The following is a 57,671-nucleotide window of genomic DNA, read 5'->3' as shown; positions in this document are numbered from 1 at the left end:
TCGACCTTAGTGCGGTAATCGTATGACAGTGTGAGCTGATGCTGTTTCTTGTTATAAGCAACCTGATAAATCAACTTAAAGAAGGGGTTATCCTCCTCAATCACTTCATCAGTGAAACTCCAATTGCTGTCTCTAAGACTGACCACAATATCGCCCTCGATCTGCAATGGGTAGCTTAGCGGCAATGCTCTTTGACTTAGGCTTTCTGGGATAGACAGATAAGGAGACACTTGGGTTTCATACAAGTAAATTGTAAACCCCTCATTATCTCCTTCAGTCCAAGGTGCTCTCAACAAATAGTCTTCACTGATACTCAGCGTACCTAGAGCATTATCTCTAGTGATTGCCAATGGAGTATTAATAGTTAATCCATTAAATATTTTGTCGTAATACTTGGCATACTGCTCAGACAATGACTGTACGCCACTTTCCACTATCGCCGCTCTTTTGCTGCGCGCTTCGTAGCCAGAATAGGTCACTTTGGAGGTGAAAACTGCAGGCTTTGCCACCCCATCTGAAAAGTCATACGCTTCGGCAAAAACAATTTTGCTGCCACTGTGCTCAGCAGGCATTTTTTCTAGGGCATCAATCCCAGGCTTTAATACCAGTGCATATCCATAGTTAGGTTGATACACCGCATCTAACGCCACTTGCTGGTACAACAATGTAGGGTCAAACCAATAACTCTTGTTATTTATCTTGGCCTTAACAATGGCATGGTTAAAGCCTTTTGCCGACGGCAAGCTGTCAGCTAGGCTTTCGCCTGTTTGACTGTTGACTAAAACAGGAGAGGCTTCAACACCGAGTCCTTTCAGTAGTGCGATTAGCAGCACCGACTTATCTTTACAGTCACCATAGCGCTTAGCTAATGTATCACTGGCTTTCGCAGGGAAATGGCTATTGCTACCTAACTCGATGCCCAGATAACGGATATCTTGTTGCACAAAATTAAGCGCGAGCATAACTTGCTGAGCTAAGTCGTCAGTTTGCTCAGCGATCTGTTTCACCTTACTCTGCAAAGCCGCTGACTCATCAAGTTGGCGCTCAAACATTGGCCGTGCCCAATCTACCACCGACTGCCAATCTTTACTTTCAGAGAACTGGGCTTTAGCGTACGGATCATACCAAGCAGCGGCATCATTACTCACCGCTAATATAGGTTGTTGCTCCACCAGCAATTGATAGTCCGTTTCACTACCTAAACGACTCTCGGTAAAGCTTTGTTCGGTATTGTGCATCTTAAAATACAAAGGAGTAGATTTCCCCCAAAGCACTCTCAAAAACTGCTGATGGATTGGCACTTGCCACTGCAGTGTTCTAGAGCCGGTGAAGGTACAGGCAAATACAGGGTTCTGTCCAAACCTTGTAAAGCTATACTCAACGATATCGCCAATTCGAATATCATTAACCGCCCAAAACGCATTCAGTGAGCCATCATAAAGAAGATCACTGCCACTATCGCTTTTGTCTAAGCTGAACTGACTATCTAAGGTTTTATCAATTTCTACGCCATCTCGGATAACCTTAATCCCGTGAAAAGCTATCCGCTCATAGCTAGGATCGTAACTCACATTAATTTGTGAGACATACTCCAGTCCTTTAGCTGAAACCGCTTTAATAACATAGCGATTAAACTTACTCTGCTCACCACTCTCGCTTACCCGATATTGATTATCGAGCAATAGATGAAAAATACCATCGGCAAGCTGACTAGTGGGTTCAATATCAGGCTCGCTAACAGGCACTGATTGCACCCATGTTGGCTGCGGTGTATAGGTTACACCCTGCTCGCGATAAGTGCCGCTATGCCAGTTTTCATCTAACGATAGGCGTTCTGTCACAGCAGAAACGCTGTTGGCATTGGCTAAGGAGAATACTGAAAAATTAATGAGCAAACAGCATGTAGTAATAGATAAGATAAATAATCGTGCAGCACTTGTAGCTGCCTTAAGCCATATTCGCTTAAACATCGAGCCAGTCCTTTGTTTCTTATTATTAATTGAAGGCTCCCTCTCTGGAGCTAACTGATTCTAAAACATTTTCGCAACATTTTACATACTGGAATTATTAACCCACTAGAAATAGGCTAGTCCATCAAACTGCTACCTTTGTCACAATAATCCATTGGCTATTGACTATAATGCCTAACACTTGGCTATTACGCCAAATGACAAAGTGAATGCAAGTTAGATAATTATCCATGCAGACGAGTCACTCTTAGCCACGCTACCGAGGGAAAATAATGACGGAACAAGAGCAACTTAGGCTCAATGCCCGAGCTGCGGTGCTAAAAGCACTCGCCCACCCTACCCGCTTATGGTTGTTAGAGCAGCTGCAACAGCAAGAGCGTTGCGTCTGTGATCTCACCGATGGGGTTAATGCCGACATCTCTACCGTCTCCAAACACCTATCGCTACTAAAGCAGGCTGGCATTATCAGTAGTCGCCGCGACGGTAAGCAGATCTATTATCGTCTAGAAACGCCATGTTTATTAAACATGTTTGGCTGTATCGAAACTGTTTTAGAAAAGAATGCCCGTACCCATGCAGCTTTAATCAAGGCTTAAAGGCTATATCTCCAAATCTATCAAAGAGGCTAAAAATGAAAATTGAAGTATTAGGCAGTGGCTGTAAAAAATGTACCAATTTAGCAGCAGAAATAGAGCGTATTGCTAAGGAATTATCAGTGGACTTTGAATTGCAAAAAGTTACCGATATGGCCGCTATTCTCGACTATGGCGTTATGTCTACGCCAGCCATTGTTATTGATGGCACGGTTGTTACCGCTGGCAATGTCCCGTCAGCAAGTGAGATTAGTCAGCTAATTCAACCAAGCAACTAACTGTTATTTGGCAAGCTCATTCAAGGCAAGCTATTTCAAACTGAGTAATGACACAACGGTTATTCCCTTATGAGCTTATTCACCCCAGAAGTCGCAAGCCGTAAATACGCCTACAGGCGAGTTTTAGCGGCAGTAAAACTGCATTTAGCCACTGTGCTGGTTTTATCTGGTTCCACTATTAAGGTAAAGCTATGTTAATTTGGTTCACTCTTTTTGCCGATTGGTTGGTTTATGACTGCTTTGCACTGTCAAACCAAACTCAATTAGGCCAAGCGGTGCACTTCTTTGTTGAAGACACCAGCAAAATTTTCGCTCTGTTGATCCTAATGATTTATGCCATTGGCTGGCTGCGGGCTTCTCTTAATATTGAACGAGTTCGTGGCTACCTAGCGGGCAAGCCTAAGTTTGTTGGTTATAGCCTAGGTTCGGGTTTCGGTGCCATCACTCCCTTTTGCTCCTGCTCCAGTATTCCAGTATTTCTAGGTTTTACTTCGGCGGGGATCCCGGTTGGCATCACCATGGCCTTTTTGCTGACCTCTCCACTCATTAATGAAGTGGCTATTTTGCTGCTATTTAGCTTATTAGGTTGGCAAATCACCCTACTCTATATTGTTACAGGGATCAGTATTGGTATTTTAGGTGGCGCCTTGCTCGACTTACTCAAAGCCGAACGTTGGTTGCAGCCACTGGCAGCTAAAGCTTATGCCATGGGGCAGGCCTCAAGCGAACAGGCTCTCACGCAAGACAGTCCCCGTCCAGCAGTGACTTGGCAACAGCGTCACCAATTTGCCAAATCGGAAACCTTTGAGATCTTCTCTCGTGTGTGGAAGTGGGTCATTATCGGTGTCGGTATTGGCGCTGGGCTGCACGGTTTTGTGCCTGCTGGTTGGCTTGAAGCCAATCTCGGTGACGGCCAGTGGTGGTCAGTTCCGCTGGCGGTTGTCATGGGTATTCCGCTATATGCTAATGCCACAGGGGTGATCCCGATTATGGAAAGTCTGCTGACACAAGGCGTTCCTCTTGGTACCGTGCTTGCTTTTTGTATGAGCACAGTAGCGGCTAGTTTTCCAGAATTTGTAATGCTAAAACAAGTGATGCAATGGCGGTTATTGGCATTGCTGTTCGTTATCTTATTGGTATCGTTTACCCTTATGGGCTGGATATTAAATTTAGTCACCTTAATGGGATGATAGCTACTCAAAATAACTAATGTGCTAGAATCTCGCTCCTATTTTACTTAATTCAATTAAAAGGCAATGCAATGAACCCAATTCTTGCGATCTTAAAAGAGCACAACATCAGCGATGCTCAGATAAGTGAACTGTTCCAAACCTTGACTGAAAACCCAATGATGGCGATGGCAACCATTGGTCAGTTAGGTATTCCGGCAGAAAAACTACAGCAAATGATGGCGCTGGTTATGCAAACGCCAACGCTGATCAAAGAAGCAGTTCTTGAATTAGGTTTAGACTTCTCAAAAGTTGAAGCAGCTAAAGCACAGCTGCAGCAGTAATACCTATCAGAATAAGGCTAATGTGGAGAGGAGAATCACTCCTTCTCCACAGCTTTTGTGGTTTGCCTCTCACAGCACTAGTACTTCAATTCCACTCGTAATACCAATTGCATTAAGTATTTGACCAGTTCAGAGCCCCTCAGTCTTTTCAATTCAAAGCGCATTGGTAAAGAAATGGTTGTTCCCTTTTAAGCCAATGCAAAGCAGAAGTGGAAAGACTGAGGAACTCACGTAGTGCGGCTGAGGTTAAACAAATTGGCAAACGCTGTATGATTCGCTATGGGATTTGGATATACGACTAAATGGATTTAGGAGGTAGAGCGAAGCAGGATGCCAGAGCCGAGAATAACTATTAGCTCAAATCCCACTACTTTCCTACAGCGTTTTGAATTCCCGCTGAATGGTCAAACTTTTAATGCAATTGGTATAATTCGTAGCATTAGGCTGATGCCTCAAAACTACTCAGCCAGATCTTTAATAACCCGCTCAATTCAGGCTTATCAGTATCGGACAGTCCCTCAACCAGTTTATGCTGCACACGTACATGCTCCTCTATCGCTTCATCTATAATGGCAAAACCTTTATCGGTTAGCCCTACAGATACACTGCGGCGATCTTCAGTACTATGCACCCGCTCAATCAGCCCTTTTGCCTGCAGCCTATCTAAACGGTTAGTCATCGCACCGGAGGTCAACATCATCGAAGACAAAAGCGCTGACGGGGTCAAATTGAATGGTTCACCAGAGCGCCTAAGGGTAGCTAGCACATCAAACTCACCCAATGTGAGGCCGTACTGTTTGTGACAGGCTGCGATCTCTGCTTCTAGGTACTTCTGCAAACGCATCATCCGGCCAAAAATTTCCATCGGTAACGTTTCCAGCTGGGGCTTCTCTTTATTCCACTGCGCGGCGACTTTATCTATATCGTCCATTTCACACCCTATCTCAGTTAGTTAGCTGAACTATTAGCAACAAACAAATCTTCACATTAAGATACTTGATAAAAAGATACTTTACAAAAATAAAGAACAGGTTCAAACTACATATATCTTTACGTAAAGATACTTAGCAGTAAGGTAGTTTATGAATATTTTCCTCGCCATGATCCCGGCTTTTTTCTGGGGCACCACTTATGCCATGACGCAGTTTACTCTGCCAGATTGGCCGCCTTTATTGCTTGGTGCTATCCGCGCTTTACCTGCAGGTTTAATACTATTAGCCCTAAAGCCGAGTCTGCCGAACAAAGCGGATTGGTCAATCCTCATTAAGCTTGGTGCCATCAATATTGCGCTGTTCTTTAGCCTTATTTTTATTATGGCGTTAACCCTACCCTCTGCAATTTCTGGGGTTGGAATGGTTTCAGTGCCTGTATTTGCGATGCTGTTTCATTGGGTCGTAAGTAAAAAGCGGCCAAGCAGATTGCAGGCAATATTTGGGGCAGTATTGGTGATATTAGCTTGGATGCTATTTGACCCAAGCGCTATCAGCTTAGACCCTATAGGTTTATTAGCTATGCTGGCAGCGATTAGCTGCATTATCGTAGGCAGCACGATAACAAAAGCCCTTGGCACCAGAATTCACTGGTGGACGGTACTCACTTGGCAACTAATTGTCGGTGGCGTACTGCTGTCTATTGCCGCCGCTATTCACTCGCTATTTTCACCAGAGCAATACTTTGCAGCAATACAGGGCTTTAGTATGGAAAATGCGTTTGGCCTAGGCTGGATAATCATGCTTAATACCGTACTTGGCTATATTATGTATGTCTGGTTACTGCAGCGTATGACGGTGGTTGACTTCACTTTTGGGGGCATAGCTAACCCTGTCGCCGGTATTGTCAGTGGGATGGTGTTGCTAGGTGAGTCCTTTACGCCTCATCAATACTTGCTTATGGCCAGCATGATCCTAGCCTCAATTGCACCGACACTGATTCAAATCATCCGCAAAAAATAGCAAATGCGTTAATTATCAAAGTGACACAGAACTAGGTTGAAATCGCTCGAATCGGCATAACGGCAGTGGTGGTCTAGCCCACCACTGCCAGTTTAACTCTTTAAACCTGCTGTTGAAGCAGCACTAATTTATGACTCTAAACCCTGCATAATTAAGCTTGTCAGCCGCAGTATTTTGCTTATTGTCTGGACTCAAGATCGTTGTTTTTGCATCTGCACCACCGCAGCTACATCCACCCGTTTCTCCGCCACAACAACCTCCTTTTTTAAGGTGATTCAGCGAAGTCCGTCCTTCAGAAGCATCTAGCATTCTATAAGTTGTATCAGTGCTTTGATCTAACAGCTGTTCGATACTCAAAGCGCTGTCGCCTTTGCTGACACTAATCCCTGCAGCGAGCAACTTCCCCAGCATGCGTTCGCCAATATGTTGCACCATCACAACATCTGTCTTTTGCTGTTTAATTATACCCATCCCACTTGAAAATGCTCGTTTCAGAGGTGTTGTGCTAGTTCAATTCTAGGCGCGTTAACGTGGAAATGGTTATTCCCTTTTAAGTTGCCGCAACAACGAAGTGGGCTTGGACAAAACCTTCTTCGATGGATTTTAATGGGCTCTACTCTGTGTTATTGATTTTACCAAGGGAGCGACCATTAGCTGCAATCAATGCCTTGACTAAAGCCCATTAAACTCCCACTGAATCCTGCATTTTCAGGTCGGATGGGTATAGATCTAACATCGCCTTTTTAGCACTGCAGCCGCCAGCTAGTGCTGGATTGTCGAAACTAGTTACAAGATGATGGTACTCGTTATAAAAACCGATACGTGGTGCCTTAGTGAAGTGACCCGCTAATCGACCGCGGCTCATCGGCATTGCAATAATCATAAAACTTCCCTTTTGGTATCTGTTGATTGTGGCAACACTAACCCGTGACCTTGAGTGATCGCCGTCGCCACCTTTTTACGTGCACTAGCCAGCAAATAGCCAAATGTTTGTCGAGATATCCCCATAGAAGCAGCAGCATCGAGTTGACTCATTTTTTGCACATCACCTAAATTCAGAGCTTCAAACTCATCAGCATCAATATGGATCTTTTCCAGCTCAACTGAAGGGATCCCATTAGGTTTTAACATGCTATACGGAGCACGGCAGGATAAGTTTCTACATTTCTTGGGTCTTGGCATCTATAAGCCTATTTTATGGTTAGGCGCTGCTCCTTTCTAAACAGCTCTTAGTTATTGGCGTACGCCAATAACTATATAGTATTGCAGTCAATAACCAACAAACTGTGGTTTAGTTCACGCTGCTTAATATTCGTACTCCCTTAACTTCACCACAATAACAAGCACGACATATCGCCAAATTTGCTATTTGCCCACAATGGCTAACAAGCTCATTCTTGCTAGCCATTTAAACCCAACTCAATGACAATTGCGCACTCTAGCTGCCTCTAACTAAACAAACTTACAGACGATTCTGCTCTTTACACCTTTTATTTAGTCATTCAAAACACTTTGCTTAGTGATAAACGTATTTACGCTCACTCTACTTTAATTAAATATTTATTAGTAACAACAAAAAAACATCAAACTAATATATTAATTAAAAACAACATAAATTATTACCACCAGTTATTCACCTAGCAAGTAAAAGCTAGACTTGCAATAAAAACAAAAAATAGATTTAAATAAATTAAGAAAAACGCTGTTAATCTTAAAATTAATAAAAGAAAGAACTTATATATAAAAATAAAAATCAATGACTATATGGATTTAGTAAAGTCGGCTATTAAAATCACACTTGACTTAAATACATAGCCATAACGCTACATTTACCCAACAAATCACGCACTGATACTTAAAACGTTAAGCTACACCACACACTAAATTAGAACAACAACTTACACGCAAACCCCAGATAAACACAGGCTTACAGGGTACCCACAAAGGCATACCTCTTAATGGGTATTTGTTAGATTTTTCTTATTTTATTAACAACTAAGTTTTGTAATTTTATTGATCACACTCACGTTATCATTAATAAAACGTATGGCAAATACAGACCTCATGTTAATTATCTACCCCGAGGTAAAAACAAATTAAATATAAATCTCGAACGTAAAACCTTAAATGCAAAAACAAAAAGCAAACGATACAAAAATAACAATTCTCAATACAAATGAGTATTAGAGAATCAATAAGCAAGAAAATAATAAATAACAATAGATTATTTAGAGGAGTTGTGATGAAACTACAAAAACTTGCAATCGCAGTAGCGGTAATGACTGCATTATCAGCTTGTAGCGATGATGATGATAAAACTAAAACCTGTCCTGATGGAACAGAGCTAGATCCTGACACAAATGTCTGTGTCGTTATACCGCCAGTTGAGCCACCAGTAGAACCACCTGTTGAGCCACCGGTGGAAACTGATTTCTACAACAGTGATAATTGGCAGGAAACCTTCCCAGATCAATACACCACCTGGGCACAAACAGAAGAAAGTAACCCAGAATCCGGTGTGCCAACAGATTTGTTAGAAGCTAATCCGAACTTAGTCAGTGCTTGGGCGGGTTACGGCTTCGCTAAAGACTATAATCGCGCTCGAGGTCATCACTTCGCATTAACAGACATCATTAAAACACTACGTACAGGGGCTCCACTTATTGGTCACGATGGCGAAATCGTCGGCGAAGCGATGAAAGCAAGCTGCTGGTCTTGTAAATCTCCAGATGTTGGCCGTATGTTTGAAGAGGTCGGAGAAGGTAAATTTGCTGACAATGGCTGGTCAGTGTGGGGCGAAGAGATGCCAAACACAATCGGCTGTGCAGACTGTCATGAGTTGGGTGAAAACACGCTAAGACTAAGCCGTCCGTATGCTTCTCGTGCTATGGATGTGATTGATAAAACATTCACTGCAGAAAATCACGACAGCCAAGCAGGCCAAACATGTGCCCAGTGTCATGTTGAATACTATTTCGACGGCAATGACTCCAAGAAAGTACGCTACCCGTGGGATCATTGGGTACCAGGTGTTAAAACAGATTATAAAGAAGTGGTCAGCTATACTGGAACAGATGGTTTGTATGAAGGTTTCGCCGCCGAAGCGCAATTGGCTTTCTACGACGAGAAGAGCTTTAAAGATTGGACCAACGCTATCTCTGGTGCCCCATCACTAAAAGCGCAGCATCCAGAATATGAAAACATGATGGATCGAACTGACCATGTGATGTCAAACCACTTAGATTTCAGCTGTAATACTTGTCACATGCCGAAATCAACCAACTCAGAAGGGCAAGAGTACTCAAATCATAAAGTCGCATTTGATGCAAACAAACTCCCTGCCAGCTGTACTGGCTGTCATGATGCAGATGCATTTGAGTCTAAGTTTGAAAAACGTAAGGCTGATATCAACGCACTTCGTTTTGATGCTACAGGCACAGACCCACGCCTTACCGAAGTACACTTTAAAGCACAAGCAATTTGGGCCGCCAACGGTATTGAAGGATTAGAAGCAGGTAAAACAATTGGTGAAGCTAAAGCCGCTTATGAAGGTGCTTTGGCAGCTGACAATGAGCTTGCAACAGAGATGAACAGCCTGTTAGGAAAAGTACGTAATGCTCAGTGGTTCTGGGACAGCGCAACGGCCTCTCACGGCATCTATGCTCATAACCCAGCAGAAGCTATTCGCTTGCTAACCAAATCTAATACTATTTTAGATGCGGCAATCATCGAGGCTGACGCACTGCTTGGTAAGTACGATGCTGATTACGTCTACGACGCAACTAAGTACGACAGCAAAGCTAAAGTACAACCGCTGGCGGGTCTTGACCTAGACGCAATGAAGACCTCTAAAGAAGAGTTCATTAAAGAGCGTGTAGAGAAAGATTGGCCTGCAGAGCTACGTTAATTGCAAATTTAGCTAAGTAAAACAACATCTCCAAAGCCAAATGCCAGTCACCCACCGACTGGCATTTTTTTTCCTGTCTAACACTGCAAACTCATTGATCTAAAGCTATACTCTAAAGCAAAAGAGTTTATGCTCTACAGCATAATAATCTGACTATTCATGATATCTACTCCTGCATATGTCCTGCATATGTCCTGCATATGTCCTGCAATTATAAATAAACCTAAATTAAATAAGGTTAAATTAAATAAAGTTAAATTACGCTAGAGTAAATTAGAGTGTGGATACAACTTATTTAAATATAAAAAATAGCCATCCCCACTTCTCGAACATAACAGCGAATTCAAAAACAATAAAACCAAACCAACACAACATAAAGATTAATATGAAAGACCAAGCTTTAATATAGGATTAAGCTTTAATTAATAAGTTAAAAGCAAATAAAAAAAAGATTTAAAATGGATAGTTGAATACAAGTTCACAAATAAAACCCAATCATAAACCTTTATGTAAACACTAAAACGTAAAGCCAGTAAAGCCTTAAAAAACAACGAGATGATCAAAACCTGGCATCGCTTAATTTAAAATAAATAAAGCTAATTCACTCTAAAAACAATAGTACCCATAAATAGGTATTATTTAGCAAGCCAAAATATACAAAGACAACCATGTAATAATTTAAATAAGGGCGACATCACATTAACTGCCAAAACAAATTCACCGGATAATTTAAAATGGTAATAATCACTTCGTTCTCAACTATCAATAATTAATTTCAAGTAAACAACTATTATTTTATTGATTGCATTTAGGAGTGATGATGAAACTTAAAAAACTGTCCATAGCGATAATGGTATCTACTCTATTCACAGGTTCAGCTTTTGCCATTGATAAAGAGGTCGATCTATACAATAGCGATAACTGGCAACAAGCATTTCCAGAGCAATACAAGACTTGGGCTCAGACTGAGCAAACCAACCCTGAGTCCGGCTCCCCAGTTGATCTATTGGCCGCAAACCCAAACTTGGTCTCGGCATGGGCTGGTTACGGTTTTGCGAAAGACTATAACCGAGCACGTGGTCATCACTATGCAATGACAGACATCGTCGAAACACTTCGTACCGGTCATCCTGTTGTTGGCCATGACGGCAACGTTGTTGGCGAAGCCATGGCTGCCAGTTGCTGGTCTTGTAAAACTCCAGATGTCGCCCGCATGTACGATAAAGTTGGAGAAGATAACTTCTCAAATAACAATTGGTCGACATGGGGCCATGAGATGTCTAACACTATTGGTTGTGCAGATTGTCACCAGTTAGGCAGCGCGGAGATCCGAATGAGCCGCCCATATGCTGAGCGAGCTATGCAAGCCATAGGCAAGGATTTTGCGGAGCAAACATCAACTATGCAGGCGAGCCAAACTTGTGCTCAGTGCCATGTAGAGTATTACTTTGATGGTAAGGACAATAAAAAAGTCCGTTACCCTTGGGATCATTGGGTACCTGGTGTTAAAACCGACTACAAAGAAGTCGTTAACTATAAAGGCTCAGACGGCCTATATGAAGGTTTTGCAGCAGAAGCGCAACTCGCTTACTTTGACCAAATAGGCTTCAAAGACTGGACTAACGCTATTTCAGGAGTGCCATCAATAAAAGCACAACATCCTGAATTTGAAAACATGATGGATAGAACTGACCATGCGATGTCTAGCCATATGGAATTTGGTTGCACCACATGTCATATGCCTAAAACGGAAAATAGCAAAGGCGTTGAATACTCTAATCACAAAGTCACTTTTGATGCTAAAAAGCTACCCGAAAGCTGTGTAGGTTGTCATGATGGCAGCGACTTTAAAGAGATCTTCGACGAACGTAAAGCTGAGATCAACAAGCTGCGTTTTGAAGCTGATGGTACAGACCCACGCTTGACCGAAGCACACTTTAAAGCTCAGGCTATTTGGGCTGCTAATGGTATCAAAGGGCTAGAAGCAGATAAAAGCATTGCTCAAGCCAAAAGTAACTACGAAGCAGCATTAAAAGCTAATACGCCTTTAGCTAAAGAGATGGATAGTCTTTTAACTAAGATTAGACATGCGCAGTGGTTCTGGGACAGCGCTACAGCCTCTCACGGTATCCATGCTCATAACCCAACTGAAGCCGTTCGCTTACTTGAGAAATCTAATGCGATTTTAGATGAAGCACTTAATGAAGCGAACGCACTGTTAACAAAGTACGCACCAAAGTATAAGTACGATGCAACTAAGTACAACACTAAAGCTAAAGTACAACCGCTGGCGGGTCTTGACCTAGACGCAATGAAGACCTCTAAAGAAGAGTTCATTAAAGAGCGTGTAGAGAAAGATTGGCCTGCAGAGCTACGTTAATTGCAAATGTAGCTAAGTAAAACAACATCTCCAAAGCCAAATGCCAGTCACCCACCGACTGGCATTTTTTTGTTTGCAGCAAAACGGTTACGCCCCCTCCCCCCCAATTCACCATTCTAGCGTTGCTATCAAGTAAGGCGAACACTAAAGCACTAACAATGCAGCTTCTAGCAGCAGAAGAATTCCCACAGATATGCAATAAAATAAAATACAAACATAGAGTTAACAACATCAAAAAATCAGAATAGTTCCAGAAGGTTGCTCTGAATAGCCTTAGCTATAGTCGTATTACCGACTCGAACTTACTTCAGTTAACCAGCTGTAGTCAGTATCTTGTTTATTAAAATAAAGGAATATTCGATGAACGCACCACTAAGGAAAATCAGTACACTAATTAGCGCGCTTATCCTGGCATGTGCCAGTAGCAGCTTTGTACAATCAACTCCCTATAGCGAACCGACAATAGCGGCTGTAGCAGAACGAGCAGTCACTGGCGGTACCTCAGCTCTCAAGAGCTGTGTAGCACAGTCAAGTTGGTTTAGCTCCCCATCAATGCCTAGTGAAGTCAAAACCAGTGACGGTCCTAATGACAGCTCTTTTTGTGACTTTTATCAGTTCTCTTGGCAAACATTTGCTTATCTGATGGCCAAATCAAAAAACAATCCATCTGTTATCAACTTTCAAGACAATACTCAGTTCAACCAATTAGAAATAAACGCAGATGGTAGCCCGGCCAACTCTTGTGATGATAAGCATGATTCTCAAGTACTGTTTATTCGCACCGCTAAACATGAAGAGAATGACACAGATATAGTCATACCGGAGATGATTGGACAAGCAGGTGGCAGCGCCACCATCTATGACCAAAATGGTAATGTCGTCTATTACGATGTTCGTTTTAGTAAGAATATGTGTAATGTCAAAGCGATCCAGCAGCTGCAGAACTTCCCTGCTGGCACCACCGAAATGAAAACCGCATGGAAAGTATTAGGACAAAATGATGATCCTAATGACTTCATCACCATGGATGCTCACATTACACCTGTAGTATCAGATCAGAGTGATACCCAAAAAACTAAACTTGGCATGATTGGTTTTCATGTTGCCGTTGCAACAAAGGCACACCCAGAGTTTGTTTGGGCTACATTTGAGCATAAAGTGAATGCGCCAGACTGTACCTTGCCCAAGACAACCACGGGATGGTCATTTGCTAGCCAAGCCTGTGCGTCAGGGCTTAAAAATAATCAAGCAACTTGCGAATTCAATAATCCTACCAAGCGAACTAAGGTCACCGGCACACCGTCACAAATCTGCCGTATGTACCCTTATGGTTCCTCTAAAGATGATCATAAGTTTGCCGATAACGTAAACTCAATCACATCACTCAATCGCAATGTTCAGCCCTATTTAAGCGGTCATTTTGAAGTATTGAAAAACTACTTCATTGTGGGTGCTTTGTGGGTAAGCGATATCCAGCAAGGTTCCTACACGAGACCAACCGATGGCCAAGCGGTGACGCAAGTTAGTAACCAACGCGGTTCATTAAGGTTGGCTAACACGGTTGCAGAAACTGAATATCAAAAGGTGAACACGGCTGCAATTAATCTTAATGGAGAGTCTTCACCTTCAGCGGGCTTTGTCTCTAACTGCTTTGGATGTCATAACTATGAAGGTTTAGACAGTAATATAAGCAACACAACCTCAAATAGCTTGAGTCATATTTTCGATGATATTGCGGTCGGTTCTAAGCAATGCTTGAATGTACAAGCCGCTAATATCATCAACAGTAATACCCAAGCAAAAGCAGATTGCCCAGCTACATGTAGCAAGTCCTCAAGCGAACTTAAGTGGGATGGTCAATGGACAAACCAAAACGCTAACACTGGTGCACAACTAGCGAAATCTATTTGTGGTTGCTGCGCCAACTAAGAAGCAAAGCTAATACCAATCAGTATAACAACTTGTGAAATGGGTTTTCGGCTAATAAAAAGGCCTGCTGAGCAGGCCTTTTTAGATGAAAACGGTCACTATCAAGCCTTAGTTAGAGCATGATCCACAACATACGCCGCTATCACCATGTTTAGGTTTGGCATTTTCAGCTTTGACTGCTGCATTAGTCGCTTCAGTTTTTTCAGCTTTCTCGGCAGCCTTAGTCGTAAGCACTACAGCTTGCTCCTCAGATTTGTTTAAACCAAATATTTTCTTAAATGATACTGACATATAGACTCCAAAACTCGTTAAGCTGCATTTTTTACGCATGTTATAATTCTTGATTAAATTAGTCAACTATTAACCCCCTACCTCTTTTCACCTCAGCAGTGGTTCATTTGCGAGTAAATTGACCATCGTTTGAGCAATTGCTCTCTTTGCACCATAGTGAAGTCTATTCGACATTTGTACTTAAGCTCGCTATCTTGCCAATGCTATTAATGATTTTCTGGCTAAAATAGAGGAAGCTACTGCATGAAATTAAATGGAATTTATTGCTTATTACTATGCTCAATGGCGTTTAATAGTTGGGCGTCTAAATGCGACAAGTATTTTACAACGCAGCAGCTTCATCAACTCAAAGCAAACGAGTTTGTAGAGGAAGATTCAACTAAAAGACAAGCTACGGCAATAGAGCTTGTTAACTGCATCGATAATAGCGATCCAGAGATCCGCGATGGCATTGTATTCGAAGGACTTAGTTTTTGGCTTAGAAACCAACAGTTGACGATTCCGACCACTCAAACATTGTTTAGCTCCTTGAATCAAATACTGTCGACGGAAAATACAGATCCCAATAACTTTAGCCAACCTTTTGCAGCATTGATTCTGGCTGAGGTGGTCAGAGCTGATCGAATCAGTCCCTACCTAACAGATAAACAGCGCCAAGAAGTGGTCAATACAGCCACTAATTACATGGCATCGATTGACGATTACAGAGGCTTTGATGACACGACGGGCTGGCGACATGCTGTCGCACATAGCGCCGATCTTTTTTTACAGTTGGCATTAAATAAACAGATAACGGCTGTACAGTTGAAGCAATTACTAGAGGGAATTTCAAGCCAAGTGGTCGCCAAAAATCAACACTTCTATCATTATGGTGAACCTAAAAGACTGGCACTCGCTACCATCTATATTGTGCTTAGAGGAGAGTTAACCCAACCTGAGTTACAGCTATTTTTCGATAATATCGTCGACCCTAGCCCTTTTGAAAATTGGGGTAGCGTATACAGTAGTAATATTGGTTTGGCTAAGCTACACAATAGCCGCAGTTTTTTGAGCGAACTCTATACCATCACCGCCAGTAGTAAAAATCCGCAATTAGAAAAACTGCGACCAATCATAAAGCTGGCTTTAAAGAAACTCTAGCATGACGATATTACTGTAGCGCCCTAATACCAATCGGTATAAATATTTGCTCTAGTCACAGCTTGAGCTGTAACTATTTAGCTCAATGAGCCCCTGTAGAATAATACCGTGGTAACGGGCTTTAACTAACTGATAGTCAAGCTCAGGGGAAAAATAGTAGGTCACTTTCTCTTCTCCTGTCTGCTCAACAGGAATTAAAGTGAGCTCACCCCAAGGCTCAATGTTAGCCTTTTTCTGCTGTTTAACATAAAGCTGGTAGGGTTCAATGGCATCTGATGCTTGTCTTACTAAGGCAAACTGGGTGCGACCTTGGAGCAAGAAGTGACGCATTTGAATCGCCAGGGTATCAACATCCCGCAGTGCAATAGAGTTTGAGTGGTAACGTTCAATATCACCATCAATATCGACCTCAGTATCTCGGCCATTATTGCTAAAGCTGACTCGCATATCTCGAGCTCTGAAACCCGTCACCTGTTGATGAAAGTTATCGGTAAGCCACTCTTCCGTCTTCGCAGACCAAGACAGTTCTGCACGCTGCTCATACTGAGTGCCAATGCCCAGAATACTGGCTTTACTGCTTGAAGTGACGACGGCAGTTTTTCCTTGCCAGTTTTCGACCCGCTCCATAGTACCAGTATGAATACCACTTAAGAAAATGTCATAACTGGCACTGCGGCGGCACTGTTTTATATCCTGATTTAGCTGCGCCGTTTGCGTAGCTGCAGTTTGCCCTGCCAGCGATGGCTGAGCCACAGCTGGAAGCGCTAGCGATACTGCTAGCCCTAATAAGCTCAATTTCAGGTAAACAGCGAATAATTTCATACCTAGAAGACTTCGTTCACATTAAGATAGAAATTGGTTTCGTTTTCACCGACACCAATATCAAGGCGTAAATTGATATTATCTTTTAGTTTAAAGCGGAAACCAGCACCATAACTGGTCAGCAACTCCTCATTAAGATCGCTGACTTTATCAGCAACACTGCCCACTCCGCCCCAAAAAACCATGCCATAGCGCTGGAAGATAGGTAAACGATATTCAACTTGCCCCATCATCATCTGCTTGTCACGGTAACGGCCTTTAATATAGCCGCGCATGGCACTTGAGCCACCTAAGTCAGGCAACATATTCCAAGGCACGTCACCATCGGTAAATTGCCCCTGAACTTGCCAAGCTATCAGCCCTGGCGCCGAGCTTAGCAACGAGGTAGAACTTAAATCAATATAGTTAGCAAGCTCTAAGTTATAGGTTGAAAACGTCGAGTATTCACTGTTTTGGTAGAGACCAGCGTCTATCTGGAATAACCAGCCCTTGGTAGCATTAAGGCGATAGTCTCGCGAATCATAAATACTGCTTACCACCACACCTGAGCTGAAATTACTCGGCAATGTAGCATCTACGTCGACGGGAACGCCAGTTTCAACTAACTCTAGTTTGTCTGCGCTTGCATAGGTGAAGTCTGCGCCAATCCCCAGAAAATAGTTATCGGCAACTTCGTTCAACCATGTAGGTTTAAAGCTATAAACCTGCTCTTCAAATTCATGGTGATTAGCATCAATATTACCGTCTGTAATACCTTGGCCATAATAAACAGATGCTTCATTATGCAACTCAAGCCCTAATAAAAGGCGTTGCTTGCCAGCGTTGAAAAAAGTCATATTTTCAACTTCAACGCCATAAGAGTTGTTCATCGATACAAAGGAGTTAAGCACCAATGACGACGGCTGCTCTTCTGCTTTAGCATCCTCCGTTTTATATAAGCCGACCATTAACAATCCCACACCAAACTTTTTCTCCGGCGTGTAATAAGCTGTCGGCAGGTAGCTCATATCGATAGGCTTGCTGTCATCAAACTCACCGTCAGCACCAAAAACCGAGAGAATGTCATCAACCCAGGTGGGCTGCATATCTTTAGGGGTTTCAAAGAGTGGCTCAACTGCAACTGCGACATTAGAAAAAGCAAAAAGGGTCAGCAATAAAATCCGTTTCATAAGTACTCGAATCGATAGAGAATAAAGTGAGGGTTATTAAGGTGACTTTGCTTTAATCATACTTGGCAAAAGTAACCGACGAGCCAATTACTAACTGGCGAGCGCATTCTACCATTACGGCAGCTTTCAACAATTGTTTTTTCAATAGATGCGCCGAAATAGATTAAGCCCTACATTTTTCCTATTCGTGACTAACGGCATCTAATGCTTGGGTCACACCATGGCCAAATTAATCCAATAATCTTCAAACCATTTGCCATTCCAGAGATCATCATTTGCATAGCTAAAGCGGCGAGTAAAATGCCAGCGATTTTGGTGATGATAAGAATGCTCTCCTCTCCGAGAAAAGCCATGACCTTCTGAATATTATGCAAAGGGACAAGGTTCAATAATGCTATGCCGACAATCACTGTAATAGCACCAGCTTGTTACTCAACTCAGCGCTATCAGCAGAGGCGACCAAAGCTTGTGGGGTTGCCATAAAGGGCATTACAAGTGGTGAAACAGCAATATTGAGTGATGCTAAGTCAACATGAAACAGATCCAGTAAAGTACTCCCTCCAAGCACAAAGAAAACACAGACACTGCTGGCGATGATCACCGTTTTAACTGTTATCTTGCGCAGATCTTGCGGTGTCATTGCTAAGGCGTACTTTGAAAATACAATAGAGATTTTCATTGGTCGCAAGTAGCAGCGTAATAATGTCGAGTTTTCCCATTTTAAACTTCAATGATGTACACAATTAACCACAGCAGGATGTGGTAATTTTCAATGGCGTTAGATTACCTAAACACAAAATTTGAGCACCGACTATAAAATGGGAGTGGCAATACCCAAAATAAGCTCGATTAAGTTAAAAGGCTAGAGTAAAAAGAAGTTGTCCTATAATGTTTAATTAAAAGCACTTATAGAACAAGCCTATGAAGATTCAATTAGATGATTACTATGTTTTTTGTCAGGTAGCGAAATATGGCAGCATGAAACAAGCCAGCGAAAAAACACGTCTGTCGCTATCAACAGTCAGTAGACGCATTGTGTCATTAGAAGAGAGTCTAGGCATACAACTCTTTATACGTAACAAAAATAAGCTGTCACTCTCCAATGAAGGGGTTAAGTATTATCAAAAGCTAAGCACTATCGTTGAGCAGTTGGCTAATACCATCGATGAACTCAATGACAACTCAGGTTTGTTAAGTGGCCATATAGTGATATCGACCACTAAGCTTTTTTACACTCAATTCATTCATCATGCCATTCTCAATCTGTTAAAGGATAATCCCAAATTAAGCATAGAGTTAAAGCACTCGGTTAATTCCACTACATTGACGGATGATGTTGATATTGCCGTGGTGACAGGTGAACTTCCTGAAAGCAATTTAATCGCCAGAAAATTAATTGAGCTCGAACTGGCATTTGTGGCACATGAGGATTTTGCTTTACAGCATAAAGATGAAATTGCTAATGGCGAGTTTAATACTCTGCCCTATGTTTCGACACTATCTCATCCCTCACTACCTATCACCAAAAAAAGTACTGATGAAGTGATAAAGATTCAACCAAGTCAAAAATTCAGTGTCATAGATGCACAGATGCTAATCAGTGCCGTCAACGATGGGCTTGGATACGCTATCGTCCCACTCTATGCTATGGAGCCAAACAACGAACAGTTCAAGCTGGTACAAATATTTAAAGACTATCGATTGGCACCAGTGCCTTTCTCTTTGCTATACCGCAGCCGCAACTTACAGTCCGCCGCGCAAAGAGCAGTAGTCGACGCCATTATCAGCGCATTTAAATAAACTCCTTCCGTAAAAAATGCCAATCCCATTTTTGGGATTGGCAAGTCCGAAATACACTATATAGAAGATTTTGGGCATTGCTTAATATTACCTCACACAAATAACGGACCAATTTTAAATCCATTTATTGAGGTAACACCATGCAACAGATTACATTAGCAACTTATATTCTTACTCGCCTAAAAGAGCTAAACACTAACCATGTTTTCGGCATTCCAGGTGACTATGTACTGCCATTTTTTGATGAAATTTTAGATGGCAACCACGGCGTGAAACACATCATGCCAAGAAATGAGCTTAACGGCACTTACGCCGCTGACGGTTATTCAAAAATGAATGGTTTTGGCGCCATGGTTGTCACTTTTGGCGTAGGCTCTCTAAGTTGCACTAATGCTATTGCTGGTGCGTATGCTGATGACACACCGATAATGGTTATTGCAGGTACAGCAGCCGTTGAGGTGCTAACAACCCCAACAGAACGACGCTACCACCATGTTATCGAGAACAACTTCGATACCAATATCGAAATGTTTAAACATATTACCTGCGCGAGTCAGCGCCTGGTAGATTTAAGCACTGCGACCTTCGATGTCGATCAAATCCTGCGTAAAGCGATGCAGACTAAAAAACCGGTTTATTTGGAAGTGCCTTATGACCTGCAAAATGCAATGGTTGACGCTCCTACTCGGCCGCTTGATCTGATGCTTGAGCAGTCTTCTGCTGTTAATCTTAATGCTGCACTTGAAGCGAGTGTAGCATTGCTTGAAAAGTCAAAAACTCGCAGCGTGTTAACCGGCCATCTTCTCCAACGTGAAAACATGATCCCGCAGGGCATGCAATTAGTTGATCAACTCAATGCGGCGGTTGCAACCACCTTCAGTTGTAAAATGGGCGACTTTGAAGCGCATCCAAATAGCATCGGAATATATATGGGTGAAGTCAGCGAAGATTACACCAAAGAGATGATGGATGGCGCCGATGTAGCGATTGCTCTTGGAGTGACCTTCAATGAGTTTGATACTGGTGTATTCACAACCCGGCTGGGCCAGCAACAAGATGTCATTTGGGTTCGCAAAGATTACGTTGAAATTAATGGAGAACGCTATGACATGGTATACCTGCGAGACTTTGTTCCTGCGCTTTTAGGTGCTATCAGACATATCGATGCGGGCGAGTTAACCTTACAAGCACGCCGCATGTTCGCCTTTGAACAAAAAGACAGATTTACAGCAACAGATAATGAGCTGACCATTGACCGATTATTTATCCAGTTCTCTAATTATCTACAAGCTGGCGACATGTTGTATGGCGATACAGGCGGTTTTATTAATGCTTCACAAGCAGAGTTTCCAGCTGACATTGTTATGCATGGCTGTGGTAACTGGGGCTCACTCGGTGCAGGCTTTGGTATGTTTGTTGGTGCAAACTTTGCCAACGAACAGCACCACAGGCGTTCTGTAAGCATTCAAGGCGAAGGCGCCTTTACCATGAGTGCCCAAGATCTAGCGACCTTGATTGAGCATAAAAAAGATTTAGCATTATTCATTTTAGATAACTCTGGTTACGGTGCAGAGCGAGCCATTCACCCAGGTAAAGAACGTTCATACAACGACATTGCAGTATGGAAGTATGAAAAGCTAGCTGAGGCACTTGGCGGAACCGAAGGCGTTGATGTACATAGCTATGTAGCCCACACAGAGAAAGATATAGATGCCATCTTTAAAGCGCTAAAAGAGCCAGAAGGCGTTAACATTGTCCGAGTGATGTTAGACCCAAATGACTCAGCCACTTTCAATCTACGTTTTAGTCAGTTACTACAGCACTAAAAGCGCCCGAAATAAGAAGCTAAATATCAGCCTATTGTGGCTAACTCTCTTATTATTTAATGCCCCTACTACGGTGGGGCATTGCACAAAAAACTAATGGTTAAAGGTTCGAACATGCTTCCTATCAATAAGTTAGTAAAGTTAATAGCTGTCGTTTTTATAATGCTACCAGTGTCTATGCCCGTCACAGCAGCACAATGGGAACAACTAGGACAACGCTCAGTTAAACATGGAGTAGACAAAGATGTCATGCACGTCAATATTGCCGAGGGCGGCTTTAGAGAACTTAAGGTTACGGTAAAGAAGAGCTCGGTTAACATTAAGAAAATTATTGTTGAATATGCCAATGGTAAGCGAGACGAATTGAAGCTCAGATCTGTCATAAGTGCTGGGAGTGAAAGCCGCTTAATGGATCTTCGTGGCGGTAAACGAGTGATCCGGAACGTGACCTTCTATTATGAAACTATCGAAAGAGGTCGCGGCAAAGCCATCGTTACAGCGTGGGGCAGGCGAGGAGTTTAAAAAAGCATACAAAGGGGCTGTTTGCAAATTAGTTAGCCCCTAGTTTTGCTAACCACCAAAGGTAATATCGATTTGATGCTCATCTTCACCAATAGGCGTGACGTCAAAAAATATCCCCAATGGGCACTCGTCTGCATCAATGGGCAGAGGGGCTAAAAAACCTTTCTGCTGACCTTTGCTAGTCGTCCACACTCGACAAGCCCTCTCTCCAGCTTCAGTCATAAATACATATTCAGTGGTGCCCTGCTTGTCCAGCATTGGCCCCTCAGTGTCACAGCTCCCCCAATCTTCACCTAACGCACTAGCAACGTTATAACAGATAGATTTGGCATCATACGCTGTAGTCGTTTCAACAGAGGTTGCTGCGTGAGTCGTAAACGAAATCACACTCAGAAGTGACAATAGTACAGCAGAGTTTTTAAACATTAGTAGACCAGATTAATGAGCATTACCTTTATGGACAAAAAGGCATTCGGTAAGTTCATTAGCCTTGCCGAGAATGGCTTACGGCGCACTCAATCAACCAACTCATACAACACAACAACATCAAACTGTGGCTCAAAGTTAAAACTTATAGGTATACATAGCTACGTAATTCTGCCTACCGTCACCGATATTGGCTTCCAAATCGAACGAGTGGTGTTTAGTTAAACTCCAGTCAAAACCAATTAATCCAGCATAGTGAGCGACGTTCTGTTGTGTAATGGTATAGCTTAGTCCTTCTATAGTTGGCCCACCTTTAATCTCGGCATCCGACTGACCAGTTGTTCCTTCAGTATCCATGTATGAAACACCGATATATGGGTTTACAAACCCCCAATTGGGAACATTAAATGATGTGCCGACTCTTGCACTTACAAGCAATGTTTCTGATTCAGTTCGATCATCATCCGTTTTGGTCCAGGTATAACTGAACGGAAGCAGAACAAAAAAATGGTCAAATCCATAAACAAAGTTGGTGGTAAAACCATAGTTCCATCCTGAATAATCAGGAGATATCTCAGGTAGAACGATGTTTTCAGGAACATCATCACAGAATGCAGGCGTCACTCTGCCACCACACACCTCTTCAATTTTCTTAAAAATAGCAGTCGGGATTTTAATATAAAGATCGGTTGAACCTTCAAATCGGCCACCATGGATGCCGACCTGCATGAAAGGGAATATCCAAGCTGCAGCGCGCAACTGTAAGCTGGCAGTTTCAACATCTGGTTGACCAAAATCAATACTATCTAAATCAATGACCTCTCCAATATCGACCCCCTTATAACTCAATTGTAAATTAGAGAGTGACAAGTCTTGTTTGGAATAGTTAGGAATAATAGAGATAGAAAGTGGTAATGGCAGGTCATAGCCTTTTTCAATGACTTGCTGACCAAAAAAAGGCAAATAGCGCTCCCACTTGCGATTTGGATCTGTGCTCTTACTGGGGATAATGTCTGAACGAACAGTCTCATTTCGCTTTTGCTGTCGTTTCTCTCGATCAGTAAGCGGTTTCTGCACTTCAATCTCAGCAGTAGAGTTTACCCTCTCTGTTTTTTCCGGCACAGACTCATCAGTTGCCAAAACGGCAAACGGAACACAGCAGCTGAGAATACTCAATAATTTATACATGATTAAATCCCTTTTAGAATGCTTCATTAAAGGTTAAATAGAAGCCACTTTCAGTCGCATTTCGGCCATAATCAACACGCACATTCATTCTTGGTTGTAGCTCAAAGCGGTAACCTACGCCATAGCTATATATTAGGTTTTCGTACAATTGCTGCGGCTCGTTAGCAATCGAGCCTAAGCCAGCAAAAACCGTCATCCCATGCCGAGTCAGCTCCCCATTTTGATATTTAAAGGTGTGACGATATTCAACGGTATTTTCAATCGAATTTTTGTCGCGATAGTGACCTCGATATACCCCTCTTAAGGAGTCTTGTCCGCCAACGGTCGGCATATCATAGTAAGGCACGTCACCGTCGCTCCATTGAAAGGCATTATAAAAAGCCAATACTCGCCCTTTGCTTATAGAGTGGTAATATCGGTAATCAAGCAGTAGCTTTTGATAGTCGTTGTCGCTACCAATCTTTTCTGAATAGACAATGTATTCGAAATTGAAAAATTGGCCACTCCATGCATTTACAGAGAAATCACGACTATCATGTTCAAGCGCCACCCCAAGTCCTAGGGAGAATGGCTTATCTTTGAACTCTTGAAAATTAGGATCATCAATTGCAGTTTGTGGCAGGGTATCTTCATCAGGCTGATAACTTTTCAGCCGTAGAGCAGGACCAAGATAAAAGCCATTAAAAGTAAGAAAGGTTAGATTTCCCTCGTAATTTAACAGCTTATATTCATAAAGAAGATCATCTGATGCTTCAACCGCATCTCCCGCTTCATAACCCACTCCCCAGTAATACTCACTTTGCTTGCCCATAGTAAATTTACCAATGAGGCGCATAGCATTATTATCAAAAAACAGATTCTGTTTTGAACGCAAACCTAAACCAACACCACTTTCGACTTTGTTACCTATAGCGACCAAGGTCAAACTTGAACGCTGGAGCTGTTGCTCTTGCCTGTTAGTCGAGAATGAGTACAAAGCCCCTAATGCCAGCATAACTCCTGTTTCTGGCATATATCCTGGCCCACCAAGAATAGAAAATAGCGGTAAGCCATTCTTAGTGGAGTGATCTTTCAAAGCTTTTTTGTAGTTATCTAGCTTTTGCTCTAGTGCATCGCACTCGACGTTGCAGTCATCAAGCTTTTCATCAATCGCGTCAATAGCGACTTTATAAGCTTGCGCTCTCTGCTCAGCTTGCTCCAACGTCTTAAAAAATGGCAAAGCATCACCGACGGGAAGCTGCTCAACTGAATTAAGTGCAGTCACTTCCGCGCCGACAATCGTTGGAAAAAGGCATAAAAAAATAAGCTTTTTCATAAAATCCTTTTAAAATCCAGACTCATTCTTGTATTTTGTATCTACAGGCTCACAACAGAAGATGGGTATAAGCCTTTTATTTGACTAAATATAGTCGAAGGTGAGAAAAGCACATATTTTAGGGGTAGTGGCTGAGAAGTGACTTATTGATAAGAAATAGTAACGTGGTTTACTAGGGCTAAAGATTGGGAATTGTCTAGGAGTAAAGCGAGAACATAAGCAGAGTCATGAACCAATAAAGCATGAAGCAAAACAGCTAAAGCCCACAGATAGTGGGCTTAGCAAAGCTGCGTATTAGAACGCTGAAAGCTGACCTATAATCGTAGCCACTGCATTAACTCATTGGCTCCAATGACGCCATACTGTCTTTTTATTAGTTTACCAGTAGGGTCAAATAGCAACACTTCAGCAGATTCAGCTCGATAAGTTGCGATCATCTTATCGCCATCGGGGGTACCTGCTCTAGCTAACAAAAACAGCGCATTATCACCAAGGTGGGCACGGGCTTCATTCATCTGCTCTGTTTGGCTATTACTCACCGCAAGACCTGGATCATAAACAAAAACCACAGCTGGCTTACCCGTTCCGATCTCTTCATGGGTCGCCTTAAAGCCTTTTGGCATCACCATCAACAACAACCAAACTGCGACCACAATTGATGCAATGACTCCAAGAACCACCCAAGGCTTGCGTTTGTCTGAGGTTGAGCTTGTATTTGAGTGATTACTTTCCACGATGATTAGCCTCTATAACGATTTAAATAATTAGCACTTCAGTTTAATAAACCTAGCTGAAATGAGTATTAATAATTCAATGCTGCTAGTGATTTCTCTGCTAAAAACTGCCTTCCTCCCCCACTTTTCATGGCAAATAAGTGACTTAACATCACATTTCTCTTAATTAGATCAAATTGACAGTTGTTAGCTAGGAACTAATATTGCTGTAATAGACTCAATTAGGTAATGATTAAGCTTTCTCAGCGAAAGCATGAGATGTTCAAAATAATGAGGCAATATATTAATGAATACACTTAGCAAAATATTGATCGGCTCAGCGATTAGCATCGCGGCATTAAGCACTGGCGCACAGGCTAGCGACCTTACCTGCAAAGTAAAAGGTGCCGATGATGTCGTTATGAAAAACATTACAATTTTGCGCTCTAACGAATCAATCGTGAAGATTGATGGCAGCTACAAATCACCGGTTATGAGCAATATCTATCGCATCGATGCGGTAGACGGCAAAGACATTAGCGCCACTCCAACTTACCTTTATTACAGTCAATATCCTTTAGCCGATCACCAACTGTTAGCAACTGTTCAAGTTGATGGTCAAGAGGCTTTTAAGGGACTTTGTACCGTCACAGAAGAGATGTAGTCTTCAAAACTGCGCGCCACCATCTCTACAACTCAGTATTACTAGAGCGATATTAAATAGTTTATCGGTCTGGTAATACTGTTACAGCGTCAAGAATCATCGTGTCATTGGTGTTTTTCTAAATCGCCACAAGCCTCCAGTATGTCATCCGTCAAAGCTCCCAGTTCAGCTTGAATTTAGCGATTCCATAACGTTATTCAAATTAATCTATATTGAAACAGTTCGGTCATCACCAATGCTCTCTCCTGCAATGACATTTTCTTCACCTTGCAAATAATAAAATAGCGTCGACTTCATCCAATAAGAGAAAGGCATGACTAAATTCGACCAGGGCATCATCCAAGCAAACATCAAAAAATCTGCTCTACCACGCTCCCTACCATCTAAAAATGACACGAGTTTTTTGTGGGGGCTGTTGATTCTAGTGGCAGCATTTCTTTTACTGATGAAAGAAAGTGTTAACGACGCTTATTTTTTTAAAATCAATCAAGCGAGCCAACATTTTAGTCCTGAGCTTTTAGCAAGCATTACCGACATGGGCAATGGGGTTGTTACGGGCAGCATTCTAGTCATGATCCTTTGCTTCAAACCTGCTTGGATTTTACGAGTGCTGCTAGCAGCAGTGATCTGTCTATTGGTGACACATCTACTAAAAAGCTATTTTGATGCGCCGCGCCCAGCAGCACTGTTAGAGCAAATAAATATTATCGGTGATGTTCGCCACAGTAAGAGTTTTCCTTCAGGACATACCGCCACTATTTTCTTACTCGCAGGCACAGCCTATCTGTCATCTCGACGATTGCTCAGCAGAATATTCTTTGTCTCTTTGGCAATCATAGTCGCTGTATCGCGGATCTCAGTCGGTGCCCACTGGCCGATTGACTTAGCATTAGGGGCTATTATTGGCTGGCTCAGTATTTATGCTGCATCACTCATCTGTAAAGAGAGATTACTATCACCGCGTTACCAATACCTTATTTTAACTGCATTGCTGTTGCTGCTTGGTACTTTGAGCGCTATAAGCAAGAATGAATTCCCGCAAATGCCTATTGTTGAACAGCTACAACAACTGTACTTGGTCGTGGCTGCATTTTGTTTATATGTCAGCTATTTATTCAACCGCCATATGACGACTAGCAATATTATTCATTGAGTTAACGAGTCATCAGCAGGGACGAATAACGAGTTGTTCGACCCTGCTCGCTAAACAGAATGCCCATTACTTTTTAGCATCACCCAAATGAACATCAAGTACAGGCCGACCAAGGCAAACCAATTTACACCGAGCACAATAAGACTACTAATAGACATCATAATCCCCTCTAATACTTCAATCGCTAGCTTATTGATATGACTGCAGTAGGACAGCATAAATAGCAGTGAGCTATCGTCATCATCAACATCCCTAACTAAAGAACTATATGATTGACATACTCAAGCTGCGCCATAACCGCCAATAAACAGCTAGTATGGGCAACAATTATGCAGCAGGAAATTCTTGGTAAGGTGCAGATATGATGGTTTAGTATTTCCCACTTAATCACTAACGACTCACTACAGCTAAATATAAACGCTGAACCGAGTGTCACTCGTCAGTTTATAGCCTAGAGATTAAACCATAGTGATTGCAACCTGAATGGATATGAAGAATTCAATTCTGTTCAATGCTCGTTTCATCGCAAGCAGATAAGAGTTTTTAGCTCTACCAAGTCACTGACACTAAAGCCTTGATTGGATCGGCCGATAACCAACTATCATCTTCATCTGCATGGAATAGCAATGAACATATCTGGTATCAATTCAGCGTCCTCTTTGACTCAAAATATGCTGCAGGCAGAGATCAAAGTCAGATCGGATACTGCGCCAACCCAAGCATCTTTGTCGCAGACTATCGAGCCTGATAGCGTGTCGATTTCTGATGCGGCGCAAAAGAAGTTATCTACTGAGCTCGGCGCTGCTATACACAAAAATAGTGCCAACACCAAAGCCCAACAGAGTGAACAAGTTGATACTCGAACTGAGACAGAAAAGAAGATTGATAAGCTCAAAGAGGAACTCAAAGAGCTAAAAGAACAGCGCCAAGCACTGGCCAATGATCATTCTGAAGCTGCTGAACAGAAACGCAAAGATATTGATGCGCAAATGATGATGCTCAATGTACAGCTAACCACCTTGCTCAAAGCTCAAAAAGATGAAGCCGAGGGTGGCGCCTAGACAAATCATACCTAAAGAAAACAGTCTCCAGATAGATTATCTGGATAAGCATAATAACCACAGTCATTAATAGCACTTTTTAAACAAATATTAATTTTTATTTTTAATTCAAACGCTAATCGTAAGGCGCAATGAATTAAACAGCAAAAAACCAACCGATTTTGACTACTGATAATAAGTACTACGCAGGCTAAAAATGAATTTTTACAATAATCTAGCATTGAACTATGCCAAAGAGATCAAATCAGCTTTGAGAGGAATCGCATTCCTGTTAATGGTATTCATTATTTACAGCGTGTTAAAGCAGGAACAAGAAACCAAGTACTCGCAATACTTTTTCGACAATCAAAAAAAGTTTGAGCAACTATCCAAACTAACCTGTTCATTACTCGATAGTGATTTATCTAGGCTAGAGTATCAAGTCGGTGAATACTACAATAGAGAACCATTTTTCAGTATTCCCAGCACCTATCCAGACAATGAATATGAGTTTAAGTGGCAGCGTTTAAACGAATACGCGCCTGGAGTTGAAAAAAAACTGCAGCAGATAGATCAATTGCTTGTTGACTTAGATCTTGAAGATCTGACGGCTACAGAGATAGCCGGTGAGTGCAGGATTTTTAACTACCTTTGGGGCTGGGGAATGAATGGTGAGGGTCAATTCATGCACTATGTATTTAATCCACAAACTGTGTACCCATATAACCCAAGTATTCATAAAGAATCGCATAGAGATCACTCGATTCAAATCGACTTTAGCATTGCTTTATCTGCAGGTTGGTATCTAACTTACTCCAATACACCTTAAACCTTCAGCAGCAGAGTCGAGCCCATCGAACCCGACTCACGATCCAACTTAGCGACGCTTGGAGGTATCGCGCGCGCCTGCAAGCCGACCCAAAAATTCACTCAGACCCGTCTGCTTTCTAATGCGTTCCGCCCAAAAGCCACCAATAATAAAACCGACAGCGCCCCAAGCGACAACGGTGAGCGCATTAAGCTGACCTGATTGCAAACTCAACACAACTCCAACAAAAAGCCCTAAAAGCGTCGGCGATGCGGCTATCGCCAGCCACTGCAGCGAAAAGACAAATAAACTCACTAATCTCATTGGTTCTCCTTAACCTGATTATTCATGCCAATAAACCATACACGTTTTACAACACGCTTACGACATATTATGTCAAGAGTGAGAGGGCCATTCGTTATTTACCGTCGTATTACGATAGCTTTTTGAATACCAATACGAGTATTATTATTCGAATTATTATCACGTTATGTATGGATGCAGTTGATAAATGATTCTAAAAACCAAATCTCCTCAAAATGCCAAGTCTGCGCAAGCGATAGCCGGGCAAAAGCAAGAACACAACGTCGCCTTCTTTTTACGCCGCGCTTATAAAGATAACCCTGAAGTTCTGGTCATAAATGATTTCAAGTTCAGCTTTAATGATGAAACGGCGCAGATTGACCATCTAATAGTTTACCCTTATGGCTTTATATTGCTTGAGTCAAAAAGTATTAAAGGCCATGTAAAGGTCAATAAACAGCAAGAATGGACTCGCAGCTATAGCAAGCAATGGTCAGGTATGCCCTCCCCCATCAAACAAGTCGAGTTACAGCAAGCACTGCTGAAGCAATTACTCAATCATCATAGGCTTGACGTATTAGGAAAGATGTTTGGTATTAAGCAGGGCTTTAGTGGACGCTGCTGGGATCACCTCTGCGTGGTATCAAGTGACGCAATCATTGATAGAAAATCGATGCCTAAAGCCGTTTCAGAGAAATTAGTGAAGTCTGAATTCTTAGTCGAAAAGCTTCAAAAAATAATGAAGCTTAGAAATAAGATCATAAGAGTCGTTAATGTATATGACACTCGACCTTACTTTAATAAAGAAGAGCTCGACTCTATAGGCTCATTCTTAATTAACCAGCACTTAGATACAACAGCAGAGCCTTCAATAGTCCCACAAGCTGCTCCTAAGTTGGCGCAACCGATAGCAAAACCTGTAGTTACAAGGCCTCAGCCAATCGAGCAAGCCTCTGTCGTTGAAGCGACAACAATGATTCGAGTGGCTTTGCAGTGCAAACATTGCGGGGAATCAACGAATTACACACCAATGTATGGCAAGTTTGGCTATTACATAAAGTGTAACCAGTGTACTAAAAACACGCCGATGAAACAGGCCTGCCCGCAATGCAAAAATAAGCAAACACGGGTGCAAAAAAGCCAAGAGACTTATACGCTAAATTGCCAAGAATGCAGCTTTAGCCAACAAATCGTTTAAGGGATCAGATTTGAATAGCATGGAAAAAGGCACAGCTTCGCGGCTAAAGCCGCTCCTACATTTAAGACTTAGAACATGCAAAAGCTCATGTTCCAGACACCAATTCCCTTTAAGTACACCTATATACTGCCGGGATAAGTCCATCCTTAAACAAAAAAGCCTCGATACCGTAAAGTATCGAGGCTTTTAATTCTTTTACAACAAGTGGCTTTAGCGTTTAAGCTTCAGACCAGCAACGTATTTTACGTAGGATAAATCATGTTAGAACAAGGCGCTTTACCACGACGTTTAGCTTTCTACTCTTATTAATTCTGAATGGTGAAGTCACGCTGCTATCCCCTGAAATGCAACGCCAAAGCAAGCTCCAGACACAAAAAAGCCCCAATACCGTTAAGTATCGAGGCTTTTAATTCTTTTACAACAAGTGGCTTTAGCGTTTAAGCTTCAGACCAGCAAAAGTATCTAACGCAGGAAAAATCGCTTTAGAGCAAGGCTTCTTGTCACGACGTTTAGCTTTTCATAAACGAGTGGCAAGGTAACGCAGCTATAAACGATTTTAACCAGTTAGATTACATCATGCCGCCCATACCGCCCATTCCACCCATTCCACCCATGCCGCCCATATCAGGCGCACCAGCTGCATCTTGTGGAATTTCGCCAACCATTGCTTCAGTGGTGATCATAAGACCAGCAATTGAAGAAGCAAACTGTAGCGCGCTACGAGTTACTTTAGTTGGGTCTAGGATACCCATCTCTAGCATGTCACCGTATGTGTCGTTACCAGCATTGTAACCGTAGTTACCAGTGCCGTTCTTAACGTTGTTAGCAACAACTGAACCTTCTTCGCCAGCGTTAGTTGCGATTTGACGTAGTGGCGCTTCCATTGCACGTAGTGCGATAACTACACCGTGCTTCTGGTCTTCGTTGATAACTTCAACTTCACCGATTTTGCTTGCTACGCGAACTAGTGCAACACCACCGCCTGCAACCACACCCTCTTCAACCGCTGCGCGAGTTGCGTGTAGTGCGTCTTCTACGCGAGCTTTCTTCTCTTTCATTTCAACTTCAGTCGCTGCGCCAACCTTGATTACGGCTACGCCGCCAGCAAGTTTAGCCATACGCTCTTGAAGTTTTTCTTTGTCGTAGTCAGATGTAGACTCTTCAGCTTGGATCTTGATTTGAGCTACACGTGCTTTGATTTGAGTCTCTTCACCCGTACCGTCAATAATCGTGGTGTCATCTTTAGTGATAACAACGCGCTTAGCTGTACCTAGGTCTTCTAGAGTCGCTTTTTCAAGCTCTAGACCAATCTCTTCAGCAATCACTGTACCGCCAGTTAGGATAGCGATATCTTGTAGCATTGCTTTACGACGGTCGCCAAAACCTGGTGCTTTAACAGCAGCAACTTTAACGATGCCACGCATGTTGTTCACAACCAATGTTGCTAATGCTTCGCCTTCAACGTCTTCTGCAACGATAAGCAGTGGCTTACCTGTTTTAGCTAGACCTTCAAGGATAGGTAGCAATTCACGAATGTTTGATACTTTCTTATCAACCAATAGGATAAATGGCGTTTCTAGTTCAACACTGCCAGTCTCTGGCTTGTTGATGAAGTAAGGAGACAGGTAACCACGGTCAAACTGCATACCTTCAACAACGTCTAATTCGTTTTCTAGCGCTTGGCCTTCTTCTACAGTGATAACACCTTCTTTACCGACACGCTCCATCGCAGTTGCAATGATTTCACCGATAGTTTCGTCAGAGTTAGCTGAGATAGTACCCACCTGAGCGATAGCTTTAGTGTCGCTACACTCTTGAGAAAGGTTTTTAAGCTCTGCAACTGCAGCGATAACCGCTTTGTCGATGCCGCGCTTAAGATCCATTGGGTTCATGCCAGCAGCAACCGCTTTAAGACCTTCAGTTACGATAGATTGAGCCAGTACTGTTGCGGTAGTGGTACCGTCACCAGCTGCATCATTGGCTTTAGAAGCAACTTCTTTCACCATTTGTGCGCCCATGTTCTCGAACTTGTCTTCAAGTTCGATCTCTTTCGCCACAGACACACCATCTTTAGTGATAAGTGGAGCACCAAAGCTCTTGTCTAGTACAACGTTACGACCTTTTGGGCCTAAAGTAACTTTAACTGCGTTTGCGAGTACGTTTACGCCGGCAAGCATTTTTACGCGAGCGTCGTTTCCAAATAATACTTCTTTAGCTGACATGTTTATTATCCTTTAAATTCATTTCAGTCCGCTGATGTGGCTAATGCACTACCATCAACGGTGATCATGGTCTATCTACGTGGCGAGAGTGGGATTTACCCAACAACTGCCATTAAGTCTGATTCAGATAAAATCAGTACTTCTTCACCATCAATCTTTTCTTTTTTCACGCCATAACCTTCGTTGAAGATCACGATGTCGCCAACTTTAACGTCTAGCGCCATTACGCTACCGTTTTCAAGAATGCGTCCATTACCTACAGCTAAAACTTCACCGCGGCTAGACTGCTCAGCAGCACTACCAGTTAGTACGATGCCACCAGCTGACTTTGATTCAACTTCTGAACGTTTAACAATGACACGATCATGTAATGGGCGAATATTCATCGATGGATGCTCCTATTATTTTTGTCGCCAACGTTTATTGCTGGCTATTAAAGATAGTAACGACTTTGGCTGATTTCACCTTAGTGAACACCAAAATATCATTTGATGTTCGAGATATGGGGGTAAAGGTCTGCAGTTCCAAGCCCTATTTACAAAATAAATCGGTTTTTTTTGACTCTGATTTATAAATATCGGATCAATCCTGATAGAATTCGCCTCCGAGTAAAGACTAGGCAAGACTTCCCCATGAGAGACAGACACGGGCTGCTAACACAGCCGATTGGTCGTGTACTGCTAAATATGAGCCTCCCAAACCTGATTGGTATTCTAACCATTCTTGGGTTCAGCCTCGTTGACACTTTTTTTATCAGCCAGTTAGGCACAGAAGCTCTGGCTGCTATCAGCTTTACTTTTCCTGTGACCCTGATTATTTCAAGCATTGCTATCGGCATTGGCGCTGGGGTATCAACCAATTTGGGCCGCTTAATCGGTAGCGGACATGCCGATAAAGCCAAAGTGTTTTTACATGACGCCTTACTGCTCACGTTTTTATTAACCGCGTTCATATCGGCATTTGGTAGCCTATTCATTGATCCACTGTTTAGCTTACTGGGCGCAAACCAAAGCAGCTTGCCGCTGATCCATGACTACATGTTCACTTGGTATTTAGGCGCACCATTACTGGTGCTGTTAATGGTAGGTAACCAAGGACTTCGCGCCACTGGCGATACTCGATCACCCGCAAAGATAATGATGCTAGCGGCACTGATAAACCTGATATTAGATCCGTTACTTATCTTTGGTATCGGGCCATTTCCGCGCTTAGAGATCCAAGGGGCAGCCATTGCCACTGTGATCTCCTGGGTTGTGGCACTGTCGCTGTCGACTCATTTATTGATTTTTAAACGTCATCTGGTCGAGTTTGCCGAGTTTAATGTTGTCAGACTTAGATGCAACTGGAAGCAATTAGCCCATATCGCTCAGCCTGCTGCGCTAATGAATCTGCTCAATCCAGTGGCGAATGCCATGATAATGGCGATGTTGGCGCGTATCGACCACAGTGCGGTGGCCGCCTTTGGTGCCGGCACACGTTTAGAATCAGTCATGCTGATTGCCGTGATGGCGCTATCATCGAGTTTAGTGCCTTTTGTGGCGCAAAACCTCGGCGCAGGACAAACCACTCGCGCCCGTGACGCACTGCTGTTATCACTCAAATTTGTGTTGATACTTCAAACCTTGCTGTACCTGCCACTAATATTTGCTGCAGAGCCGTTAGCACGACTATTTAGTAACGACCCGCAGGTCATTGAGTGGTTAAGCTTTTATATCTTGGTGCTGCCTGCGGCTTATGGCCCGTTAGGCATCGTTATCTTAGTAGCAACCTCCTTAAACGCTTATCATCGACCGATGAGTTCACTCATTCTAAATATCTGTCGGTTGTTTTTAATTATGCTGCCTTTAGCCGCACTAGGTTCCTATTTAGGTGGTGTAAAAGGCTTGCTGCTCGCCCTCCCCGTCACTAATACCTTAATGGGTATTGCTTGTTATATTCTGGCGCGGCGCATTTCTGAACCTGAGCTCGCCGCCGTCACACAAGAAGAGAACTAGCCATGCAAGCATCAAAACAGATATTTATCGATGAAGATTTTAGCGACCAAGATCTACAAGATGCTCACTTTGAGCATTGTGAGTTTCACCACTGCCGCTTTAATCATGCCGATTTGACGGATGCCCGCTTTAGCCACTGTAAGTTTGTACAACAAGGCGAAGATGAAGGCTGTGATTTTAGCTACGCCACACTCACCAGTGCCAGTTTTAAGCATTGCAATTTGAGTATGGCGCTATTTAAAGGCGCCCGTTGCTACGGTATTGAGCTGCGCGAATGCAATCTGCAGGGTAGTGATTTTAGCCGAGCAAGTTTTGCTAATTACATCACCGCTAAAAGCTATTTTTGCTCCGCTTATATCACCGCTTGTAACTTGGCGTACGCAGACTTAAACAATGCACTACTTGAAGAGTGTGAACTGTTCGATAATCGCTGGCGCGGTGCCAATCTAATAGGTGCCTCGATGAAAGGTGCCGACCTAAGTGGTGGCGAATTCTCGGCCGAACAATGGGGCAGTTTTGAGCTTAGCGGCTGTAACCTCACCCGCGTTGAACTTGAAGGCTTAGATCCACGCAAGGTGTCACTTGAAGGGGTGATGATTAACCAGTGGCAACAGGAACAATTACTTGCACCATTAGGGCTGATCATTACTGCTGACTAGTTCATCGATTTAAACACACCACGGACAATGACATCCCGATTACAATCGCCTTTTTCGATACACTCTTCCATGGCTTTCATCATAAAGTCGATAAAGCGCTGACTCGCAAGGCTAATAAACCGCCTCGACGGATAAACCAAATAGCATTTCCCCTCATAGGGCTCTATCTCTTCAAACAACATTTTAAGCTTACCGCTGTCGACATGTTCTTGGGCAAAAGCCAGTGGCATCATAGAGATCCCACGTCCCATTAAAGTGGCTTCTAAGCATGTCTCTAGACTATTCACGCACAAGTTACCTTTGACCGCTAAAGTACGGTCTTTACCAAAAGGTACATCGTTGAAAATCTTGCCGTTTGGGTAACGAAATAGTATCGAGTTATGTTCTGACAGACACTCCTGAGTCAGTGGGATATCAGTTTTAGCTAAATATTCGGGACTGGCAAAAAAATGCACCATCTCAGTAATCATATGCCTAGCAACCATCTCGTTTTCATTGAAGGCGTCTTCAAGCATAAACGCTAAATCAATGTTATTACGGATCATATCTTGTGGCTCTGTACTGACAATAATCTCTACCGTTAACCCTGGATTGAGATCCATAAACTCAAAGATAGCGTGAGTAATATGAATAAGCTCAGGAATAGGAAAAATCAGGATCCGCAAATGACCAGCAACTTCAGCGTTTTGCCCCGACAATTCAGACATGGTCTGCTCTAGCTGCGCAAGCATAGGTGTTGTTTTGTCGTAAAAATGGCTGCCTGAAGCAGTTAATGTCATCGCTCGGCTCTGACGATGAAACAGCTTTACATTCAGCTCATCTTCAAGCAATTGCAGTCGTCGACTCAGCGTCGACTTAGGTAGATTTAAAATATCAGCCGCCTCGACCAGGCTGCCAGTTTCTACAATTCGATGGAACAAGGTTATATCTTCAGTTTTCATTATTCAGGCTCTAAAGTTTTAACGACTCAATGACTAACACGTGACACTTTGCTCACACAAAACAGGTTAAAGCAAGACTTAACAGTTCCACTTTATGGAACTCATAATTCCACACAATTCCATTTAACTCAACTAAGTTGACTGTTATTGTGGCGTCCAGTTAATACATATTGTCACATTTATACGGAATTCAATTTATGAAGCACTTGCCCACTACCCTCTCGTTTATTGTTCTTACCTCAGTGTTAGCGGGTTGCAGCGCAGAGTCTATTGAAACACCAGCGCCAACGGTGCGGCCAGTTAAGCTACTTGAGGTGACCGATGTCAATGCGGGCTCAATTCGTGTCTTTCCGGCTAAAGTTGCCGCCACCAGACAAGCCGATCTGGCATTTAGACTGTCTGGCCATTTGGTAGAATTTGCTTTTTTTGAGGGGCAACATGTTAAAAAAGGCACCGTACTGGCAAGACTAGATAGCCGTGATGCCCGCAATACCTTACTTAATCGTGAGGCTGATTATGAGCTAGCAGCTGCCGACTTTAAGCGTAAAGGTGAGTTACTGCGCCGCGAGCTTATCTCACAAGCAGAATATGACACAGCTCAAGCACAGCTTAAATCGTCACAGGCAAATCTTGCTAGCGCGCAAGATCAGCTCAGTTACACTGAGCTGAAAGCGCCGTTTGACGGTACGATTGCCAAGATATCAATTGACAACTATCAGATGGTGCAAGCAAATCAGTCAATTTTGGTGCTGCAAAAAGATCGTAATATCGATGTGGTAATCCAAGTGCCAGAGTCGCTCGCCAGTAATATCGCCCGCTTTAATCCCAACGCGGTCACCCAACCTACGGTACGTTTCACCACTAATCCAGAGCTATCTTTTCCAGTCAAACTCAAAGAGCACGCCACTCAGGTCACTCCTGGTACTCAAAGCTACGAAGTGGTATTTACCCTACCACAGCCAACTGATATCAACATTTTACCGGGTATGAGTGCTGAGCTTACTATGGATGTTTCTAACAGCAGGTTGAGTGACATTACCTCAGTATTACCGGCCAGTGCCATTACCAAACGCGACACTGATGGCCAGAACATAATTTGGACCTTCGACGCTGATAGCGGCAAAGTTCATTCACAGGTTGTTACGCTAGGTAAGGTAACCACCAACGGCATTGAAGTGACACAAGGTGTGAACGTAGGCGATAAGGTTGTGGTCGCTGGTGTGCAATACCTTGTTGAAGAACTCCAAGTTAAGCCGCTTCGCTGGCAGCGAGGGGTGTAGTTAGCAACCCCATTTTTATCCCCGTTACTCACTCAAGTTTGATTGTTGTTGCTTGCGCATAGCGTCATTGAGCCTGAGTGCTGCCAGCCTAGTTGGCATTTTTGACTAAGAGATTTTATCAATGAATTTTGCAGAATATTCGATCACTCACAAGGTGATCAGCTGGATGTTTGCCCTCCTATTACTGGTAGGCGGTTCAGTGTCATTTTTAAACTTAGGGCAACTGGAGTTTCCTGAATTTACCATTAAACAAGCATTGGTTGTTACTGCCTATCCTGGTGCGTCACCTGAACAAGTTGAAGAGGAAGTGACTCTCCCACTAGAAGATGCCTTGCAGCAACTAGAAGGGATTAAACATATCACCTCTGTTAACAGTGCAGGCTTGTCTCAGATTGAGATAGAGATGGCAGACAACTATGCCGGTGACCAGTTACCCCAGGTTTGGGATGAAGTACGCCGCAAAGTGAACGACAAAATCAATGAGCTACCTCCGGGCGCATTAACGCCAAAGGTGATTGATGATTTTGGTGATGTTTACGGTATTTTGCTTAATGTCAGTGGCGACGGTTATAGCGATCGTGAATTGCAAAACTATGCTGACTTTTTAAGGCGTGAACTGGTACTGGTCGACGGCATTAAAAAGGTGACGATTGCCTGTAAAGTGATGGACCAAGTCGTGGTTGAGATCTCTCAGCAAAAACTTAACGCCCTCGGGTTAGATCAAGACTACATCTATGGTCTTATTCAAAGCCAAAATGTGGTGTCGAATGCCGGCAGCGTCCGCGTGGGTGATAACCGTATACGTATTCATCCCACTGGAGAGTTTGATAATGTTAGTCAAATGGAGCGTCTGCTAATAAGCCCTCCAGGTAGCGCTAAGCTTATCTACCTCGGTGATATTGCCAATATATACAAAGATGTTGAAGAGACACCGGACAATATCTACCACGCCGATGGCAACAAAGCGTTATCTATTGGCATTGCTTTTGCCAGTGGTGTCAACGTGGTAGATGTGGGCGCGGCGGTTAATGCTCGTATGGCCGAGCTTAATAGTGACCTGCCTATCGGTATGTCTTTAGATACCGTGTATGACCAAAGCAAGATGGTTGACGATACCGTCAGCGGATTTTTGGTTAACTTGGCAGAATCTATTGCGATCGTGATTGGTGTGCTATTGATCTTTATGGGCGTCCGCTCAGGTTTACTAATGGGCCTAGTGTTACTGCTAACAATACTTGGCACTTTCATCGTCATGAACGTGCTCAATATTGAGCTGCAGATCATCTCCCTGGGTGCGCTCATTATTGCACTGGGTATGCTGGTTGATAATGCAATTGTGGTCACAGAGGGCATTTTAATTGGTATTAAACGAGGTAAAACTCGCTTAGAAACAGCTAAGAGTGTTATCTCACAAACTCAGTGGCCACTACTTGGTGCCACCATCATCGCCATTATTGCTTTTGCTCCGATTGGCTTGTCTGACAACTCTACTGGTGAATTCTGTGTGTCGCTGTTTCAAGTGTTGTTGATCTCTCTGTTTATCAGCTGGATCACCGCCATGACGCTCACACCATTCTTCTGCAACATCATGTTTAAAGATGGTGTCGCAAATGATGATGTCGATGAAGACCCATATAAAGGCTGGCTATTTACCCTGTATCGTCAAACGCTAAATATTGCCATGCGTTTTCGTTCTGTCACTTTACTCTTAGTTATCGCAGCATTGGTTTCGGCAGTATTTGGCTTTGGTCAGGTGAAGAACGTGTTCTTCCCAGCTTCAAATACCCCGATGTTCTTCGTTGATGTATGGATGCCTGAAGGCTCCGATATTAAAGCCACTGAAAAACTGCTTTCTCGCATTGAAGCAGACATTAAGCAACAGCAGGCCGAACATGATATTGGCCTGACCAACTTAACCACTGTTGTCGGCCAAGGTGCACAGCGATTTGTACTCTCTTATGTGCCAGAAAAGGGTTACAGCGCTTATGGTCAGCTACTCATAGAGATGAGTGATTTGACCACACTTAATCAATATATGCGCAAACTTGAAACAGAGCTGAGCCAGAGTTACCCAGAGGCCGAGTACCGCTTTAAATATATGGAGAACGGCCCAAGCCCAGCGGCAAAAATTGAAGCTCGTTTTTATGGTGAAGATCCAGAGGTACTGCGCCAACTAGCCGCGCAAGCCGCGACGATACTGAACAATGAACCTACTGCCACTGCTGTGCGCCACAACTGGCGTAATCAGGTTAACCTTATTCGCCCGCAGCTTGCGCTCGCACAGGCAAGAGAAACAGGCATAAGTAAGACAGATTTAGATAATTCGCTGTTGATTAATTTCAGTGGTAAACAGATTGGTACCTATCGTGAAAATAGCCACCTACTGCCAATTATTGCTCGTGCGCCAGCAAGTGAAAGACTGGATGCGGAAAGTATTTGGAAGTTACAAGTATGGAGCTCAGACAACAATACCTTTGTACCTGTCACGCAAGTCGTGTCTAACTTCGAAACAGAGTGGGAAAACCCGCTCATTATGCGACGCGATCGTAAGCGTGTTATTGCCGTGCTTGCTGACCCAATTAATGGCACTGGCGAGACTGCCGATTCGGTATTTAGAAAGGTAAAAACTGAGATTGAATCGATTACGCTACCAAGTGGCTACGAGCTTGAATGGGGCGGCGAATATGAAACGTCTCTAGAAGCACAAGAGTCGGTGTTTAGCTCTATTCCACTGGGTTACTTGGCGATGTTTTTAATCACCGTATTGCTGTTTAACTCGGTAAGGCAACCGTTAGTTATCTGGTTTACTGTGCCACTGGCGATTATCGGTGTGGTAGCTGGACTACTGTTATTTGATGCCCCCTTTAGCTTCATGGCGATGCTAGGCATGTTGAGCCTAACCGGTATGATCATTAAAAATGGTATTGTGTTGGTAGACCAAATAAACCTTGAGCTCAGCGAAGGTAAAGAGGCTTACCAAGCGGTGGTGGACTCTTCAGTGAGTCGTGTAAGACCTGTATTAATGGCGGCAATTACGACTATGCTGGGGATGATCCCATTGTTGTCTGATGCCTTCTTTGGCTCAATGGCAATTACCATCATCTTTGGTTTAGGTTTTGCGTCAGTGCTCACGCTTATTGTACTACCAGTAACCTATACCTTAATGTTCCGCATTCCTTATCCACATAAGCAAGTACGATAAGGGGGTTACCACGCATTAAATAACCCAATAGATCAAATTAGCTAATTTAAAAAATGCTTCCCGGCAGCTCAGGCTCAACACAGTAATGTGCTGAGCCTGAGTACTTTTAGCCACTAGCCATAAAAGATGAACAATATTTTATGAGTAATCCCCAAGCCAGACTGTTAACCTTAAACTAATTCACATTGACCGATGCCACCTATGAAACGTTTTGCATTATGTCATTTAGCTAACATATTCACCCTTGGGGCAGTGCTATTCGCAAGCCCTGTATCGGCGCATAATGACGCCCTCCAGCAGCAATCAGAATATGAAATTGGTGTGATGGTTAAGGCTATCGACAAAGCCATTACCACTCCACAATCAGATTCACTCGAGTTGATCTACCAATATGGCACGGACTCCCGATATTACGTGATGATCAGAGGCTGGTTAGTACAAGAGCTAGCGGGTGCACAAAGTCAGCTCGAATCACACAGGCAGCAAGATGAACGTCGGCAACAGTTAGAACATAAGGTCAGTTTTTTAAAGCAAGCTATTCGCCGTATTGATCTCGAGTAAGCACTATAAGTAGTTGGCCACTAAAAAGCACACAGGAAAGACCATGAAAACCTCAGTAAAAGCCGCGTTGTTATCAGCATTTGTATGCCCGGGAGCAGGTCATTTTTATCTAAAGCAGCGCGCTATGGGAAATATTATTCTGGTCACTGCAATCGCTGCGATAAGTTACCTATGCTGGCATGCTTATCAAAAAGCACAGCTTATCTCTGAGAAGATAATCAATGGTGAAATTCCGCTACAACTCGATGCCATTTACAGTGCAGTTACTCAAGCGCCTGCTGGTAATGAAGCATTATGGATCAATATTGCTACTGCAGGTTTTGTGCTTTCTTGGGTGGTAGGTGTGGCTGATTCATTTCGCTTAGGTCGCCGCCAAGATTGAGAGTAATATTATACGCTCAGCGAGAGTTTAGCGGCTTGCTACTTCGGCGGCGAATAAACTCATAAGGGAATAACCATTGTGTTATACCAATTGCATTAAGTATTTGACCAGTTCAGAGCCCCTCAGCCTTTTCAATTCAAAGCGCATTGGTAAAGAAATGGTTATCCCCTTTTAAGCCAATGCAAAGCAGAAGTGGAAAGACTGAGGGGCTCACGTAGTGCGGCTGAGGTTAAACAAATTGGCAAACGCTGTATGCTTCGCTATGAGATTTGGATATACGACTAAACGGTCTATTTTGTTCCATACAAAATAAGACATTCCAGCCCTCCTTGGCGGTCAGATTTAGGAGGTACGAGACCAAGGATGGTCGAAGGTAGAATAATGCAGGAGCAATTATCGAGAGCGAAGCAGGATGCCAGAGCCGAGAATAACTATTACCTCAAATTCCACTACTTGCCTACAGCGTTTTGAATTCCCACTGAATGGTCAAACTTTTAATGCAATTGGTATTATTACTCACTTTGGATTAGCCAGCCTTGAATGAGTTCGCCAAAACACTCTGAGTAGATCAACTTGCTATGCTGATTGGAATTACTCGCCATTTCCTTACAAAAAAGGGTCACTCATCGAGTAACCCTTTCATTTACAGTGTGCAACAATTAATAATGTTGACTCACATTACATGGCTGATTCTTTCGCTGTATTAGTCTTAGAGAAATCGTGTTGCGTACTTGGATTCGTACGCAGATTCATCGTTGGCTTTGGATTTTTTGAAAAATCATAAGCGCTAGTGGCTGCCAATGTTTTTGAAAAATCATGACGACTTGAAATTCTTTGAATATTATTTGGCTGTTCTGCCGCTGAAACATTTTTCGAAAAATCGTAATCAGCACGTGCTGCTGCTGTTTTAGAAAAATCTGGTCGTTCAGCCATGGCAGAACTAGAAACTAAAGATACAACTATAGATAAGGCTACGCTGGTTAACATTTTCATATACAACTCCAATCTTATTTGCCCATTTCGTTAACAAACAGTCTAATTGATTTACCTGTTTTAGAGAACAAAAAAGGGACAAATTTTGCAATTTGATACATATAACATACAAAAGTTTAAAACTATGCTAGATGCTATGCAGTCGGAGGAGGATTAACTATATGAGGGGAAACCGTTTTTATTGACCACAGTGGTTCAACAATTTTTTCGCTCTCGAAGTTGGTTGGTAGGGCTAACAAAGGCAAATAGTGCAAGCCTGTTGTGCAACCGCCATGAGTCGAACAATGCCCAGAGGCTAAATCTTGACAAATATTGTCGCAAAGAAGTGTGAAATCGAGCCCTAACTCAGTTAACAGATCGCTATTAGAAACCGTCTCATCGACAGCCACTGTGTCAGAATACGACTCAGATATACTGATTTGATTTTCGCTAACCGTATGTAACAGATCTGGCAACGCCATCGCGGGTGTGAGCATAAACTGCCACAACAACGAGATGACTAAAAAAAGATGTGTTAGTGGTTTAAGCAAAGGGTTTCCTATATTTCAGTGCAAATAGAGTTATTACGTTAATATAGACATGCACGCCAAAGAATAGTTTCACTTCGTCAGCAATAAAAAAAGCGCTTGGTTATTACCAAACGCTTTATCTGCCATCTCAAAAATCAATGAGCTTAGATAGGTGAACCAGGCGGCATAGGTAAAGGCTTAATAATCAACTTAATTTCTGGATTAAGTAAGCCCTTTTCAATACCTTGCTGCAACCAAGCAAAATGCGCCGCTTCATAAGCACTAACTCGCTTCACTTTTCGCTTTAATTGCTTCACGGTATAAGTTAAGCGCTCAGCCAGTTGCGCCTTAACCTCAGGTCTAGTTTTTTCATTGTGATAAGCCTGTAGTAATACATCAATAGTGACCGCGTTAACCCGCATCCACACTCCTAGCTCAGCCCCTGTAGGAATATCGTTGAACACTGTTTTGGCCAGTACTTTATCGGTGATCTTAACCACTGACCACTGCTCTTTATCGTTAAGGTAAGCTTGGTTCACCCGGTTAATGCGTTCTGGCACAAACACTTGTGACAAAGCATGACGACTCAGTACTTCTGCCATACCTAGCGGATCTGCCACTACTCCTAATCCCGAATGGAAACTCTCACGAGTGTTTTGATAGTTACCCGCTTTTGGAACTAACATCTGCTGCAATGGTTCAGAGATAGTCAATTCATCGGGTGTTAAGGTCGATAAAATTGCTTCTAATGCTTGCTGTTGCAGCGCTGGGGCTAGATAGTGCCAGCTTTTACCATCGACCCCATCTCCATAAGTGTAATCAGTTCCACCAATAAACTTAGCTGCTGCTGTTAGCTGAAACCTCGTTAGCAAATAGATAGGAACAAATGCATCACTCAACTCACCTTTTGGTTGCTCGGCTAGCAGTGTTGCTGCAGAAAAATCCTGTATTGCCTTTGCACGTACTGCACCTAATCGTTTCAGCTCTGCAACAGGGTCTGTGCCATTATCCCATAAACTAGCATAGGCATTGCTCGCGCCTGCACTACGAGAATCTGCCTCACCGATGTAACGCAACCCTTTACGTTCAACCTGATTTCGAAGTTCAGCCAGCTTAACTTTTTCCTGCTCTGGAGCAAACTCACTGTAGCCGTACGCTACTGTGTACTTATCCCACGCACCAACACCTTCATCATAAGGTTTACTGATATCAATCTTACCGCCATTTACCGTAACCATAGGATGTGGGTAATCCATGACAGAAGCATTATCATTGCTTGATGCTGCAAAGTTATGATCTAAGCCCAATGTATGGCCAACTTCGTGCGCAGATAACTGCCTGATACGTGCTAAAGACAGTGCCATAGCGGCATCATCTGCTGCCGCTCTGTCTTGCCAGCCTGCCGTTAATCCACGTGCGATAAGGTGGTCTTGTCGTACCCGTTGACTGCCTAACGTGACATGCCCTTTGATGATCTCACCTGTTCTAGGGTCGGTAACGGCTGAGCCATACGACCAACCACGGGTTGCACGGTGCACCCACTGAATGACGTTATAGCGTACATCTTGCGGATCGGCATCCTCGGGCAATAACTCCACTTTAAAGCCGTTGATAAAACCTGCATCAGTAAAGGCATCTTCCCACCAACGAGCTCCTTCAAGCAGCGCTGAACGGATAGGCTCTGGTACTCCAGGATCTAGGTAATAAGTAATCGGCTTAACGACCTGGCTAGGCGCAGCACCCGGCGTTACTTTCTCTAATCGATGGCGCAGTAAAAAGCGCTGACGGATATCTTGGTCAACACGAGTACCGTAATCGAGGTAATCATCAGAGAGGTAACCACTCATTGGGTGGTAACTACGCACTTGATACTGCTCTTCTGGTAAAGCAATAAAGGAATAACGAAGACGGACAGATAAATGCTTAGCGTCAGGAGTAACCTGTGCGACATAGTTACCAGCTTTGGCACTATTAAAGGTCAGCAGTACATCAACATCGCTATTGCGCTCAAAGGACTTTACTCCTTCAGGTAAGATTAATGACTTGCTCTTATCTAACTGGTAACTGCCCTGTTTAGTTTGTTCTAATACTTCGCTAATACCATGTAAATCATTAACCACTAGCTCGTTGATAGCCACTAAGTTACGCTTACCTTTAACCACTTTTCCACGCCATAACACCGATTCGGCAAAGGCTTCTTTAACGGCACGTTGCTCAGCCGCATTATCCGTACTCGCTCGGTAAGCAGTATTAAGCTGCTTAAGAATTAGGTATGGACCATGACGCTCAAACTGCACCATGCGTGTACGGCCTAACTGTCCTCTGTCTAAACCGATATCATTAGAGCCTACGCCATGTGGCAGACTAGTCAGCAGCAAGAATGGTTTATTTAGCTTGTTCGCTTCGAGATAGAGATCACCAGAGGCTTTCTCATAAAACAGATTAATGAAACCGGTGGCTGCCTGGCTTTTTTTAATAATAGTCGCAGTATTTGTAGCAGCATACACACTAGTCAATGGCACTGTCGCTAAGGCGATTGCCAGTGCGAGTTTGTAGGGTTTCATGGTCTCTCCTTGAGCCTTATTTAGTTGCTATCGTCAATCTCAATAGTCTTAATTATTTGTTAGCTTAATAAATAGGCTTGCATTTTAGCAAGCCTATATCAACAGTTAGACGTGAAACATTTACACATTATGACTTGCGGCCACACTCTTCAATCCAATGACTCAAGGTTTCAAACAATTCATTGAGTACTATAGGTTTAGTGATATGAGCATTCATTCCCGCCGATAGACTTTTTTCTCTATCGCCCGACATAGCATGCGCAGTCATCGCGATAACAGGTAACTCTGTCGCAGAGTAGCGCTTACGCAGCTCTTTTGTCGCAGTCAAGCCATCCATCACTGGCATCTGAATATCCATTAAAACTGCATCGTAGTTGGCGCTGTCAATCATATCCAATGCTATCTGACCATTTTCAGCAACATCCACAGTATAACCTGCACTTTTAAGCAGTTCGGTAGCGACCTGCTGATTAATGAAGTTATCTTCTACCAGCAAGATGTAACCCGTATCCTTATCGGTCGATTCTTCACTGACTTCAGGCAATAGATTTAAGCTCGGTTCATCTGAGAATGCCAAAATGATTTCATCAAACAACGATGAGGCTTTAAACGGCTTTTGCAGCAGTGCGAATACATTTGAGCCCGCTATATCTTTATGCATAGGCTCAGCCGCATAAGCCGTCATCATGATAATCACTGGACGTTTGGCTAACTTACCTGAAGCGACCATGTCGTCGATCTCTTCAATTACTGCTATGCCGTCCATTTCAGGCATCATCCAATCTAGGAGCAACAAGTCGACTGGGTTCTTGCTGAGTTTGTATAATCCTTCAGGGCCGCTAGCTGCGGTATCAACAGAGAAATGGAAGTCGCGCATCACGCTCGAGTAAATCTGCAGTGCTGTTGGGTTGTCATCTATAACTAAAGTTTTCAATCCCCCTAATGTAGAGGGGATAACCAGTGGCTGCACTTCAGCCTCTTCAGCAATCTCAAAGCTAATGGTAAAGCTAAAGGTACTGCCCACCCCCATCTCACTTTCAACTTGCATAGTGCCACCCATCATCGACACTAAGTGCTTACTGATAGACAAACCTAGACCGGTACCACCGTATTTACGAGTGGTAGAACCATCGGCTTGAGCAAAGGCATCAAACAGTATCGCTTGCTGCTCTTTACTGATCCCGATCCCCGTGTCACGCACCCAGAATTTTAGCGTTATACGGTGGTCACGCTCACCAACATCTTCACAGCCAAGTTCAATTTCACCTGATTTTGTAAATTTAACCGCGTTTGAGAGCATGTTAATCAGAACCTGACCAAGACGCAGCGGATCGCCCTCAAGAATTAGCCCTGCCGTGACAGGGGCATATAAGAGTAGCTCGACTCCTTTCTCTTGCGCTTTTAGCGCATTAAGATCCAGCGCGTGATCCAGTACTTTATCAAGTGGGAATGCAACCCGTTCAAGCTCTAGCTTACCGGCTTCAATTTTAGAGAAATCGAGAATATCGTTGATGATCCGCAGCAGTGAATGCGCAGAAAAATCAGCTTTTTCTAGGTAATCCTTTTGCTGTAGAGTCAATGATGTACGCTGTGCTAACTGCAACATACCGATAATTGCATTCATCGGTGTACGGATCTCGTGGCTCATATTAGCCAAGAATTCACTTTTATAGAGATTGGCCATTTCAGCATCTTGTTTCGCTTCAAGCATCGCGACTTCATTACGCTTATGACGGGTAATATCTTTGTGGGTACCGACCATACGCTTTGGTTGGTTAGTTGGAGTAAACTCAACCACACGGCCACGAGACAGCAACCAATGATACTCACCACTTTTACCCAACATCCTAAATTCGACATCATAGGTGCCAATAGGATTGTTCAAGTATTCATTACGATGCTCCTCTACCCTAATGCGGTCATCGGGATGGATCAGCTCATCGATTGTCGAAACCAGTGCCGGAAACTCATTACTTTTATAACCCAGCATTGAGTAATAGGCGGGGTTACAGATAATTTGTTCAGAATCTAAATACCAATCCCATAAGCCATCTTCTACCGCGTCCATCGCCAAATGATAACGCTCTTCAGATAAACGTAGCTGCTCTGCCGACTCATATTCTCGGGTGACATCACGCCAAACTGCAATCAAACCAAGTAGTTCGTCGCGGCGGTTATAAAATGGAATTTTTAGGGTATCAAGTAATACAGGTTTACCGGCAAAATCGACTTTTTCTTGGTAACGAAGTGGTACTCGATTGGCGAGTACTCTCTCATCTTCGGCGCGAATACGAACGGCTTGTTCGCTCGGGATCAATGCATCGGCATACTGACCAACAATCTCATTTTCGGTGTAGCCCAGCATTCGTTCGGCAGATTTATTACAGCCCAAATAGCGACCATCTTTATCTTTAAATACAATCGCCTCAGGAATTGAATCGAGTAAAGAACGCAGCAGTGCATACTCCTCCTCGCGTCGCTCAGTGGTCTCTTTTAGTCGCTCTGTTCGCTGGGCTACCAATTTATCCAGCCGCCTGTTTTGCTCCGCAAGATGGCGAGTATATTGCTTGTTCTCTTCAAAAATCCGACTCACCAGCTGGAACCATGGCCCCCAACCTTGAGTAATCTTCTCAGGGGGTTTAATTGGCTCAGCGGAACACTCTTCGAGATGCGTCAGTAATCGAGTTGCAGGATTAACGAAAGAGCGCCTGGTTTGCCAATGCACAATCGTCACCAATACCGACAGTGCCATCACCACTAATACAAATGTCAGCTCAAGCTTTTCCCAAGAGTCTTTAAAGAGATCATCAACATCTTGCAGATACAGCAAGCGCCAAGGCGCATTGTTTAAAGCAACCGAATGAATATAGTAACCATTGCGAATAATGCCTTCATGAGCATCAAATAACTCGGACTCTGGAATGGAATGCAGTTCAGAAGGGATCTTCTGACTAATGTGATAAACCCGATTAAACTCAGAAGTATCGATATCACTGTGGGAGAGAATATTGTTGTCTTGATCCAGCAAAATCACTGTGCCAGGCATTTTAAAATAGAGCCGGATCTGTTTTGCGAGTGAGGAAAGGGTCATATCTAAGTTAATTGAGCCAATAAACTCATCTTCTAAATAGATGGGCACCCCCAACGTAGTTAATAGGCCTTTTTCCGCAGGTTCGACATATGCTGGACTCCAAAAAATACTGCGCTGCGGATTCATGGCTGGCGTTGCTAGCTGAAATTGTTTCTTATTAAGCAGTTCATCACGGAAGCGTTGTTCATTAGACGGCCAAGGATAATAAGACATAATCCGCCGTTTAGAGGTGTAATAAATAGATGAAGCGTTGGGTGCGGCAAGTGTCGCCACTGGAAATGAAAGAGACAGTTCAAATAACATCTCTAGCTCTTGATAAAACTTATCGCTACGGCCGTTGAGCGAACCCGCACCAGTGATACGCCCCATATTAGTGAAAGGTTCACCGCTTTTAGCATAACTGGGTTCTAAGGTAAAAAACTGGCCGCTTTCGTTAAACTTTTCATACTGGGGTAAGCGCTCTTTACGTACGAGTTCACCCAGCCTGAGATGGTCAATAGCAACGTTACGCAAGCTTTTTACTGCTCTAATACTCGACTCAAGCAATAGATCAATCTGCAATACATGGCGTTCAACAAGCTCTTCACGCTGCTCTATCACTTGGGTTTTTTGTCTTTCAAAAAAGAACCAAGCGGTGACAAGCGCCATAATGATTACACCAATATAGGTGTAAAATACGGCTCTACTATAATTTTTCTGTATCGGTGACTTTAGCTGAGGCGCTTGATCAGTCGGTTTCATTTACAGCCCTTGGTAATACTCAATCGAAATGCATCTTGGTTAGCGCCAATGCCTAAGACATATACTCATTTGACCTGAACATAGACTTATCTCGGCATGCTACCTAATAGTATCAGGAAGATAACGTATTGGAATACTCAATAGTAGCTTAAAATGTAACGAATTATCGAACAATGGCCTCAATATCTTTAAGGCCAATTAGTTCAAGCTTGTAATACCAATCAGAATAAAGATTTGATCGCTCAGCGAGAGTTTAGCGGCTTTGAAGTAAGGTCATTAAATGCTCCTGCATTAATGACATTCACCACATCCATGTGGTTAGCAATGAATGAAGTACATAGCTATTGCATCAGAGCCGCTAAAACTCGCCTGTAGGAGTGTTTTTGGCTTGCTACTTCTGTGTTGAATAAACTCATAAGGGAATAACCATTATGTCATTTATCCGCCTTGAATTAGCTTGCCAAAAACACTCTGAGTAGATCAACTTCTTATACTGATTGGTATAAGCCTAATAAGCGATGGCTTAACTTATAGGTTCTCTTCAGCAAACTCTGCTAAACGTGAACGTACCACACCGTTTAAGTAAACATTGGCGCTACCATCAAAATCTTTAAAGCGCTCTACAATGTAGGTTAGACCTGAAGTGACTGCCGTCAGGTAATTGGAGTCGATTTGAGCCAAGTTACCACTACAGATCAACTTAGTGCCCTCTCCCATACGGGTGATCATGGTTTTGATCTGCGATGCCGTTAAATTTTGACACTCATCAAGCAGTACTACCGAGTTTTGAATTGAACGCCCACGCATGAAGTTAATCGACTTAAACTGGATATTAGCTTTATCCATAATGTAGTTCATGCTCCCGCTGGGGTTAACATCATTTTTATGCAGGACTTCCAAGGTATCAGTAATAGCGGCGAGCCATGGCGCCATCTTTTCCTCTTCAGTTCCCGGTAAGAAACCGATCGACTCTGCAATCTCTGGAGTGTTTCGAGTAACGATAACTTTTTCATACTTGCCACGCTCAACGACCATCTCAAGCGCTGCAGCCATTGCCAATAACGTTTTGCCGCAACCGGCGGGCCCCGTTAAAATCACCAGATCGATATCGGGATCGAGTAGCGCTTGCAGTGCCATTCCCTGATAAACATTTTTTGGTCTTATCCCCCATGCATCTAGATTCATTAATCGCTCTCGACCAAGATCTAGAAACTTAAGCTCGCTATCGGTTTTCTCGATAATACGACCGCAAAATTCACGCCCCTCATCTAACAAATATTGGTTGGTGTAAAAAATGTCGTCGCCTAATTTATCGATTGGCACTTTGTGCACAGTATGGCGACCATTACTTTCAGTAGTCACATCATCGGTGTGCTGCCAAAAGTCACCTTCGAACTTATGGAAACCTTTAGTTAGGAAGCGAATATCGTCAATTAATTGGTCGGTACGATAATCTTCAACACGTTGTATACCCGCCCCTTTGGCTTTAAGGCGCATATTAATATCTTTGGTAACTAACACAACGGTGCGGGGTTGATGGCTCTCTTGCAGGTGCAGTGCGGTATTTATAATGCGGTTATCGTTATTATCACCAGGCATGCTGCCAATGGTGAACTCGATTTGATGGTCCGGAAAAATGGACAGCGTGCCGTTAGCATCACTATGATCTTCTCGCCTAGGTAATGGTACACCTTGGACAATTTGCTCCGGTGTCGTTTGCCCACCGAGTATGTCTTCTAAGGCCCTAATTGCGACCCTTGCATCGCGGCTAACGTCACGTTTTCTATCCTTGATAAGATCCAGTTCTTCAAGAACTGTCATTGGTACGACTACATCATGTTCCTTAAACGAATAAATAGCCAAAGGTTCATGCAGTAATACGTTGGTATCCAGTACAAACAACTTTCTGTCGTCTTGTTCCATGGCGCCTCCAATTGTGCATTAGTTTTGATTACAAGATAAATGAAGCTCCTTCTAAGGGTGGTATATAACAAATCATTAACTTCATACTGCCACCAATATTGTCTCGCTTCAATGCCCTTAGGTAATTTAAGGTGTCATCATTAGCGCTGAATTATGACAAGTTGATGATGCAGTAGAACAGGTTCATTCAATTGGTGAATTTGTAATCTATCGTCAACAGATTTAAGCTAATATTAGTAGGTTCAATTTCAAAATGTGTGGGATTGTTATAACATACGCGCCCCTTGTGATTCACCCAGTATATGAGAGTTTTTAAATGCCGTTTTCCCTTGGTCAACGTTGGATCAGCGATACCGAATCAGAACTAGGTTTGGGTACAGTCGTCGGTATGGAAGGCCGTATGGTCACTGTACTTTTTTCTGCGACTGGCGAGAATAGACTGTTTTCTCGTTCAGAAGCCCCGCTAACACGCGTTATCTTCAATCCAGGCGATAAAGTTGAAAGCCACGATGAATGGTCATTAACCGTTACCGAAGTTGAAGAAAAAGATAACCTTATTATCTACCACGGCATTCATAGTGAAACAGGTGAGCAAGCCAGCTTGCGTGAGACACTGTTGAATCACAATATTCGCTTTAATAAGCCACAAGATCGCCTGTTTGCCGGTCAAATTGATCGCATGGATCGGTTTGGTGTGCGCTACCAATGTCAATTACTGAGAAATAAACTGGCGACCTCCGACTTACTTGGACTACAAGGGCCAAGAGTTGGGTTGATCCCACATCAGCAGTGGATTGCTCATGAAGTCGGTCAACGTTTTGCGCCGCGAGTATTACTCGCCGATGAAGTAGGCCTTGGTAAAACCATTGAAGCCGGTTTAATCATTCACCAACAGCTTTTGACTGGCCGCGCCGAACGTATTTTAGTTATTGTGCCGGACACTTTGCGTCACCAATGGTTAGTTGAAATGCTGCGCCGCTTTAACTTGCGTTTCTCGGTATTCGATGAAGATCGCTGTGTTGAAGCTTATGCTGATAACGATAATCCTTTCTACACCGAACAACTGGTTATCTGCTCGCTTGAACTACTGCGTAAGAAAAAGCGTTTAGAGCAAGCATTGGATGCCGATTGGGATCTGATGGTTGTCGATGAAGCGCATCATTTAGAATGGTCTGAAGATGCGCCAAGCCGCGCTTATAAAGTGGTTGAAGCATTAAGTGAAGTGGTTCCAGGCGTACTACTACTTACCGCAACACCTGATCAACTCGGCCACCAGAGTCACTTTGCCCGCCTACGCTTGCTTGATCCTGACCGCTTTTATGACTACCCCTCTTTCTTGAAAGAGGAAGAGAGCTATAAAGATGTCGCTACCGCAGCGGATGCTTTAGCTTGTGGCGAAAGCCTCTCAAGTGAGGCTATCGCTAGCCTAACGCAGTTACTATCAGAGAAAGATATTAGCGACAGTATAAACCTCATCCAAGACGCAAGCGCCAATGCAGACAAGCGCAATCAGGCTCGTGAAGAGCTTCTACAAGAACTACTCGACCGCCACGGTACAGGTCGTGTGCTGTATCGTAACAGCCGCGCCTCGGTAAAAGGTTTCCCTACTCGTAACCTGCATATTCATCCGCAGCCTATGCCAGAGCAATATGTTACTGCTTCACGTGTTAGTGCCATGATGAACAAGCATTTAGACACCAATGCAAAAGTACGACAAGTGCTGAGTCCTGAGAAAATCTATCAAGACTTTGATAGCGGTAGTGCCAGTTGGTGGAAGTTTGATCCTCGCGTTGATTGGTTGATTGATTTCCTTAAAACCAACCGCAGCAAGAAAGTCCTTATTATTGCCAGCCAAGCTGAAACGGCATTGAGCCTAGAAGAAGCACTGCGCACACGTGAAGGGATCCAAGCCACGGTGTTCCACGAAGGCATGTCGATTATTGAACGCGATAAAGCTGGTGCCTACTTTGCCCAAGAAACCGGCGGCGCACAGGCACTTATCTGTAGTGAAATTGGTTCAGAAGGCCGTAACTTCCAGTTCGCAAGTCATTTAGTCTTGTTCGATCTACCGCTTAACCCTGATCTACTTGAGCAACGCATTGGTCGTCTCGACCGTATTGGTCAGAAAAATGATGTTGAGATCCACCTGCCTTATTTAGCAGGTACTGCGCAAGAACGATTAATGCAGTGGTATCATCAAGGGTTGAATGCCTTCGAATGCACTTGTCCAAGTGGTCATATTCTATTTGGTGAGTTCTCAGGCGAGCTGCTTGAAACCTTAACCACCGACGATGAGTCAAGCCTTGAGACCTTGCTTGATAACACTAAGTCACGTTATCAAGAACTGAAAGTGGCGATGGAGCAAGGGCGCGATAAACTGCTAGAGATCAACTCTCATGGCGGCGAGCGTGCTAACAAGTTGGTTGAAAGCTTGGCAGCCAGAGATGAAGATACTCAGCTCATTGGTTCGGTGATCCGCCTGTGGGATATCATCGGTGTTGAGCAGGAAGATAGTGGTGAAAATGCGATAGTGCTGCACCCAAGTGAGCATATGATGTTCCCAACCTATCCAGGTCTGCCGGAAGATGGCATTACTGTCACTTTCGACCGAGATATGGCGCTTTCACGTGATGACATCGCGCTTATTACTCAAGAGCACCCTATTGTACAGACTGGTTTGGACTTAATCACCTCTTCAGAAACGGGCACCACTAGTGTTGCAGTGTTGAAAAACAAAGCATTACCCGCTGGCACTGTGTTCTTAGAGCTAATCTATATGGCTGATGCATCGGCGCCAAAGTCTAGCCAGCTATATCGTTACCTGCCGCCAACACCTATTCGTATCTTACTGGATAAGAGTGGTAACAACCTATCTGATAATGTGACTTACGAAAGTTTCGACAGACAGCTAAGTGCTGTTAACCGTCATATTGCGAGTAAGCTAGTGACCGCCTCACAAGCAATTTTGCATCCGCTATTTGCTAAAGGGGAAACCTTTGCAGCGAATGAACTCAAATTATTGACTGAAACAGCTCGTGAGAAAATGACTCAGCAATTGACTGGTGAGCTTGAGCGACTAAAAGCACTTAAAGCTGTTAACCCAAATATTCGTGATGAAGAATTAACGCATTTAAGCGAACAGATGAGCGAGCTAAACCGCTACCTTGATAGTAGCCAACTGCAACTTGATGCTATTCGTTTGGTGTTAGTCAGCCACGCTTAAAGTAACGACCGTTTAAGCCCTGCTTTTTAAGCGGGGCTTTTTGTTTTTTAACAGGCACACTGCTAAAAACACAAATTTTACTAGCAGACCTTAAGCGCTACATTCCTTTGCGATATACTCGATGAATTGACCTCACTCCCCTTGGCTGCATTAAGGTTGTACTCGCGTATGTATCAACAAAATTTAAATCCTTTAAAAATATTGCTTACGCTTGTCTTAACCCTAACAGTGACCTTTGTTGCGGCGCCAACCAAAGCGCAGGATTTTTCTTATCTACCTGAGAGCGAAGTCAACTACCTGCAGGTGGATGACCAGCAATACCCAGCGCTTTTAAGATCGTGGCAAGGTAAGAAAAAATTAGGACTGGCGATTATTGTTCCACAACTCGGCTCAAGCCCTGATGAAGCAGGCTTTACTGCATATATACGACGTGAACTTAATCGAGCAGGCTGGGCAACACTTGCCATTACACCACCCACAAAGCCAACAATGCCCAACTACGCAACTCAAGCTGAAGATGTCGCCAATGCAGGAGATAATCAGCTCAGCCAACAAAGCACCCAAGCTATGCCAGTGTTCAGCGATGAGCAACTCACCCTCAATATTGAGCAACAGCAAAGCTTCCTAATTAGCAGCATGGCTCAGTTAGACAATTTAGGTAAGGAGTTTCAAGGCAAACGGATTTTAATCAGCTCAGGTGATAGCGCAGCTATTATCGCCGAATTACTAAAAGATAATCAGTTACCAATGCCAGATATGCTCACCGTGATCAATCCCTATAGTGACTATCCAAGCCACAATCAAGCACTACCAAAACATCTCGCAGAGCTGAACATACCGATACTTGATATCCAATCTAGAGACGGCACCGCCGCATCCCTTGCTACACAGCAAATGCGTTTAGAATTGTTACCACAAAACCAGCCTTACAAATATCATCAATACAGAATGTCTCTTGATCTACTACACAAAGAAGGCTGGAGTAACGGCATTAAATTAATTGAAGGCTTTGCACTGCGGATAAATAAAGCCTACCCCAACAACGGATAGGCTTATTGGTATTACTTCTTAATCTTTGCTTAACTTTAATGCGCCAGCAATCAGTACTACGGTTATCCCCATATAAAGTAAATCTAACGTTGTAACTGGTTTGATTTCAGTAAAGAACGAAAATACTTTGATGATCAGCATCATCAGTATCACTTTGCCTAATTTACTCTTAAGCGAATCGATACTACTGATGATCAGTATTTTTCCGCCCGCTTCACTTTTACTCGCTTCATCTAAGTTACTAATGAATAGCTCATATAAACCGAATGCAAAAATGAGTAAAACGGCACCAAGTAAAAAGGTATCTAGGATCTCAACCACAACCATAACCAGATCATTACGAATCGCGTGGCTACCACTAAACACATAACCCCAGATAAGGTGTAACATGTGAATAACGTCTTTTAGACCCATTGCAAAAACAACAAAAGCTGCAATTATGCAAGATAACACACCAAACATAACCGAAAGTCGGCTACTCCATAGAAAACGCTCAAAAAGCTCACGCACAGAAATTAATTCCAATCATTTTAGATAATAGCAATCAGTATAAGATACAAAAGTGCAAAATATGCCTTTAGATGACACACTAACTTAAGGGTTATTTGTGAGGCAGATCACAAAATGATTAATTGGTGAAAATCACCAACCTGATTGCCTATTTCTATACTCCTTTAGAGAGTCTTTAGACTGTCTTATTGCAGCAATAATTCGGTTCTTACCAGCCAATAATCTCACTTGATAAAAAGACTCTCTGCGCAATAATTGCCTAATGGGTGCGCTCCAACTTTTTTGAATGCTTTGCTTAATGGCCGCATTTGCATCTGGAGATGTTTGCATCAGTTTTTGAGCGAATATGGTTGCTGCAACCATAGGTTCTACCTCAACGGCAGTGAGCAAATTGTACGACAATGCCTCTTCGGCTGTTAAAACATCCGCAGTCATAGTTAACTTAAGCGCTTGATCTCTAGGCATTAGCTCTCTAAGTCCGACAAAACCAGCCATATCCGGCACTAATCCCCAACGCGCCTCCATTATCGACAACTTACAAGTAGGGGCTGCAATTCTAAAATCAGCACCTAACGCAATTTGCATCCCGCCGCCATAACAAACGCCTTCCAATACTGCGATGACAGGTACAGGTAATCGTCGCCAACCTATTGAAACCCGCTGCGCTAAATTGGCATTACCAGGAAGCCATTTAAACAACAGCTTTACCGCATCGAAAGGGGATTTACTGACACTCTTTACGTCGAGACCAGAACAAAAACTCCCGCCCTCACCAAATAGGATTACAGCTCTTAGTGATTTGTCCTTTCTAAGCTGAACTATACATGCATCCAGTTGCTTAAAAAGCTCATAATTCAAAGCATTATACTTTTCAGGGCGATTTAGAGATACATACGCAATATTATCTTCTTTTCGTATCGAGACTA

General features: G+C 43.2%; 50 protein-coding genes (2 of these 50 only partly in view). 25 read left to right on the top strand and 25 right to left on the bottom strand.

Features of this window, described 5'->3' with window-relative positions; genetic code table 11:
• Window positions 1-1,970: the 5' portion of a DUF3857 domain-containing transglutaminase family protein gene (locus tag SWP_RS02790; protein WP_020910830.1), read on the bottom strand. It extends 1,135 nt beyond the left edge of the window; the window shows 1,970 of its 3,105 coding nt (coding positions 1-1,970); the start codon lies at window positions 1,968-1,970; its stop codon lies beyond the left edge, outside the window.
• A gap of 272 nt (window positions 1,971-2,242) precedes the next feature.
• Here SWP_RS02790 and SWP_RS02785 point away from each other — a divergent pair, with 272 nt between their 5' ends.
• The 4 genes from SWP_RS02785 (at window position 2,243) to SWP_RS02770 (ending at window position 4,354) form a co-directional block, all read left to right on the top strand.
• Window positions 2,243-2,566 carry an ArsR/SmtB family transcription factor gene (locus SWP_RS02785; RefSeq protein ID WP_020910828.1) on the top strand — a complete coding sequence of 108 codons (324 nt, stop codon included), beginning with the start codon at window positions 2,243-2,245 and terminating at the stop codon, window positions 2,564-2,566.
• A gap of 35 nt (window positions 2,567-2,601) precedes the next feature.
• Entirely contained in the window at window positions 2,602-2,841 is a 240-nt protein-coding gene (locus tag SWP_RS02780) for a thioredoxin family protein (RefSeq protein ID WP_020910827.1), read from the top strand.
• Between the two features lie 191 nt (window positions 2,842-3,032).
• Window positions 3,033-4,031 carry a permease gene (locus SWP_RS02775; RefSeq protein WP_020910825.1) on the top strand — a complete coding sequence of 333 codons (999 nt, stop codon included), beginning with the start codon at window positions 3,033-3,035 and terminating at the stop codon, window positions 4,029-4,031.
• A gap of 71 nt (window positions 4,032-4,102) precedes the next feature.
• The gene (locus SWP_RS02770; protein WP_020910823.1) at window positions 4,103-4,354 is read left to right on the top strand and encodes a DUF2999 family protein; all 252 of its coding nucleotides are present in this window, start codon (window positions 4,103-4,105) and stop codon (window positions 4,352-4,354) included.
• Window positions 4,355-4,793: 439 nt separating this feature from the next.
• Here the strand turns inward: SWP_RS02770 and SWP_RS02765 are convergent, their stop codons facing one another.
• Window positions 4,794-5,285, bottom strand: coding sequence for a MarR family winged helix-turn-helix transcriptional regulator (locus tag SWP_RS02765; protein WP_020910822.1), 492 nt, complete (start codon window positions 5,283-5,285; stop codon window positions 4,794-4,796).
• Between the two features lie 151 nt (window positions 5,286-5,436).
• Here SWP_RS02765 and SWP_RS02760 point away from each other — a divergent pair, with 151 nt between their 5' ends.
• Entirely contained in the window at window positions 5,437-6,306 is an 870-nt protein-coding gene (locus SWP_RS02760) for a DMT family transporter (protein ID WP_020910821.1), read from the top strand.
• Window positions 6,307-6,429: 123 nt separating this feature from the next.
• Here the strand turns inward: SWP_RS02760 and SWP_RS02755 are convergent, their stop codons facing one another.
• The 3 genes from SWP_RS02755 to SWP_RS02745 form a co-directional block, all read right to left on the bottom strand.
• Entirely contained in the window at window positions 6,430-6,777 is a 348-nt protein-coding gene (locus tag SWP_RS02755; RefSeq protein ID WP_020910820.1) for a NifB/NifX family molybdenum-iron cluster-binding protein, read from the bottom strand.
• A 211-nt stretch (window positions 6,778-6,988) separates the two neighbouring features.
• Window positions 6,989-7,189, bottom strand: a complete 201-nt coding sequence (locus SWP_RS02750; protein WP_020910819.1) for a NifB/NifX family molybdenum-iron cluster-binding protein — start codon at window positions 7,187-7,189, stop codon at window positions 6,989-6,991.
• Window positions 7,186-7,488 carry a DUF134 domain-containing protein gene (locus SWP_RS02745; RefSeq protein ID WP_020910818.1) on the bottom strand — a complete coding sequence of 101 codons (303 nt, stop codon included), beginning with the start codon at window positions 7,486-7,488 and terminating at the stop codon, window positions 7,186-7,188. Before SWP_RS02745 ends, SWP_RS02750 begins: the two co-directional genes overlap by 4 nt.
• A gap of 1,060 nt (window positions 7,489-8,548) precedes the next feature.
• On the opposite strand from SWP_RS02745, the gene SWP_RS02740 reads away from it, so the two are divergent.
• The 3 genes from SWP_RS02740 (at window position 8,549) to SWP_RS02730 (ending at window position 14,522) form a co-directional block, all read left to right on the top strand.
• Window positions 8,549-10,213 (top strand): ammonia-forming cytochrome c nitrite reductase subunit c552, encoded by a 1,665-nt coding sequence (locus tag SWP_RS02740; RefSeq protein ID WP_020910817.1) that lies wholly within the window; start codon window positions 8,549-8,551, stop codon window positions 10,211-10,213.
• Between the two features lie 817 nt (window positions 10,214-11,030).
• On the top strand, window positions 11,031-12,593 hold the full coding sequence (locus SWP_RS02735; RefSeq protein ID WP_228371104.1) for an ammonia-forming cytochrome c nitrite reductase subunit c552: 1,563 nt from the start codon (window positions 11,031-11,033) through the stop codon (window positions 12,591-12,593).
• A 360-nt stretch (window positions 12,594-12,953) separates the two neighbouring features.
• Window positions 12,954-14,522 carry a mannan-binding lectin gene (locus SWP_RS02730; protein ID WP_020910814.1) on the top strand — a complete coding sequence of 523 codons (1,569 nt, stop codon included), beginning with the start codon at window positions 12,954-12,956 and terminating at the stop codon, window positions 14,520-14,522.
• Window positions 14,523-14,630: 108 nt separating this feature from the next.
• Here SWP_RS02730 and SWP_RS02725 read toward each other — a convergent pair whose 3' ends face one another.
• Window positions 14,631-14,813: a CCGSCS motif protein gene (locus SWP_RS02725; RefSeq protein ID WP_044555613.1), complete on the bottom strand. Its 183-nt coding sequence runs from the start codon at window positions 14,811-14,813 to the stop codon at window positions 14,631-14,633.
• A gap of 243 nt (window positions 14,814-15,056) precedes the next feature.
• Here SWP_RS02725 and SWP_RS02720 point away from each other — a divergent pair, with 243 nt between their 5' ends.
• Window positions 15,057-15,953: a DUF2785 domain-containing protein gene (locus SWP_RS02720; protein WP_020910811.1), complete on the top strand. Its 897-nt coding sequence runs from the start codon at window positions 15,057-15,059 to the stop codon at window positions 15,951-15,953.
• Between the two features lie 51 nt (window positions 15,954-16,004).
• Here the strand turns inward: SWP_RS02720 and SWP_RS02715 are convergent, their stop codons facing one another.
• The 4 genes from SWP_RS02715 to SWP_RS02700 form a co-directional block, all read right to left on the bottom strand.
• On the bottom strand, window positions 16,005-16,775 hold the full coding sequence (locus tag SWP_RS02715; RefSeq protein WP_020910810.1) for a hypothetical protein: 771 nt from the start codon (window positions 16,773-16,775) through the stop codon (window positions 16,005-16,007).
• 2 nt (window positions 16,776-16,777) lie between these two features.
• Window positions 16,778-17,944: a BamA/TamA family outer membrane protein gene (locus SWP_RS02710; protein WP_020910809.1), complete on the bottom strand. Its 1,167-nt coding sequence runs from the start codon at window positions 17,942-17,944 to the stop codon at window positions 16,778-16,780.
• Between the two features lie 191 nt (window positions 17,945-18,135).
• The gene (locus tag SWP_RS02705; protein WP_020910808.1) at window positions 18,136-18,354 is read right to left on the bottom strand and encodes a MarC family protein; all 219 of its coding nucleotides are present in this window, start codon (window positions 18,352-18,354) and stop codon (window positions 18,136-18,138) included.
• Window positions 18,351-18,623 carry a hypothetical protein gene (locus tag SWP_RS02700; protein ID WP_044555610.1) on the bottom strand — a complete coding sequence of 91 codons (273 nt, stop codon included), beginning with the start codon at window positions 18,621-18,623 and terminating at the stop codon, window positions 18,351-18,353. The genes SWP_RS02705 and SWP_RS02700 overlap by 4 nt, the downstream gene beginning before the upstream one ends.
• Before the next feature lie 242 nt (window positions 18,624-18,865).
• Between SWP_RS02700 and SWP_RS02695 the strand changes: the two genes are divergently transcribed.
• From SWP_RS02695 to SWP_RS02685, 3 genes are all read left to right on the top strand, one after another.
• Window positions 18,866-19,744, top strand: a complete 879-nt coding sequence (locus SWP_RS02695; RefSeq protein ID WP_020910806.1) for a LysR family transcriptional regulator — start codon at window positions 18,866-18,868, stop codon at window positions 19,742-19,744.
• 140 nt (window positions 19,745-19,884) lie between these two features.
• Window positions 19,885-21,570, top strand: a complete 1,686-nt coding sequence (locus tag SWP_RS02690; protein ID WP_020910805.1) for a thiamine pyrophosphate-binding protein — start codon at window positions 19,885-19,887, stop codon at window positions 21,568-21,570.
• An 81-nt stretch (window positions 21,571-21,651) separates the two neighbouring features.
• Window positions 21,652-22,092 (top strand): DUF2541 family protein, encoded by a 441-nt coding sequence (locus tag SWP_RS02685; protein WP_020910804.1) that lies wholly within the window; start codon window positions 21,652-21,654, stop codon window positions 22,090-22,092.
• Window positions 22,093-22,140: 48 nt separating this feature from the next.
• Here SWP_RS02685 and SWP_RS02680 read toward each other — a convergent pair whose 3' ends face one another.
• The 4 genes from SWP_RS02680 to SWP_RS02665 all read right to left on the bottom strand — a co-directional run bounded on the left by SWP_RS02680 (window position 22,141) and on the right by SWP_RS02665 (window position 25,755).
• Window positions 22,141-22,518: a hypothetical protein gene (locus SWP_RS02680; RefSeq protein WP_020910803.1), complete on the bottom strand. Its 378-nt coding sequence runs from the start codon at window positions 22,516-22,518 to the stop codon at window positions 22,141-22,143.
• Between the two features lie 138 nt (window positions 22,519-22,656).
• Window positions 22,657-23,706, bottom strand: coding sequence for an autotransporter outer membrane beta-barrel domain-containing protein (locus SWP_RS02675; protein ID WP_020910801.1), 1,050 nt, complete (start codon window positions 23,704-23,706; stop codon window positions 22,657-22,659).
• A 13-nt stretch (window positions 23,707-23,719) separates the two neighbouring features.
• Window positions 23,720-25,021: a BamA/TamA family outer membrane protein gene (locus tag SWP_RS02670; RefSeq protein ID WP_020910800.1), complete on the bottom strand. Its 1,302-nt coding sequence runs from the start codon at window positions 25,019-25,021 to the stop codon at window positions 23,720-23,722.
• A 314-nt stretch (window positions 25,022-25,335) separates the two neighbouring features.
• Window positions 25,336-25,755 carry a hypothetical protein gene (locus tag SWP_RS02665; protein ID WP_020910799.1) on the bottom strand — a complete coding sequence of 140 codons (420 nt, stop codon included), beginning with the start codon at window positions 25,753-25,755 and terminating at the stop codon, window positions 25,336-25,338.
• 286 nt (window positions 25,756-26,041) lie between these two features.
• On the opposite strand from SWP_RS02665, the gene SWP_RS02660 reads away from it, so the two are divergent.
• The 4 genes from SWP_RS02660 to SWP_RS02645 all read left to right on the top strand — a co-directional run bounded on the left by SWP_RS02660 (window position 26,042) and on the right by SWP_RS02645 (window position 29,420).
• Complete coding sequence (locus tag SWP_RS02660; RefSeq protein ID WP_020910798.1) at window positions 26,042-26,398, top strand: hypothetical protein; 357 nt, start codon at window positions 26,042-26,044, stop codon at window positions 26,396-26,398.
• Window positions 26,399-26,711: 313 nt separating this feature from the next.
• A complete protein-coding gene (locus SWP_RS02655) occupies window positions 26,712-27,551 on the top strand; it encodes a phosphatase PAP2 family protein (RefSeq protein ID WP_020910796.1) in 840 nt (279 codons plus the stop codon).
• Between the two features lie 626 nt (window positions 27,552-28,177).
• On the top strand, window positions 28,178-28,612 hold the full coding sequence (locus SWP_RS02650; protein WP_044555605.1) for a hypothetical protein: 435 nt from the start codon (window positions 28,178-28,180) through the stop codon (window positions 28,610-28,612).
• A 196-nt stretch (window positions 28,613-28,808) separates the two neighbouring features.
• Window positions 28,809-29,420, top strand: a complete 612-nt coding sequence (locus SWP_RS02645; RefSeq protein ID WP_044555603.1) for a hypothetical protein — start codon at window positions 28,809-28,811, stop codon at window positions 29,418-29,420.
• Window positions 29,421-29,468: 48 nt separating this feature from the next.
• Here the strand turns inward: SWP_RS02645 and SWP_RS02640 are convergent, their stop codons facing one another.
• On the bottom strand, window positions 29,469-29,723 hold the full coding sequence (locus SWP_RS02640) for a hypothetical protein (RefSeq protein ID WP_020910792.1): 255 nt from the start codon (window positions 29,721-29,723) through the stop codon (window positions 29,469-29,471).
• 187 nt (window positions 29,724-29,910) lie between these two features.
• Between SWP_RS02640 and SWP_RS02635 the strand changes: the two genes are divergently transcribed.
• On the top strand, window positions 29,911-30,900 hold the full coding sequence (locus SWP_RS02635) for a nuclease-related domain-containing protein (protein WP_020910791.1): 990 nt from the start codon (window positions 29,911-29,913) through the stop codon (window positions 30,898-30,900).
• Window positions 30,901-31,469: 569 nt separating this feature from the next.
• Here SWP_RS02635 and groL read toward each other — a convergent pair.
• Both groL and SWP_RS02625 read right to left on the bottom strand, forming a co-directional pair.
• Window positions 31,470-33,122: a chaperonin GroEL gene (gene groL, locus SWP_RS02630; RefSeq protein ID WP_020910790.1), complete on the bottom strand. Its 1,653-nt coding sequence runs from the start codon at window positions 33,120-33,122 to the stop codon at window positions 31,470-31,472.
• 95 nt (window positions 33,123-33,217) lie between these two features.
• Window positions 33,218-33,508, bottom strand: a complete 291-nt coding sequence (locus SWP_RS02625; protein WP_020910789.1) for a co-chaperone GroES — start codon at window positions 33,506-33,508, stop codon at window positions 33,218-33,220.
• 246 nt (window positions 33,509-33,754) lie between these two features.
• Here SWP_RS02625 and SWP_RS02620 point away from each other — a divergent pair, with 246 nt between their 5' ends.
• Both SWP_RS02620 and SWP_RS02615 read left to right on the top strand, forming a co-directional pair.
• Window positions 33,755-35,116 carry an MATE family efflux transporter gene (locus tag SWP_RS02620; protein WP_044555601.1) on the top strand — a complete coding sequence of 454 codons (1,362 nt, stop codon included), beginning with the start codon at window positions 33,755-33,757 and terminating at the stop codon, window positions 35,114-35,116.
• Between the two features lie 2 nt (window positions 35,117-35,118).
• On the top strand, window positions 35,119-35,775 hold the full coding sequence (locus SWP_RS02615) for a Qnr family pentapeptide repeat protein (RefSeq protein WP_020910785.1): 657 nt from the start codon (window positions 35,119-35,121) through the stop codon (window positions 35,773-35,775).
• Here the strand turns inward: SWP_RS02615 and SWP_RS02610 are convergent.
• Complete coding sequence (locus tag SWP_RS02610; protein WP_020910784.1) at window positions 35,772-36,716, bottom strand: LysR family transcriptional regulator; 945 nt, start codon at window positions 36,714-36,716, stop codon at window positions 35,772-35,774. The two genes, SWP_RS02615 and SWP_RS02610, sit on opposite strands and share 4 nt — an antisense overlap.
• A 197-nt stretch (window positions 36,717-36,913) precedes the next feature.
• Between SWP_RS02610 and SWP_RS02605 the strand changes: the two genes are divergently transcribed.
• The 4 genes from SWP_RS02605 (at window position 36,914) to SWP_RS02590 (ending at window position 42,141) form a co-directional block, all read left to right on the top strand.
• Complete coding sequence (locus SWP_RS02605; RefSeq protein WP_044555598.1) at window positions 36,914-37,996, top strand: efflux RND transporter periplasmic adaptor subunit; 1,083 nt, start codon at window positions 36,914-36,916, stop codon at window positions 37,994-37,996.
• Window positions 37,997-38,117: 121 nt separating this feature from the next.
• Window positions 38,118-41,198, top strand: coding sequence for an efflux RND transporter permease subunit (locus SWP_RS02600; protein ID WP_020910782.1), 3,081 nt, complete (start codon window positions 38,118-38,120; stop codon window positions 41,196-41,198).
• A gap of 201 nt (window positions 41,199-41,399) precedes the next feature.
• Complete coding sequence (locus SWP_RS02595) at window positions 41,400-41,759, top strand: hypothetical protein (RefSeq protein ID WP_052634156.1); 360 nt, start codon at window positions 41,400-41,402, stop codon at window positions 41,757-41,759.
• Between the two features lie 43 nt (window positions 41,760-41,802).
• Window positions 41,803-42,141: a DUF6677 family protein gene (locus SWP_RS02590; RefSeq protein ID WP_020910780.1), complete on the top strand. Its 339-nt coding sequence runs from the start codon at window positions 41,803-41,805 to the stop codon at window positions 42,139-42,141.
• A 678-nt stretch (window positions 42,142-42,819) separates the two neighbouring features.
• On the opposite strand, the gene SWP_RS02585 is transcribed toward SWP_RS02590, so the two are convergent.
• The 5 genes from SWP_RS02585 to SWP_RS02565 form a co-directional block, all read right to left on the bottom strand.
• Entirely contained in the window at window positions 42,820-43,134 is a 315-nt protein-coding gene (locus SWP_RS02585) for a hypothetical protein (protein WP_020910778.1), read from the bottom strand.
• Between the two features lie 134 nt (window positions 43,135-43,268).
• Window positions 43,269-43,664: a hypothetical protein gene (locus SWP_RS02580; protein ID WP_020910777.1), complete on the bottom strand. Its 396-nt coding sequence runs from the start codon at window positions 43,662-43,664 to the stop codon at window positions 43,269-43,271.
• A gap of 143 nt (window positions 43,665-43,807) precedes the next feature.
• Window positions 43,808-46,207 carry a zinc-dependent metalloprotease gene (locus SWP_RS02575; protein ID WP_020910776.1) on the bottom strand — a complete coding sequence of 800 codons (2,400 nt, stop codon included), beginning with the start codon at window positions 46,205-46,207 and terminating at the stop codon, window positions 43,808-43,810.
• Window positions 46,208-46,334: 127 nt separating this feature from the next.
• A complete protein-coding gene (locus tag SWP_RS02570; RefSeq protein WP_044555596.1) occupies window positions 46,335-50,039 on the bottom strand; it encodes a response regulator in 3,705 nt (1,234 codons plus the stop codon).
• 528 nt (window positions 50,040-50,567) lie between these two features.
• Complete coding sequence (locus SWP_RS02565; protein WP_020910772.1) at window positions 50,568-51,962, bottom strand: PhoH family protein; 1,395 nt, start codon at window positions 51,960-51,962, stop codon at window positions 50,568-50,570.
• A gap of 316 nt (window positions 51,963-52,278) precedes the next feature.
• Here SWP_RS02565 and rapA point away from each other — a divergent pair, with 316 nt between their 5' ends.
• Together rapA and SWP_RS02555 are read left to right on the top strand one after the other, a co-directional pair.
• A complete protein-coding gene (gene rapA, locus SWP_RS02560; protein ID WP_020910771.1) occupies window positions 52,279-55,185 on the top strand; it encodes an RNA polymerase-associated protein RapA in 2,907 nt (968 codons plus the stop codon).
• A 168-nt stretch (window positions 55,186-55,353) separates the two neighbouring features.
• Entirely contained in the window at window positions 55,354-56,235 is an 882-nt protein-coding gene (locus SWP_RS02555; RefSeq protein ID WP_044555595.1) for a DUF3530 family protein, read from the top strand.
• 18 nt (window positions 56,236-56,253) lie between these two features.
• Here the strand turns inward: SWP_RS02555 and SWP_RS02550 are convergent, their stop codons facing one another.
• Together SWP_RS02550 and SWP_RS02545 are read right to left on the bottom strand one after the other, a co-directional pair.
• Window positions 56,254-56,745 (bottom strand): YqhA family protein, encoded by a 492-nt coding sequence (locus tag SWP_RS02550; protein ID WP_044555593.1) that lies wholly within the window; start codon window positions 56,743-56,745, stop codon window positions 56,254-56,256.
• Between the two features lie 132 nt (window positions 56,746-56,877).
• Window positions 56,878-57,671, bottom strand: partial view of a crotonase/enoyl-CoA hydratase family protein gene (locus SWP_RS02545; RefSeq protein WP_020910768.1) — the 3' portion only. Its footprint extends 13 nt past the window's final position; only the last 794 of its 807 coding nucleotides appear in the window; its start codon lies off the right edge, out of view; it ends in the stop codon at window positions 56,878-56,880.

The organism is Shewanella piezotolerans WP3 (assembly GCF_000014885.1).
Lineage (GTDB): Bacteria > Pseudomonadota > Gammaproteobacteria > Enterobacterales > Shewanellaceae > Shewanella > Shewanella piezotolerans.
This window is presented reverse-complemented; position numbering and strand designations above follow the sequence as displayed.

Coding starts and splice junctions, on each gene's coding strand:
- SWP_RS02785 (WP_020910828.1), top strand. CDS start 2,243: ATGACGGAACAAGAGCAACTTAGGCTCAATGCCCGAGCTGCGGTGCTA.
- SWP_RS02655 (WP_020910796.1), top strand. CDS start 26,712: ATGACTAAATTCGACCAGGGCATCATCCAAGCAAACATCAAAAAATCT.
- SWP_RS02760 (WP_020910821.1), top strand. CDS start 5,437: ATGAATATTTTCCTCGCCATGATCCCGGCTTTTTTCTGGGGCACCACT.
- SWP_RS02575 (WP_020910776.1), bottom strand. CDS start 46,207: ATGAAACCCTACAAACTCGCACTGGCAATCGCCTTAGCGACAGTGCCA.
- SWP_RS02715 (WP_020910810.1), bottom strand. CDS start 16,775: ATGAAATTATTCGCTGTTTACCTGAAATTGAGCTTATTAGGGCTAGCA.
- SWP_RS02710 (WP_020910809.1), bottom strand. CDS start 17,944: ATGAAACGGATTTTATTGCTGACCCTTTTTGCTTTTTCTAATGTCGCA.
- SWP_RS02620 (WP_044555601.1), top strand. CDS start 33,755: ATGAGAGACAGACACGGGCTGCTAACACAGCCGATTGGTCGTGTACTG.
- SWP_RS02645 (WP_044555603.1), top strand. CDS start 28,809: ATGAATTTTTACAATAATCTAGCATTGAACTATGCCAAAGAGATCAAA.
- rapA (WP_020910771.1), top strand. CDS start 52,279: ATGCCGTTTTCCCTTGGTCAACGTTGGATCAGCGATACCGAATCAGAA.
- SWP_RS02780 (WP_020910827.1), top strand. CDS start 2,602: ATGAAAATTGAAGTATTAGGCAGTGGCTGTAAAAAATGTACCAATTTA.
- SWP_RS02745 (WP_020910818.1), bottom strand. CDS start 7,488: ATGCCAAGACCCAAGAAATGTAGAAACTTATCCTGCCGTGCTCCGTAT.
- groL (WP_020910790.1), bottom strand. CDS start 33,122: ATGTCAGCTAAAGAAGTATTATTTGGAAACGACGCTCGCGTAAAAATG.
- SWP_RS02725 (WP_044555613.1), bottom strand. CDS start 14,813: ATGTCAGTATCATTTAAGAAAATATTTGGTTTAAACAAATCTGAGGAG.
- SWP_RS02565 (WP_020910772.1), bottom strand. CDS start 51,962: ATGGAACAAGACGACAGAAAGTTGTTTGTACTGGATACCAACGTATTA.
- SWP_RS02570 (WP_044555596.1), bottom strand. CDS start 50,039: ATGAAACCGACTGATCAAGCGCCTCAGCTAAAGTCACCGATACAGAAA.
- SWP_RS02770 (WP_020910823.1), top strand. CDS start 4,103: ATGAACCCAATTCTTGCGATCTTAAAAGAGCACAACATCAGCGATGCT.
- SWP_RS02750 (WP_020910819.1), bottom strand. CDS start 7,189: ATGATTATTGCAATGCCGATGAGCCGCGGTCGATTAGCGGGTCACTTC.
- SWP_RS02635 (WP_020910791.1), top strand. CDS start 29,911: ATGATTCTAAAAACCAAATCTCCTCAAAATGCCAAGTCTGCGCAAGCG.
- SWP_RS02595 (WP_052634156.1), top strand. CDS start 41,400: ATGAAACGTTTTGCATTATGTCATTTAGCTAACATATTCACCCTTGGG.
- SWP_RS02615 (WP_020910785.1), top strand. CDS start 35,119: ATGCAAGCATCAAAACAGATATTTATCGATGAAGATTTTAGCGACCAA.
- SWP_RS02675 (WP_020910801.1), bottom strand. CDS start 23,706: ATGTATAAATTATTGAGTATTCTCAGCTGCTGTGTTCCGTTTGCCGTT.
- SWP_RS02670 (WP_020910800.1), bottom strand. CDS start 25,021: ATGAAAAAGCTTATTTTTTTATGCCTTTTTCCAACGATTGTCGGCGCG.
- SWP_RS02730 (WP_020910814.1), top strand. CDS start 12,954: ATGAACGCACCACTAAGGAAAATCAGTACACTAATTAGCGCGCTTATC.
- SWP_RS02720 (WP_020910811.1), top strand. CDS start 15,057: ATGAAATTAAATGGAATTTATTGCTTATTACTATGCTCAATGGCGTTT.
- SWP_RS02640 (WP_020910792.1), bottom strand. CDS start 29,723: ATGAGATTAGTGAGTTTATTTGTCTTTTCGCTGCAGTGGCTGGCGATA.
- SWP_RS02660 (WP_020910798.1), top strand. CDS start 26,042: ATGAATACACTTAGCAAAATATTGATCGGCTCAGCGATTAGCATCGCG.
- SWP_RS02590 (WP_020910780.1), top strand. CDS start 41,803: ATGAAAACCTCAGTAAAAGCCGCGTTGTTATCAGCATTTGTATGCCCG.
- SWP_RS02735 (WP_228371104.1), top strand. CDS start 11,031: ATGATGAAACTTAAAAAACTGTCCATAGCGATAATGGTATCTACTCTA.
- SWP_RS02765 (WP_020910822.1), bottom strand. CDS start 5,285: ATGGACGATATAGATAAAGTCGCCGCGCAGTGGAATAAAGAGAAGCCC.
- SWP_RS02755 (WP_020910820.1), bottom strand. CDS start 6,777: ATGGGTATAATTAAACAGCAAAAGACAGATGTTGTGATGGTGCAACAT.
- SWP_RS02625 (WP_020910789.1), bottom strand. CDS start 33,508: ATGAATATTCGCCCATTACATGATCGTGTCATTGTTAAACGTTCAGAA.
- SWP_RS02555 (WP_044555595.1), top strand. CDS start 55,354: ATGTATCAACAAAATTTAAATCCTTTAAAAATATTGCTTACGCTTGTC.
- SWP_RS02605 (WP_044555598.1), top strand. CDS start 36,914: ATGAAGCACTTGCCCACTACCCTCTCGTTTATTGTTCTTACCTCAGTG.
- SWP_RS02680 (WP_020910803.1), bottom strand. CDS start 22,518: ATGTTTAAAAACTCTGCTGTACTATTGTCACTTCTGAGTGTGATTTCG.
- SWP_RS02700 (WP_044555610.1), bottom strand. CDS start 18,623: ATGAAAATCTCTATTGTATTTTCAAAGTACGCCTTAGCAATGACACCG.
- SWP_RS02690 (WP_020910805.1), top strand. CDS start 19,885: ATGCAACAGATTACATTAGCAACTTATATTCTTACTCGCCTAAAAGAG.
- SWP_RS02740 (WP_020910817.1), top strand. CDS start 8,549: ATGAAACTACAAAAACTTGCAATCGCAGTAGCGGTAATGACTGCATTA.
- SWP_RS02585 (WP_020910778.1), bottom strand. CDS start 43,134: ATGAAAATGTTAACCAGCGTAGCCTTATCTATAGTTGTATCTTTAGTT.
- SWP_RS02610 (WP_020910784.1), bottom strand. CDS start 36,716: ATGAAAACTGAAGATATAACCTTGTTCCATCGAATTGTAGAAACTGGC.
- SWP_RS02695 (WP_020910806.1), top strand. CDS start 18,866: ATGAAGATTCAATTAGATGATTACTATGTTTTTTGTCAGGTAGCGAAA.
- SWP_RS02775 (WP_020910825.1), top strand. CDS start 3,033: ATGTTAATTTGGTTCACTCTTTTTGCCGATTGGTTGGTTTATGACTGC.
- SWP_RS02650 (WP_044555605.1), top strand. CDS start 28,178: ATGAACATATCTGGTATCAATTCAGCGTCCTCTTTGACTCAAAATATG.
- SWP_RS02600 (WP_020910782.1), top strand. CDS start 38,118: ATGAATTTTGCAGAATATTCGATCACTCACAAGGTGATCAGCTGGATG.